Here is a 56,870-nt window from a genome sequence, read left to right as displayed (position 1 = left end):
CCAGCGTCCCTTCGAGTCCCGACCGGGCGGCACGCCATGACGCACCCCGGAGCCACTCGTGCCGCCTGGCGCACCCGGGGGCATCGCCTCGGCCGATGCGTTCGCGGGCCTCGGTCACCAGGGCACGGAACAGTCCGGCGATGAGCACGACGGTCTCGGGGCGCGGACAGGCATCACATGTGCGCAGTTCCAGCGTGGGCAGATGGGCCGACGGGCGGACGTCGTAGTAGATCATCCCCGCGTCGCTGATGATCCCGGCGCGCACGAAGTCCTCCACGGCAGCGTCGTACTCGGCCGCGTTCGGGAAGCAGCCGACCGGCCCCGCGGTGGGCCAGCGCTGCCAAAGCAGGGTGCGCCAGCTCGCGTACCCCGTGTCGGCGGCCTGCCAGAACGGCGAACTGGCGGAGAGGGCCAGCAGCACCGGCAGCCAGGGCGAGACCTCGCACATGGCCCGTACGGCGGTGTCGCGGTCGGGCACGTCCACATGAACCTGGGCGCCGCAGATGAGCTGCTCGTCGGCGACCTTGCGGTACTCCTCGGTCATGTGGCGGTAGCGTGCCCCGGCTGTGGTGTGGGCCGAGGCCGCGGGCGCCAGTGGGGCCGTGCCGGCGGCCACCACGGCCAGCCCCAACGAGGAGGCTGCCGCGTCGAGCCGCCGTCTCAGGCCCGTGAGGTCGGCGTAGAGGTCGTGCAGGGACGTGTGCACTGAGCTGTTGGACTCCACCGTGCACTGATGCAGTTCGGTGGTGTAGGTCCGTCCCGGAAGCCGTCGCAGGATCGCGTCGGCTCGCGGCACGAGCATTCCGCTCTCCACCTCCAGGACGTGAAACTCTTCCTCCACTCCGATGCGCATGCTCACGTTCACTCCTACGAATCCCGGCGCCTGCCGCAAGGGAGGGGGCGACCCGACCCCGGGCGGTGGGGCGGCTTGTGGTGTGCTCTGAGTTCCCAGTCCCCCGGGACGTAAGCCCTGCCGCCTGCGCGTTTGAGATGCAGCTCGCGCAAACGAGCGTAAGTGAGGGAACCCGTGAGCGCTCGGGCAGCCGGAAACCCCGGCCCCGGCTTCGCCGCCGAATGCCGTGCTCGCCCGCTCACGCTACGCGATCAGGTCCACCGCCATCGCGATCAGCCCGATCGCCACCAGCACCACCACCAGCATGATCAGGACAATCGGCATGGGGCCCCAGCCCCTGCGCAGCTCGGACTGCGGATAGGAGATGGCGGACGTGGTGTCATCCTCGGCGGGCGGGGTCTCACCGGGTGGTACGCCCCTCCTTCTGGGGTCGTGTCCTGGGGTTGGTGTGGGCTCGCGATCAGGGTTCGTCATGGCGCGCCCTCCTCTCGGTTGCGTGTCGGCCATGGGGCGTTGCCGGTTCACTGGTTGGGGCGCGCAGCGCTGATGTCGCCGAGGGCCGAGCCGGGATCACGTTCCATAGCCAGGTCGGCGAGGGCGACGATGCCCACCGGGCGGCTTTCTCGGTCGACGACAGGCACACGCCGGACGGAATGCTCGCGCATCACCTGCACCGCGAGAATCAGGTCGTCGTCGGGCCCGACCGTGACCAGGTCCTCGCTGCACGCCTGGGCGACGGTCGTACGGTCCGGGTCGCCGCCCTCGGCCATCGCGCGTACCACCAGGTCACGGTCGCTGACCAGCCCGCGCAGCCGCTCACCCTCGGTGACCAGTACGGCGCCGATGTCCTCGTCGCGCATCATCCGGGCCACCGCCTGCACCGAGGCCTGTGGTTCCACGGTCATCGGGTCGGTCGTCATGACGTCGCGGACATGCTGAGTCATGGGAACGTCACTCCGCGAAGTTGGGGCGATGCTGTTCACCGCCGTGCAGCCTCCGAGTACCCGTGGAGGACCCGGCTGCCACGTTCACGCCGGCGCTCATCAGCTGCCGCGGACGCAGCGCGTGCACCGACCGATCAGGTGCTGTGACCCGGATCACCGCAACGTGGTCCGGGCAGCGGACAGGGGGGAGTGTGGAGATTTCACTGCGCGCCCGTGTGCGGGCCGGGGATCCGGATGCGTTTAGACGCCATGCGCCGGGATTGCCCTGGCGGCGGCCAAGCGTCCGGCGGCAACGGTCCGCGACGACCAGTACATCTACACCAAGTCCCAGGGATCGGCCGCCGAGTTGGGCGTCCAGTTCAACGATCCCGCGGAGCTCGCCAAGCGCGAGGGAGCCGTCCGAAGCGAGCAGTGGGATTCGGTGGACGGCAAGCGGTCGGGGCTGAGGAAGGGCGTCGCGGTGGACGACCCTGACAAGAAGATGACCATGGCCATGTACGGCACCGGCTACCTGACCTTCCGGCAGCTTCAGGCGCTGCCCACCGATCCCGACGCGCTGCTGAAGAGGCTCTACAGCGACACCCGGATGGGACCGGACCGCCGCCTGGAAATCGCACTCGAGAACATCGGGGCCATCATCGACAACGCCACCCTGCTGCCCGATCTGAGCGCCGGGCTCTACCGCGCCATGGCCGAGCTCCCGGGCGCGCAGGTGGTGGACCACGTCAAGGACGCCGCGGGACGGGAGGGTATAGGCCTCACGTTCAAGGACGCCCCCGAGGGTTCCACCTGGGTCTTTGACTCCTCCAGCCTCGTCTACCTCGGAACGACCAGGATTGCGCTCCGCATCGGCGTCGCGGACAAGAAGGGCGAGGCACCGGTCAGCTCATCCTGAGTGGCCGTCGCTCCTCAGCGGTGCATGGCCCAGCGGATGGTCCGGGTCAGTGCCTGGCCGGTGGGGCGTACGGCGAGGTCCTCCACGACCGGGAGCCGGGGCAGCCACAGCATGCCGCGGGCCCAGGGCGGGAGCAGTGCGACGGCGTTCGCGGCCAGGCCACCGTAGAAGGGACGCACCGCGAGGGGCAGGGGAGGCTGGAGGAGCAGGAAGCGGGCGGCGGCGCGGGCCTCGGGACCGGCCCGCAGTTCGGGCCGGTAGGCGGACAGCCGCTCGGCGAGTTCGCGGCGGTCGCGTGGTGGGTCGATCACCCCCAGTGCCTCGGCGATGCGTGCGGTGTCGGCCACGTAGGCGTCATAGGCAGCGGCGTCCAGCGGGTGTGCTCCGTAGCGTTCGTGGGCGCGCAGGAAGCTGTCGGTCTCGGCGGCGTGCACCCAGCCGAGCAGGTGTGGATCAGCCGCGTGGTACGGCACGCCCTCGGCCGTCGTCCCGCGGATCCGTTGGTGGATGCCGCGGACGTGGTCGACGGCCCGCCGGGCGTCCGTGGCGGTGCCGTAGGTCGTCACCGCCAGGAAGGCGCTGGTGCGCTGAAGTCGGCCCCACGGGTCGCCGCGGTATCCGGAGTGCCCGGCCACGGCCGCCATGGCGAGCGGATGAAGGGACTGCAGCAGCAGCGCGCTCAGTCCGCCGATGAACATCGAGGCGTCACCGTGGACCGTGCGGATCGGGCGATCCGGGCCGAACCAGCGCGGCCCGGGAGTGTCGTGGATGCGGGCGCGCGTCGCCGGGCCGTCGGGGCCGGCGACGCGGCGGAACAGGGCCTGGCCCAGTTGGTCACGGACTGAGGTCAGCACGGTCGGCCTCCCCTCTCCTGCTGCCAGTGTCCGCGATGCCGACCCGAACCGGCCACGCCCGTCAGCCTCACCTGCCGGTGGGCACGTACCGGGGTTCACGGTCCGATGCCGGCCACACGTACGGCAGGCGTCGGGGACGCCGGAAAACAGGTCGCCGTACACCGCGCGGTCCTTGCGGACCAGTGCCGAACGGTGGCTTTCGTGGAAGGCCCCGTCGCCCAGCCAGGGCGGCAGCTCACCGGCGGCGGCCAATTCCGCCTGATCGCGTACGGCAACGCCCGGTCGGTGCACGGCCGGCCCGGCGACCAGGGAGGCAGCGCAGCTGTCCCGGTGTCCCTGCTCCCGCCAGACCCGGCAGATCTCCAAGCCGTACCGGACGAGGGCCTCCTCGTATCCGGCCCACATCCGTACGGCCGGGTGCCGGCGCCACCCGTAGCCGGGGACGGTCAGACCGCGCAGGACCTGGAGTGCCTCGACCCGCTGCTTGCCCAGTCGGCGCCGGTCGAGGAGCAGGGCCGTCTGCCGGAAGTCGGGGTGGGGCAGGAACGTCTGCATCAGTCAGCGTGCGGTTCCGGTGCGGTCACGTCGGCTCAGGAGGCGTTGGGCGCGCGCGAGGCCGGGTGGCCGGTGGCGGTGCAGGGCGGCCCTGGCGGCGTTGGCTCCCGGTGCGCCGTGCACGCCGCCGCCCGGGTGGGCCCCGGCGGAGGACAGGAAGAGCCCTGGGACGGGGGTCTCGGGTCGCCCGGTGCCGGGCACGGGCCGGAAGACGAACTGCTGGTGGATCGCGGTCGTGCCGCCGTTGATGGCTCCGCCGCTCAGGTTGCCGTCGAGGGCCTCCAGGGTCGGGGGCGCGAGAATGCGGCGGGCGCGGATCAGATGGCGGAAGCCGGGCGCGAAACGTTCGACTTGGCGTTCGACCCGGTCGGCCATGCGTTCCTGGTCGTTGGTGTCCCAGCGCCCGGTAAGGCCCTCGTCGGCGGCGTCGGCGCCGATCTCGCGGGGAACGTGAGTGTAGGCCCAGGCCGATTCGGTGCCCAGCGGGGAGCGTGAGGCGTCGGCGGTGGTCATCTGGCCGAACAGCAGGAAGGGACGGTCCGGAACCTGCCGCATCGCGATCTGCGCGGCGAAGCGGGTGAGTTCGTCCATGCCGTCGGCGAGGTGCACGGTGCCGGCGCGGGACGCCTGATCGGCCTCCCAGGGCACCGGGCCGTCGAGCGCCCAGTCCACCTTGAACGTGGCGAAGTCCCACTGGAAACGACGCAGGTCGTCCAGGAGCTGATCGGGCACATGCTCGGGTTCGAGGAGTTCGCCGTACAGGGCCGGCACCGACACGTCCGCCAGCACCGCCCGGCGTGCCGGCACCGCGTCGCCGACGGACGTCCGCACACCGACGGCCCGCCCGCCGCGGACGACGATCCGCTCGACGCGCTGCCCGCAGCGGACCCGCCCGCCGCGGGCCTTCAGGCGCAGGATCAGGGCCTGAGTCAGGGCGCCCGAGCCGCCGACGGGCACGGGAAATCCGTACGTCTGTCCGAGCATGGCCATCAGCCAGCCGAAGCCGCCGCTGCCCGCCGACTCCGGGGCGAGGTCGGCGTGCAGGGCGTTGCCGGCCAGCAGCAGCCGGCCGCCCTGGCCGCGGAACTCCTCCTCCCCCATGCGGCGCACCGGGAGTACCAGGGAGCGTGCGATACGCAGTCCGCCCGCGGCCCGCAGCCGGAACGCCAGCCGCGCCGTCGCTCGGACGGGCGGGAAGGGGGTGAACAGAGCGTCCAGGAGATCGGGTTGCATGCGCTGCCACACGCCGTGCAGCCGCTGCCAGGCGGCTCCGTCGCCCGGCGCGAAGGCCTCGAGGGACGCCGCGGTGGCGCCGACGTGCCGGTCCAGCACGGCGCAGCGGCCGTCGGTGAGGGGATGCGCCAGCACACTGGGCGCGTGGCTCCACCGCAGCCCGTAGTCCTGCAACCGCAGGGCGGACAGAACCGGCGAGGCGGCTGCGAGCGGGTAGAAGGAGCTGAAGAGGTCGTTGACGAAGTCGGGGTCGACGCCGCGGTCGTGGCGCACGGCGCCGCCCGGCTCCGGCTGTTCCTCCAGCACCTCGACGCTCCACCCGGCGTCCGCCAGCACGTTGGCGGCCACCAATCCGTTGGGGCCGGCGCCGATCACCACGGCGTCAGGCACGACCGGCTCCATCCATGCCCGACGCCGCCGAAGCGGCCGGTGCCCCCTGTGGGGCGCGGCGAACGTCCTGCGCCTCGCTCTCGCAGAGCCGGGCGAGGCGGGCGAGCATGGCCCGGTGGCGCAGTTGGATCAGCGCCTCGAAGCCCACGTTGTGCAGCCGGCCGCCCGCTCCCTGGAGGGGGTGCTCGTCCACCAGCACCAGGCACTTCTTTCCCCACGACCGCAGCTCGATCGCGATACGTGCCGTGCCCAGCACGCCGGCGTGAGCCTCCAGCTCCATGGAAACGCCGGGCTCGCAGCGGCGAACGACCGTCTCGTTGAACAGCCGGACGGGGCCGAGCCGGACCTCGTAGCGGATCGCGGCGTCGGTGTCCGGCCACCGCCCGCGAAGCGGCTCGGACCGCGCGGTCCCCACCACCCACTCCGCGTACCGGCTGCCGTCGGCGAGGACGGCCCACACGGCACTCGGACCGACTTGGATCAGACGGTGACGAACGGCCACGGAGACCTCCAGGGTGCCTCGACCGGATTGCCCGTCGGTCACGCCCGAGTGCCCGCGCATCACGGGTCGAACCGGTTCCATCGACCTCAATCGGCTCTTGCGGGAGGTGTCGGACTCCGGACCGGCACGGTCAGCCGGCTCAGGGACTGCATGGCCTCGCGCTCGATGCGGGAGAGATCGCGCAGGACGGTCCCTGCCTGGTCGAGGCACTGTGTGTCGCCTGATTCACCGGCCTTCGTGATCAGTGCGGCGACTTCCGTCCACAGCGTGGCCGCCTCGGTGTACAGCCTGTGCCCGGTGCGCAGGTGACCGCTGTCGAGCAGGTCGGTGCACTCGGCGAGGAAGTCGCGGTAGAGGTTGCGGAACAGTGCGCCGCCGGTGCCGGCCTTCTCCATCAGGAGCGCGGCCTGTGGCAGGTCCCGTTGCGGGGCGTCGGTGCGCTGGAGCCAGGTGCGTACCAGCTTGCCGGCCTTCTCGATGCCGCGGTGGCCCAGGTTGGCGATGGGCGGGTCGAGGAAGGCGTCGGCACAGGCGGTGATGGCGGCGGTGATCCGGACCTGAGGGGAGGGCAGGTCCGTCGGAACGGAGAGGGTGAAGGACCGGTGCTTGGCGGTCATCGGGCCGCGTGCGGCTCTTGCCTGCGCGAGGCCGGCCAGGCTCGTGGTCACCGCTCCGCCTTGCTGGTCGGTGTCCACCAGGTAGGCGTCGTGGTCGTCGTAGCCGTACATGGCGACGACATGCCCGCCGAAGTGCACCTTCGACCCGAAGTAGTCCAGATGGAAACTGTCGAGCTGCAGTCCGACGGGGTGGCCCGCGTCGATGGGGGCTGCCACGTTCTCCCACGCCCTGCGGGGGGAGCTGGTCTCCCGCACGACGAGCTCCAGCCCGAGTCTTGAGGCCAGGTTCCTGGTGAGGTCGAAGGGCTTCACTCGTCCCCCCAGGAAAGGGAAGGCCATCCTCTTGCTGTCCCAGTAGACGAAGGACAGACCCGAGCCTAGGCCGAAGAGCATGGGCTCGGACAGATCGAGCCCTTGGGTACGCAGCAGCACTCCCAGAGCTGTCGTCTCGCAGTGCTGCGTACCGCGGGAGTCGACGTCCGGCAATGTCATGGCGTGCTCTCCTGGATCGGGATGATCAGCCGGGTCAGCAGGTCTTCCGGCGGCGCCTCGGCCGGGCCGACGAGATAGGACTCGCGTACGGGTGCCTTCGGGTGCAGCCCGCGCTCGTGGATGGCGGCGAAGAGGGCGTTGTAGGCCAGGGGCAGCTGTGCGTACGGGCCGACGTGCACGGTCTCGGCCACGGGTCCGCCGGGCAACACCTCGAAGTCCGTAACCACTGCCGTCGCCTCCCCCGGCGGCGTCCGGACTCCCACGGCGATCTCCATGGGCTCTTGCAGGTCCAGCGGGTACAGAGCCCACAGGGGCGGCTCCCAGGCGACCCCGGCCCGGCCGAGCCCGGGCAGCAGCCGTGCCACGCACTCTGCGACCTTCTCCCCGATCTCCGCCGGGGTGCAGACCGCGCGTACGACGGCCAGGCGCCGTTCCGGTTCCTGACTCATCGTCACCTCGTAGCCGGGCAGGCCGCGTTCTGCCAGTCGCTCCAACATCTCCAGCCGTGCCTGGTCCTTGCTGATCCGTTCGGCCAGCCGGTCCCGTTCGGCGCGCAGTATCCGTGCCCTGGCCTCGGGTTCGGCGGCGAGGGCCCGGGCGATCACGGCCAGCGGAAGATCCATGTCCCGGAGCAGGGCGACGGTCAGGGCGTCGCGTGCCTGCTCGGGCGCGTAGTAGCGATAGCCGGAGCCGGCGTCCACGTGGACCGGGGCCAACAGCCCCGTCTCGTCGTAGTGGCGCAGCTGCTTGACGCTGAGCCGGCACAGTCGGGCGAAGCGCCCGATGGTGAGAAGTTCGTCCCGCACGCCATCATGGTGGACCCTCCCACGGGGGGAGGGTCCACCCCTTGCGACTACGGCCCGGGGTCGCCGCCGCCTTCCTCTGCGGGCGGGTTGTCAGCCGGAAGCCTGGTCGCTGTCCTTCATCGCGCCCCAGCCGTGCCAGCGGTCGACCTCGATCCAGGCGCTCACGCGGGACCGGACACGGTCCGGGTAGGGCTTGCCGATGTAGTGCGTGGCGATACGGTCGATGTCCTTCAGGCCCTCGTCGTCGTGCGTCTCGACGACGCGGCCGATCAGGGTGACGTGCGTGTACCAGTCGTCGCCGTCGAGGACGGTGAGCGTCACGCGCGGGTCGCGGCGCAGGTGCTTCAGGCGGACGCGGCCCTCGTCGAGGCTGATCAGGACGCGGCCGTCCTCCCACAGGTACCAAGTGGGAGTGGACACCGGTGTGCCGTCCGAACGCAGCGTCGCCATCACGCACGGGTTTGCTCGGCGCAGCAATTCCACGGCCTCCGAAGGCAGCGGCGGCTTGGACATCAAGTGCTCCTTGGATCGTTCGGGCGGGACCATCTCTTTGATCAGTCGTGTGCCCGTTTCCCGGCGCTGGTCACGCCGGACCGGGCCGATCCGCAGCGACAGCGCCGTGTCAGCGGCCTTCGGTGCCCCTGTTGAGTCGCTGCCCTTCGGTGCCCCTGTTGAGTCGCTCGTCCCGTGCCGACGGTGGACGATGGAGGCAAGGCAGCAGGAGGCTCTTCTGGTCGGAGAGGCCTGTGGTGGACACGGACGTGCTGATCGTGGGTGCGGGACCTGTCGGGTTGACCGCGGCCGCGGAGCTGCGGCGTCAGGGTGTCGCCTGCCGGCTCATCGACAGGCTTCTGGCCCGGTTGCCGTACGCCAAGGCGGTGGGCGTCCAGCCGCGGACCCTGGAGATCTGGGACCGGATGGGCATGGTGCGCGCCGCTCTGGAGGTCGCCGTGCCGCTGCGCGGACAGCTGATGTACGCCGACGGTGTCGAACAGGCCCGCATCGAGTTGAGGCTGCCGCCCCAGGTCCCGTACGTCTTCGCAGCCCTGCCCCAGTACGAGACGGAGCGGATCCTCGAGGAACATCTCGCCCGGTTCGGTACGGGGATCGAGCGGGGCACCGAGCTGGTGGGGTTCACGCAGCACGAGGACGGGGTCGTCAGCCGGATCGTCACGGCATCCGGCACCCAGCAGGAGCTGCGGTCACGCTTCCTGATCGGCTGCGACGGGGCGCACAGCACCGTCCGCAAGCAGCTCGGACTCGCCTTCGAGGGGGGTGCGTTTGCCGAGGAGTACATGCTCGCCGATGTGGAGGTGGACTGGAGCCTTCCCCAGGGCTACGGGGTGCGGGCCGTGCACCACGACGCCGGGGGCCGTGTCGACGATGTCCTGGTCTGCATCCCGCTGCCCGGCGATCGCCGCTACCGCATGTCGATGCTGGCACCCGATGAGTTGTCGGCGGCTCGCGACGGCACCCGTGGGAGGCCCTCGCCGGAGACGGTCGCCCATGGGCTGGAGGGCGGGCGCGCGCCCCGCATCGAGCACGTCCAGGCGGTCCTCGACCGGCTGGCCCCGCAGCCCACCACCGCGTCCGCCCTGCGCTGGTCGTCGGTCTTCCGCATCAGTCACCGCCTCGTCGACCGGTACAGCGTCGGCCGGGTCTTCGTCGCCGGGGACGCCGCGCACATCCACCCGCCCACCGGCGCCCAGGGCATGAACACCGGTATCCAGGACGCCCACAACCTCGCGTGGAAGCTGGCGCTGACGCTGGCGGGCGACGCCCGTCACCAGCTCCTCGGCAGCTATGACGCCGAGCGCCGGCCTGTCGGCGAGGAAGTGGTCGGCCGCACCGTCCGGCATGCCACCGAGGGCATCCGGGCCCCCTCGCAGGACATGACGACGGTGATGCTGCGCGAGGCGCAGCTGCTCGTTGCCTACCCGGACAGTCCGGTGGTCGCGGCCGGCGGCGCGGGGGCAGCGGCAGCGGCAGGTAACGGCGCCTCGGAATCGCCAAGGCCGAGTCCGGGGAAGGGGCCTGGCAAGGGGCCGGGGCCGGGTGAGCGGGCTCCCGACTGCCGCAACCTCGTCGCAGGCGTGGCCGCGACACCGCTGCGCCTGTATGACCTGCTGCGCGACCGCGGTCACGTCCTCGTGCTCTACGCCGACTCGGCCGACGCACTCACCGCGTGCCGCGAGGCCGCCGCCACCGTCCACCGGCTGGCAGGCGGCAAGGTGACCGCGTTCGTCGTCACCCGGCACGAGCACACGGCGGAAGCCGCCCGCGCACAGAGCGATGCCAACGGACCGCACCTGCCCGCCTTCAGCGACGGCGCGGCGGAGTTCGAGCAGCTCTACGGCGTCGACGGCCCGACGGCCTTTCTCATCCGCCCGGACGGATACCTGAGCGCACGGCTGTCACCGCTGGCTGCACCCGGGACCGTGCCAGCGCTGGCAGACGCACTCGGACGCGTCTTCCACCTGCCGTAGCTTCAGGGGACGCGGAGAGGAACAGTCGCCATTCTGACGCGCGACGCCCCGGCGCCCAGGTCAGTCCCAGAGCGCGATCGCCAGCATCAGCGCGGCGACCGGGATCAGCAGCCACGGCTCGGCCAGGACCGCGAGCCCGGTGAAGATCAGGGCGAAGTACGCCAGTGCCTTGGCGGCGCGCCGTTGGGTCTTGCTCTTCTTGGTGCCCTTGTTCTTCTTCGAGGCCGTGTCGGTTGCGAGGTACATGTCGGTGTTCGTCATGGCACTCACCCTCGTTCCGAGAGCGCCACTCTCGCGTCGGCGAAGCCCGCCTATGTAGGTGATGACCACCGACGCGTAGGTAGTGCCGGCACGGTGAAGGTGGGTCCATGAACACGGTCATGGACGCGGCGGAGATCGACTTGCGGGTACGGCATGCGGATGGCCGGTGGTCGGCCAGGACGGTCTGGGTGGTGGTGGTCGACGGGAACGCGTATGTCCGCTCGGCCTTCGGACGGCGCAGCGCCTGGTACCGGCGGGTCCTGCGGCAGGCGGACACGCAGGTGGAGGTGGCCGGGGTCCGGCGGACCGTCATCCTGCGGCCGGTGGACGATCCCGGGCTCGTCCGGCGCGTCTCCGATGCCTATCGGGCCAAGTACGGGCTGCGGTGGCCCGGCCCGGTGGAGTCGATGAACGGGCCCGAGGCGGCGGCCACCACACTGCGGCTAACGGATGCCCGGCAGGTCTCGCAGTTGCCTGCGTGAGGTGAGCTGAAGCTTGCGGAAGATGTTGCGCAGGTGCGCGTCGACCGTGCGCGGGCTGAGGAACAGTTTCGCCGCCACCTCCTTGGAGGTGGCGCCGTCGGCGACCAGGCGTGCGATGTGCACCTCCTGCATCGTCAACTGGTCCGATGCGTTCGACGTGCGGCTGCGGGCCTGCTCGCCCGTGGCGCGCAGCTCGCCGGCGGCGCGCTCGGCGAAGGCCTCCAACCCCAGGTCGGACAGCGGCTCGTGCGCCAGCCGCAGCGCGGACCGGGCGTCACGCCGTCGGCCCTGGCGGCGCAGCCACTCCCCGTACAGCAGATGTGCGCGGGCCCGGTAGACGACCAGTGCGCTGTCGTCGAGCAGGGCGATCGCCTCCTGGTAGGCGGACTCGTCCTCGGTGACCAGGGCGCGCGCGTAGGCCTCGACGCCGAGTCCCCATCCGTGGCGGCCTGCCTGCGTGCGCTGTTGGAGGGAGGCGAGGGCCGCGGCGGCGGCATCGGTGTCGCCGCAGCGCGTGGCGGCCTCGACCAGTTCGGGCAGGGCAAGGCCGGCCGTGCCGACGGCGCCGTACTCGATGGCCTGTTTCGCCGCTTTCAGCGCGGCGGGATAGTCGGCCAGGCCGTTGTGGAGTACGGCCGTCGCCCACTGCACGCTCAGGCTCATCCGGTGGTCCACCGATGCGAACAGTTCGGCGGCTTCCTTGTGTCGTCCGCGCAGCGCCGCGAGATGCAGGCGCGGGTAGACGAGCGGGGCCGCGCCGGTGGCATCGGCGATCGCCTCCTCCTCGGAGATCAGCTCCGTCGCCGTACCGAAGTCGCCCGTGTGGACGTTCGCGGTGGCCTGCATGGCCAGTGCGATGGGCAGCGCGTGGAAGGAACCCGATTCGCGGCCGGCCGTGACCGCACGGGTGGCGATGGCGTGCAGGGCGTCGAAGTTCCACAGTTCGGTGGCGACCATGAAGCCCAGCGACGGACGTCTGGCCCACACCTGGTCGTCGGTGTCGCCGAGGACCGGCCTGAGGATCTCCCCCGCCGCCGCATGCCCGTCGCTGACGAGGCTGATCAGGCCGGTCAGGACCGCCGCCGCGCTCGATACCGGATCGCCCGGCGGCGGGACCGCCTTTCCTGCGGTCTCCACCACCTGGTCGAGGCCGCCGAGCAGGAGGCCCATTTCGATGGCGTCCAGGTAGCACTCCCGCGACCAGCCGGGGTCGGTCGCCGCCAGCCGGGCGGCGGCGCGCAGGAGATGGGCGGTGGGGCCTTCGTCGCCGCGGCGGCGGACGAACGACAGCCTCCCGCGCAGCAGATCGGCCCTGGCGGCCTGGCCGGGTTCGTCGGTGGGGACGGTGGTGAGCAGGGCGGCCGCCGTGTCGAAGTCGCCCACCGAAAGCTTGGCCGCGGTGGCCGCGAGGACCCGCTCGGCGCGCTGGACCGGGCTGATGGTGAGCGCGGCGGAGCGCTCGAGGAAGGCCGCCGCCGCGGCGAGGCCGCCGCGTTCCTGGGCGCGGGTGGCGGAGACCTCGAGCTCGTCGGCGACCTCCTCGTCGGGGCCGGCACTGGCCTGGGCGCGATGCCAGGCCCGTCGGTCGGGATCGGCGACCGGGTCGGTCACGGCGGCCAGCGCCTCGTGCGCCCGGCGCCGCTCCTCCGGGGCTGCGGCGCGGTAGGCGGCCGAGCGGGCGAGGGGATGGCTGAAGCGGATCCGGGTGCCGAACTCGACCAGCGGGACGGACTGTTCGGCGGCAGCCGCGTCGACACCGAGGAGTGCGGCCGCACGCCACAGCAGCCCGGGATCACCGATGGGGTCGGCGGCGGCGACGGTCACCAGCAGCCGGGCATCCGGCGGCAGTAGCTCCAGTCGGGACCGGAAACTCTGCTCGATCACGCCGGGCACCGAGTCCGGCTGGGCGAAACCGCCCGCCATCCCGGCGAGACCGGCGGTCCTGGGAAGCTCCAGCAGCGCGAGCGGGTTGCCGCGCGCCTCGGCCAGGATCCGGTCGCGCACCCGCTCGTCCAACGGGGCGCGGACCGCCGCGGCCAGCAGCGCGCGGGCATCGGCTTCGCCAAGTCCCTGCAGTGAAAGGGCGGGTAGCCGGTCCAGTTCGGGCATGCGGCTGGGCTCGCGCGCCGCGAACACGAGGGCGATGCGTTCGGCGGAGATCCGGCGGGCCAGGAAGGCCAGCGCCTTGGCGGACGCCTGGTCCAGCCACTGTGCGTCGTCCACGACACACAGCAGCGGGCGATCCTGCACGGTCTCCGCCAGCAGGCCCAGCGACGCGACGCCGACCAGGAACGGATCGGGTGTGCCGGTGTCGAGACCGAAAGCGATCTGCAGCGCCTTGCCGTGCGGCGCGGGCAGCTCCGTCAGCCGGCCGGTGACAGGGGCGAGCAACTGGTGCAGCGCGGCGTACGGCAGCTCCATCTCGAACTCCGCCCCGGACGCCCGCATCACCAGGAATCCGGTCGCGGCCTCATCGAGATGCCGCAGCAGCACGCTCTTGCCGATGCCCGGCTCACCGCGCAGCACCAGGGCACCGCCCCGGCCCTGACGCGCCGCCTGAAGCAGGGCGTCGAGCCGGCGTATCTCGTCCTGACGACCGATCAGCACATCCGTGTATGTCTCGGGCATGATCGACAACCTACGCGGTCGTGCACGACGGGGGAATCAGGGAAATCCCTCAGTCGTACTCGGTCGTCGGCCGCGACGAGGAGTGTGATCCGCCCTCAAGAGTCTCCCGTAGGGCGCCGTATAGGCGATGACTACCGACGCGAACGGCAGTCGCCCGCTGCGAGTGTCGAGTCATGACCCGCACCGCACCGCACACGACCGCCACCACCGGCTGGATACCGCTGGCGGTCCTGGCCACGGCCCAGTTCCTGGTCGTGCTGAGCACGTCGATCGTGAACGTCGCGCTGCCCCAGATCCGGACAGGGCTCGATCTGTCGGCCGCCGGCCAGGCGTGGACGGTCAACGCCTACGTACTGGTCTTCGGCGCGCTGCTGCTGCCCGGCGGGCGCGCGGGTGACGTATACGGCCTTCGCCGCGTGTTCCTGCTCGGCATCGGCCTGTTCGCCCTCTCCTCGCTGGGCGCGGCGCTGGCGCCCACCGCGAGCGTGCTGATCGCCTGCAGGGCCGTGCAGGGCATCGGTGCCGCGCTGCTGGCGCCCACGGCGCTGGCCCTCGTGCTGACGCTCTACCCCGACAGCAGGCGGCGCGGCACCGCGCTCGGGGTGTGGGGCGCGGTCTCCGGTGCCGGCGGAGCGGCGGGCGTGCTGCTGAGCGGGCTGCTCACCAGCCTGTACGGCTGGCGTGCGGTGTTCGTCGTGATGGTGCCCCTCGCCCTGGCCGTCCTGGCTGCCACTTGGCGGCTGGTCGAGGCCGACCGGCCACGCGGCGGAAGCCTGGACGCGGTGGGCACGGTGACGGTGACGGCAGGGCTGGTCGCGCTCACCTACGGCCTGTCGGGCCCGTGGCCGCTCGCCGTGATCGGGCTGGCGCTGCTCGGTGTGTTCGTGGTGCTCCAGCGCCGCGGCGCCGCCCCGCTGCTGCCGGCGCGTATGAGCGTGGTGGCGGTGCCCAACGTGCTGATGGCTCTGCTGGGCGCCGTCTGGCTCGGCCTGTTCTACTTCCTCCCCCTCTACCAGCAACGCGCCCTCGGCTACTCGCCGTTGGAAGCCGGGCTGACCCAGCTGCCCCTCGCCCTCACGATCACCCTCTCGTCGTGGGCCGTCGGCAAGGTCTCCGGCCGCCATGTGCTCCCCGTAGGCCTGCTGGTCCTCGCGGCCGGACTGGCCTGGCTGTCCCGAACCCCGGCCCACGGCACCTTCCCCGTGGACCTGCTCGGCCCGACGCTCCTCATCGGTGCCGGGCTGGGAGTGGCCTTCGTCCGGCTCACCGCGATGTCCTCCACCGGCGTTGCGGCAGCCGACAACGGCCTGGCCGGCGGGCTGGTCAACGCCACCCGGCAGATCGGCGGAGCCGTCGGCCTGTCCTTCCTGACCCTGCTCCCCTCCCCCGGATCGGCCTTCGCGACCTGCGCCGCCCTGGCCCTGCTCATCTCGGCCCTCTCGGCCTACTCGGCCCGCTCGGCCGTCTCGACTCCCTCGACACGAAAGGCATGACCATGACCCTCGACAAGCCGTACGTCAGCGGCCACTTCACCCCCGTCACCGACGAGATCACCGGCCACGACCTCAAAGTGCGCGGCACCCTTCCGCCCGAGCTGAACGGCCGCTACTTCCGCAACGGCCACAACCCCAAACCGGGCATCACCCCCACCCACTGGTTCCGCGGCGAGGGCATGATCCACGGCATCCGCCTCACCGACGGCCGGGCCGAGTGGTACCGCAACCGGTGGGTGCGCACACCCTTCCTGGACGGCGTGCCGTTCACCGGAACCGAACTCGACGTCAGCGCCGCCGCCACCAACATCATCTTCCACGGGGGCCGTTACCTGGCCCTGCAGGAGGCCAACCTTCCCTACGAGGTCAGCGCCGAACTCGACACCATCGGCGTGCACGACTTCGGCGGCAAGCTCACCAGCGCGATGACCGCCCACCCCAAGGAGGACCCGGCAACCGGCGAGCTGCACTTCTTCAGCTACAGCCCCTTCGCGCCGTACCTGACCTACTACGTGGCCGACGCCTCCGGCGACATCGTCAAGTCGGAGGTCGTCGACGGCTCCGGCCCGTCGCTCATGCACGACTTCGCCATCACCCGCGAGCACGTGGTCTTCATCAACTCGCCCGTCGTCTTCGACCACGCCGAGCACTCCGGCATCCCCTACCGCTGGCACGACGACGTCCCGCTGCGCATCGGCGTGATGCCGCGCGCCGGGGGCAGGACCACCTGGTTCGAAGTGGCCGACCAGGCGGCGCTGTTGCACGTCGCCAACGCCTACACCGACGCGCAGGGCCGGATCGTCCTCGAAGCACCGCGCTTCGACCGTTCCGCCTGGGAAAACTCGTGGAAGTGGTGGGTCGGTGCCCCCGGCTACGGCACCAGCCCCGACGCCGGCTCGACCATGTACCGGTGGCTCATCGATCCGGCCACGGGCAAGGTCACCACCGAGTCCCTCAACGACCTGGCCACCGAGTTCCCGTCGATCAACGACGCCCACACCGGTTCGGCCCACCGCTACAGCTACGCCATCGCCTTCCCCGGCGCGGGCCTGTCGGGCTACCACACCGTCAAGTTCGACACGCTCACCGGCAAGGAGAAGCTGCTCGCGCACGGCGAGGGCCGGATGCCGGGCGAGGCCGTCTTCGCACCCGCCGAGGGCGCAACCGGCGAGGACGACGGTTACCTGCTCACCATCGTCAGCGACCTCACAGCCGACGCATCGGAACTGCTGGTCCTGGACGCGAGCGACCTGAGCACCGTGGCCGCCGTCGAACTCCCCCGCAGGGTGCCCGCCGGCATCCACGGCCACTGGATCCCCGACGCCGAACTGCCCGCCTGACCCACCCGACCCGGCTCGGTCACCCGGTCCGCCGCCTCACCGATACGGCCCGGACCGCCGGCCCCCTCCGGAGGCCAAGGCCTCCGGCTCCCCCACTCCGCCATACAACACCCGACCCTCCCCAGCAGCCCGGGCCGCCGCCCACTCCCCCACGGCGGCCCGGGCACCCCGACACAGAGGAACTGCCATGACCTACCCCACGGCCATCGACGAGAACGCCCCCATCGTCGCCGACCACTCCATCCGGATCGCCGCTTCCCTCGAGCGGGTCTGGCACCTGCACACCGACATCGCCTCCTGGCCCGCCTGGCAGCACGCCATCACCGAGGCCCGGCTCGACGGCCCCATCGCCCCCGGCAGCACTTTCCACTGGGCGACCGCGGGCCTGACCATCGACTCCACCATCTACGCGGTCGACGCCGAGCGGCACCGCATTCTGTGGGGCGGCCCCGCGCACGGCATCACCGGCGTGCACGAGTGGACGTTCACCGAGGACGGCGACGACATCGTGGTCCGTACCCGGGAATCCTGGGCGGGCGCTCCGATCGACGCCGATCGGGACAACCTCGCCGCGGCGCTGGACGACTCGCTCGCTTCCTGGCTCGATGCCCTGAAGAAGGCGGCGGAGACGGCAACGCAGTAGGGCCTGGAAGACGCCGGTCCCTTCGTGGCTATGCCGAGTGCTGGTACGCCGAGTACGTGAGATAGCCGTGGTCGCCGCCCTGGAAGTACGTCGCGTCGTCGGCCGGAGCGATCGGGAGGCCGGTGCGCAGACGCTCCACCAGGTCGGGGTTGGCGATGAAAGCGCGCCCGAAGCTGATGAGATCTGCTCCCAGGTTCAGCCACTGGTCGGCGTCGGCCTGGCCGGTCTGCTTCGGGCCCATCGGCAGAACCGGGTTCATGACGAGGGTGCCGGACCAGGCCCGGCGCAGGCCGAGAAGCGTCTCCTCGTCGGTGGTGGCCTCAAGGTGGACGTAGGCCAGGCCGAGCCGGGACAGCTCGGTCAGGAGCGCGGTGTAGAGCTCGGCGACGTCGGTCTCCTCGATGCCCCAGAAGGCGCCTTCGGGGGAGAGACGGATACCGGTCCGGTCCGCGCCGATGGCCTCGGCGGTCGCGGCGGCCGCCTCGACGGCGAACCTGATCCGGTTGCCCACCGAGCCGCCGTACCGGTCCGTGCGCAGGTTGGCGTTGGAGGAGAGGAACTGCGAGATCAGATAGCCGTTGGCGCCGTGGAGTTCCACACCGTCGAAACCGGCGTCGACGGCACGGCGTGCGGCGTCCGCGTACGACTGGACGTGCTCGGGCACCTCTGCCGTGTCCAGGGCGCGCGGAGTCGGCGCGGGCAGCGGTCCGTTGGGGGTGAACACCTCACCGACGGCCGCGACGGCCGAGGGGCCGACGGGCTGCATACCGGTGGTGTCGGGGTGCGAGACACGTCCGCCGTGCATGATCTGGGCGAAGATCCGGCCGCCGTTGGTGTGCACCGCGTCGGTCACCGGACGCCAGGCGGCCACCTGCTGGTCGGTGTACAGCCCCGGAGTGCCAGGGTTGGACTGCCCGACCAGGCTCGGTTGCACCCCCTCGGTGACGATCAGGCCGGCCGTGGCCCGCTGGGCGTAGTAGCGCGCCATCGACGGCGTCGCCAGTCCGCCCGCGGCAGCCCGTACACGTGTCATCGGCGCCATCACCACGCGGTTGGGCAGTGCCAGGGCGCCCAGCCGGTAACCGGAGAAAAGGGTCGTCACGTCGTGTCTCCTTCGTCATCGGTCGTGCCCCGCATCCGGGCACGTCGGCTACGCTAAAACCTGACATTGACGTCAGAGGCAAGGGTTGTGCTCCGGATCACAACGGGGAGGGGCGGCATGCGTATCGGCGAGCTCGCGGCACGGGCCGGAGTCAGCGTCAGATCCCTGCGCTACTACGAGGAACAGGGCCTGCTCTCGAGCACCCGCAGCGCCAGCGGGCAGCGGCACTACTCGGAGCACCACGTCGACCGTGTCACGTTCCTTCAGCGGATGTACGCCGCGGGCCTGTCCAGCCGGACCATCTCCGAACTGCTGCCCTGCGTCGACTCACCCAGCGAGGAGACGTCCGACGCCGCGCTGGAACGCATGGCGGAGGAGCGCGACCGGCTCTCCGAGCACATCGAGGACCTCATCCGCACCCGCGAAGCCCTCGACACGTTGATGGCCACGAACCGGGCCCACCGAAGGCGCCTGAAGTCGGCCGCGACGGGCTGACCCAGGGCTGAAGGCCGGATTGAGTATCGCGGTCGAGCGGTGCAGACGGTCCCTAAACGTCCAGGTCGGCGTACTGCAAGTGGTGGTCCGAGTACGCGCTGGGATGCACACGGTGCTCGAGCGGGACGATGTCTCGCAGGAAGATGTAGTCGAACTTGCTGTGCCAGTCCGTGGTCGTCCGGCAGGTGCCGACGGGAGAGGGATGACACTGGGGGTCCGCATCCGCGGCCAGGCCCCACATCCGGGCGAGTTCGGCAGCGTCCGGAACAGCGTTGAAGTCGCCGACCACGATGGCGCGGTCGTGCCGGGCGACCTCCGCGGCCACCACGCCGACCTGGGCCGCCCGGACTTCCTCCTGACGCCGATGGGCGAGGTGGGTGTTGAAGACGCGGGTGGGTTGGCCGCCCACCATGGTGGTGACCGCCATGTACCCACGGTCCTCGGATCCTCCGTCGGGGTACTCCACGTTGACCACGTCCGTCATCGGTGCAGCTGAGAGGACCGCCTGGCCGTAGGCGCCCGGATTCCACGGCACTCCTCCGCAGCGGCCCCAACTTCGAAGAACCGTCCCGTACTCGACGTGGTAGACCAGCCCGTGCAGGCTCTCCAGGTACTCCCGGATCCTCTCGACGTCACGCACGCACGCTTCTTGCAGGCCGATGACCTGGGGCGCGTACGCGGCGATCTCCGCGGCCCGGTCGACGTTGCCGACCTCGCAGGGGTTGCAGATGTTCCACGTCATGACCCGGTTCGGGACGACGTCCTTGACGGCTTCGACGGGCACCGACCTGGCGAAGAGGGCACCGCTCGGTGCACTGGGGCCGACGAGCACCATGCAGGCGACGATCACCGCGGCCGCGAACAACTGCGTGCCCCTTCCGAACATCATCGCCTCCTCGATCCGGATGCCCACGGCATCTGGCGTCTCCACACACGAGGTTATGGGACGGAGTGGTCAGCAACACCTGCTTCCGCTTCTTCACCAGGCTCCTTGCCCAGCCCCGTGCCGACCGGACCGACGGCCTGCCAACCACCCTGCCAACCACCCACTCATGCTTGTTCCTGCTCGGAACTGCTCTCTATCGAGCACGTATTGACATGAACCGTCGAAGCCCGCAGAGTCATGCCCCGACAGTCCCCACAGTGCCCCGGCAGTGATGCAAGCCACCTCAGCGAGGAGTGTTGCCGTCATGTCCGAAACACCCGCTGTCTCACGCCGACTGCTCCTGGGCGGAGCCGTCGCCACCGGCGCGGCCGCGGTCGGGATGACCGCCGCGGCCCCGGCCGCGGCCGCCGCGACCGGACAGGTGCCCCGCCGCCGTCCCGGACAGAAGTCGATGATCGGTGTGCCGTTCCAGGTCCACAGAACTGTCCGGGTCGGTGTCATCGGCCTGGGCAACCGCGGCGGAGGCATGGTCGAGAGCTGGGCGGCCGTGCCCGGCTGCACCGTGACCGCCGTCTGCGACATCCGCGCCGACCGCGCGCGCCGCGCCGCCGACCGGCTGGTGAGCAAGGGCGAGCCCCGCCCCGCCGAATACGGCGGATCAGCCGACTCCTACGCCCGGATGCTCCGGCGCGACGACATCGACCTGGTGTACATCGCAACGCCCTGGGAGTTCCACTACGAGCACGGCAGAGCCGCACTGCTGAGCGGCAGGCACGCCGTGGTGGAACTCCCCATCGCGACCGAACTGCGCGAGCTGTGGGACCTGGTCGACACCTCCGAGCGGACCCGCAGGCACCTGCTCCTCGCCGAGAACTGCAGCTACGGCCGCAACGAACTGGCCATGCTGAGGATGGCGCACGCCGGCCTGTTCGGAGACATCACCAACGGCCATGGCGGCTACCAGCACGACCTGCGTGAACTCCTGTTCTCCGACACGTACTACACCGACTCCTGGCGGCGGCTGTGGCACACCCGCAGCACCGCGTCGCTCTATCCCATGCACGGGCTGGCCCCGATCGCGGCGGCCATGGACATCAACCGCGGCGACCGGATGACCACCCTCGCCGCCACCGCGACCGCCCCGAAGGGACTGGCCGACTACCGCGAACGCTTCGTCCCCCGCGACCACCCGTCCTGGAAAGAGACGTACATCAACGGTGACCTGGTCACCTGCCTCATCGAGACCGACAAGGGCAGGATCATCCGGGCCGAGCACGAGGTGAGTTCGCCCCGGCCGTACAGCAGGATCAACACCCTCGCCGGCAGCCGCGGGATCGTCGAGGACTACACCGGGCCCGCCCCGACCGGCGCGCGCGTCTATCTCGAACCGGATCACGGCGGCCACACCTGGCGCGACTTCGCCGACTACCGCAAGGAGTACGACCACTGGCTGTGGCAGAAGGTCGGTGACGACGCCGCGAACAACGGCGGCCACGGCGGCATGGACTACGTCCTGCAGTGGCGCACCGTCCAGTTGATGCGCGCAGGGCTGGTACCCGACATCGACGTGTACGACTCCGCCGCCTGGTGCTCGGCGGTCCCGCTGAGCGCGGCGTCCCTGGCGAGGAACGGCCGCCCGGTCGAGATCCCGGACTTCACGCGCGGCGCCTGGTCCGCCAAACGCCCGGGACTGGATTCCAGCCCCACGGACATGCCACCGGTCGGCTGACCTCACGCCGCGCCGAGGCCTTCGATCGGCGCGGCGCAGCGTCAACGGCCATCAGACCGAGCCCTCGGACCCAGTGGTGCCGGACAGTGCCTGCTCGGCCCAGATCGTCTTCCCCAGCGTGCTGAAGCGGGTCCCCCATGCCTGAGCCAGCTGCGCGATGATGAACAGGCCTCGCCCGCCCTCGTCGGCCGTGGCGGCATGGCGCAGGTGGGGGGCGGCCGAGCCGGCGTCCCGCATCTCGCAGGTCAGGGTGCGGTCATGGATGAGTCGCAGTTCGAGCGGTGATCTGCCGTACCGGATGGCGTTGGTGACGAGTTCGCTGACGATGAGCTGGATGTTGTAGGCGGTCTCGTCATCCACGTTCCACTCGGCGAGTTGCAGGCGCGTACGGCGTCGGGCGTCGGCCACGGACGCCGGTTCGGGGTCCAGCGGCCATGCGGCGCACCGGTCGGCAGGGAACGCCCGGGTGCGCGCGACGATCACCGCGGCGTCACTGACGCCCAGATCCGCCGGTAGCGAGTAGACGAGGGCGTCGCCGAGTTCCTGGAGCGGGCGGTCGGCGTATTCGGACACCGTGGCCAACGGGCCCGGGAATTCGGCCAGATACGAAGTGAGGAGCGGGTCGCTGGCGAACACCAGGACGCTGCCGGCCGGTACGTCGATCTCGACGGCCGCGAAGGGCGCGCCCTCCGTGCTCCCCAGCGTGGGCCCCGCCGGTGCGCCGGGGAGGGACACCGTCCCGTCCGGCCGTACGACCAAGGGGGCCAGTCGGCCGGCCGCCGCCATCGTGCACGTGCCGGTCAGAGGGTCGTGGACCGCGTACACACAGTCGGCGGTGAGCGCTTCTTGGCGCAGCGGGTCGCTGAGCGGGAGGTGAGCCCGTTCGGCGGCGAGGCGCCCCGCCGTGTCGTGCAGACGGGCGAGCAGCTCGTCGGGGGTGAGGTCGAAGACCGACAGGGAGCGTACGGCGGTGCGGAGCTGTCCCATGATCGCGGCCGCGTGCACACCGCGTCCCGACACCTCGCCGACAACGATCGCTGTGCGGGCACTGGAGAGCGTGGTGGTGTCGTACCAGGCACCGGGATCGGCACCCGTGACGGAGAGATAGGCGGTCTCCAGCCAGGCGTGGGCCTCCGGCCGACGGGGCAGCAGTTGGCGCTGAACCGTCGCGGCGATCGTGTGTTCACGCGTGTAGCGCCGTGCGTTGTCGATGCACAGTGCGGTGTGCGTGGCCAACTCGACTGCGAAAGCGCGGTCGTCCTCGTCGAATGCCGGCGAGTGCTCCGTCCGGTACAGGCTCACGATCCCGAGGGCGGTGTCGCGCAGCGTCAGGGGAACCACGAGGAGGGAATGGGCTCCGGATGACCGGATCGCCTCCGCGAGTGCGGGATCGGCGGCCAGCCACGGAGTGTCCGGCTGCAACTGGACCACCCTCGGGCTCAGGTCGGCGAGGGCCTGGGTGAAGGGCGTCGGACCTGCGAGGCGGCGGACGTCGCCCACCGAACGGGCAGGCGGCGGCCGTCTGCCGGCGCCGTGGAATGCGGTGCGTATGACGTGCGTGCCGTTGGGCGGCGGGACGAGAGGGGGATCATCGCCGCGGAGCACGGCGTCCACCACGTCCACGACGGCGACGTCGGCGAACGCGGGGACCACTGCCGCGGCAATCTCCTCGCCGATCAAGGCCGGCTCCAGCGTGCGTCCCACCCGCTCCCGCACCACGTCGAGCATCCTGGTGCGGGCCAGGCCTCTCTCCCGTTCGGTGACGTCGACCGCGGTGACCGCCACCCCGAGCACCGACCGCTGGGAGCCTTCCAGGCGCAACGCGCTGACCTCGAAGTTCCGCTCGTGCGGATCCCCCTCGACATGCGCCCGGACGATGCGTTGCCGCACGGGGACCCCGGTGTCGAGTACGCCCCTGAGAAGCGCCTCCACGTCGTCGTCCACGAGGCTGTAGACCTCACGGACCGGGCGCCCCCGGAGGTCGTCCATGGACAGGTTCCGCATGCCGGGAGTGGCGGTGTTGACGCGCAGCACCCGCAGGTCCGTGTCGATGAGGTGGAGCCCCACCGGGGACTGCGTGAACAGCGCCTCCAGCATCAGGGCGGCTGCCTCGTCGACGCGCCCGCCGGGATCCCTGTGCGCCACGGGACCCACCTCCGAGGTACTGCGATCGCTCGGGGGTACGGCTGCCCCATGTCCCAGCGTGCTCCACGGTCGGCAGGACCGCACCCGCAGACGGCCCGCCGGAGACCGGTCTGCCCCCCGACCAGCTCCCCCTCTCCCCCTCTCCGGCTCTCCGGCTCTCCGCTCTCCGGTGCCGCGGCCGACGAGGTCGCGGAGTCCATGGCGGTGAAAGCGGCGCTCAAGGCGGCACCGAAGGAGTGCGTACCTACGCCCTTCCCGCCTCGGGCTTCCATCCCCACGCGGTGAGCATGCCGGCCGACAGCGCGGCGCACTCCTGCGAGCCCAGGTAGCGGATCGCCGTATCAATACCCGCGTCGTCGACCAGGCCGGTCGCGAGCATCGCCGTTCTGCTCCGCTCCCAAGTGTCCGCCCAGAAGCGGCTGATGGGGCTGCCCGGCACCAGTGGCGGCACATGGATCTCGGCAGCGACAGGCACGAGCCCGGCCCCGCGCAGCAGGTCCGGGTACGACGGCACCCAGGAGACATCGGTGCCGATGGTTGTCCCCAGCCCCTGCCACATCGCCCGCATCACCTGGGTGTACGGCGTGCCGGGCGTCCGGTCGCTCGTCAGGTCGACCGCGTCGCTGAGCACCAGCACACCGCCGGGCGCGACCAGTTCGGCCAGTGCTGCGATCAGCCGGTCGTGCTCGGCCAGGTGCATCAGCACGAAGCGCGCGTGGACGAGCCGGAACGTGCCGGGGACGAAGTCCGGGGCCGTGAGGTCGGCTTCCAGGACATCCAGTCCGGGTGCGGGCCGTTCGGTGAGGAAACGTACGTCACGGTCGACGGCCAGCACGCTGTCCACTCCGGCCTCGCCCAGGAGCCGACGGGAGACCGTGCCCGTTCCGGCGCCCACGTCGAGGCAGCGCCAGCCCGGGCCGACCCCCAGCGCCCGCAGCCGGCCCATGGTGAGGTCGTCGTAGGCGAGCGCACCGAAATCGATACGCTCGCCCTCCCCCGCCTGTTCGGGACGGAAGACCTCCTCGCCGTAACGGCCGCCGCCCTGGGCGCCCCCTCCTGCTGCGGCAGTCACGCCGCCGCCCGCGCGGCATCGAGGGTGCGACAGGGTTCGCCGGACTCAATGTCCCTGATCATGACCGACCTCTTCAGACAGCCGAGCGATACCGGGGCGGCACGTCCCACGGCCGCCGTCCCACCGATCCTCCACCCGGGGCCGCCTGCGCAGCCGAGGCGCGCCGGGCGCGCGCCGAACGGCCCAAGGACGCCGCTGCCGGCAGCGCAGGCACGCCCGGGCGCACGAGCAGCACATCCGCGCATCCCCGCGGGCTCGCAACCCCGCGAGTCGCTACACCTGGCGCCCGGGCCGAGTCGTGCGCGCGAGCAGCACCGCCGCTCCCGCCGCCGCGCCCGCGACCCCCAGTACTCCGGCGACCCGCCTGCCCTCGGAGGACAGGAAGCTGCGTGAGGAACGCCAGGACAGCGCCGACCATGTCGACTGGGCGGACAGCACCGAACCGGTGCTCAGCCACGACCCGAAGGACAGCAGCGACAGGCTGGAACCGATGGAGCCGACCGACAGAGCGCTGCCGATCGACCCGATGGAGAGAGCGGACCCGACGGAGCCGACGGACAGTACCGATCCGACCGAACCGATCGACAGCACGGAGTCCTGCGACCACAGCGACAGAACTGCATGGGTGGCGCCGGCGCGGTTGCCCGGACGGGCCGGGGCCTGGGCCTGATACGGCTTGCGCATGGACAGCATCCTGCCCGCGGACCCCGGCGCATGCCAACCGGACCGAACCAGCCTCAGCCTCGCGTCCTCCGGTACGGCCGTCGGTACGGAGAGGGCGCCCAGAGCAGCCGTACCCCGGTCGTCCGGGCGATCGCCCGCAGGTGCGGTCCCGTGTTTCCGATGAACCAGACCGAACGGTCGGCGTGCGGCCACACATAGGCCGGCACGCCGTCGTCGAGGAGGGAGGTCAGCCGGGGCTCCTCAAGTGCCTCGGCTGCGAACTCGTAGAGCGCGGGAAGGCGAGGGGCGATCAGGCCGTAGTCGAGCATGCGGGCGAGGGCGTGCTCGGCGAGGACGACTTCTTCGAGGGATCCGGCCACCGGGTACTCCCTCGGGAACGAGCGGCCGAGGTCGAGGAACATCTTGACGCTGCGGTGGCGCGGGTCGACCAGCCGGGGCCCGAGGAAGGCCAGCCGACGCCCCAGCGCGAGTCGCGGATTCGCCAGCATGGCATGGGTATAAAGAACTCGAATCAGCGCGACATTCATCATGAATCGCTCGACTTTGAGTTCCTCGGACGCCAGGCCTTCATACTTCAGATAGCCCGCGACAATGCTGGCGTTATGCGCCCGGTACCACCGGGTCGGCGACGGTTTCCCCATGAAGTCGATCCAGTATCGAACGCTGTGGCTGCTGGCATTTCCTGAATTACCTACGGTCAAGAGACCTGCCTCGACCTTGTCCGTCAACAGCCCTTCATTGACTTTGCGCCACCACGGGCTACCGGCCGGAACGGCAGACTCCGGTTCCAGTACTCCGCGAGCGGCCGACCAGCGCATGAAGCTCAACTCGGCGTACCCGTATCGGGAGAAGCCGCCCGGCACGGTGTCGTAGAACTCTCGCGCCAGCGCAAGGCGTTCAGCCGTGTCGCACTGCGCAACCGCCACCCGCTGCCGTGCGCGAGCGGCGGCGTCAGTCACGGTGTCCCATTCGGATCGGCATCATGCGGGTACCTCATGAATTCGAGGACTGGACCATGTGCGCATCACGCTCGCGGTTAACCACACTCTCGGCAATACGGTACCGCGGCAGCGGCGGATTTCTGCGTGATTGCCGGATGCTTCACGGTGAGCGACCTAAGCCCCGTCGGCCTCGTCCGCCCTGTCCAGGACGTGCGCCTCCTCGATCGGCGGCATGAACGCGCGCAGCCACCGCTCCGTCTGGGCGACGTGCGCCTGCGCCGCGCCGGCCGCGGCGACGGGGTCGCGGTCGGCGATGGCGGTGGCCAGGACACGGTGGTCGTCGTCGCTCTTCCTGCGCAGTTCAGGGCCCTCGGGCAAGGTGAAGACCTGGTACTTGCGGGAGCGGGAACGGAAGACCGCAAGGAGGGTGGCCAGGGTGGGGTTGCCGCCGACGCGGGCGATTTCGGCGTGGAAGCGGTGGTCGAGTTCGGAGGCCTTGGTGGGGTCGCTCGTGGCCTCCATGTCCTCGATGAGCGAGAAGAGGGTGCGCACCGCCTCGGGTGTGCACCGTGCCGCGGCCTGGGCGGCGACGTGGGCCTCGAGGACGCGCCGGATCTCGTAGACCTCCAACAGGCCGGAAAGCGGGAGGAGTTCGAGGGTCAGGGAGAGGCTGCCGATCACGTCCTCGGGCCGCAGCTGTGAGACGTACGTACCCGAGCCGTGCCGCGGCTCGATGACGCCGAGGGCGGCGAGCATCCGTACGGCCTCGCGCAGCGAGCCGCGTGAGACGCCCAGTTCCTCGCAGAGGTCTCCCTCGGGCGGAATGCGCTCACCCGGGCCGAGCCGCCCCGACGCGATCATGTGCCGTAGGCCGTGGAACGCCCTCTCGACTGCGGACATCCGTCCCCTCTTCCTCCCCTGACGGGACAGCGATCATGCCGCGGTCCCCTCGGAGCACTGTAGCGAGGTGTGGCGAGTCATCAGATGTGTCGGTTGCGTACCGCCTGAAAGTCATCTGATGACTTTCACTGTACGACCCTTGTTTCCGCCGGAAAAGGTGTGCAGGATGCCGAGTCATCAGATGTGTCCGGCGGAGTCCGACCTTCCGTCGGCCCGCCCCTGCCCAGATCTGGAGTCCTGTGAGCGAGACCGAGGTGACCACCGCGCCGCGCCCTCTGTTGCTGGCCGACGGCCGGCCCGCCGACCGGGCGTGGTCGCTGGATCCTGCCCTCAAGCACCTGAACCACGGATCCTTCGGGGCGGTGCCGTTCGTGGCGCAGGAGCGGCAGGAACTGCTGCGCGTGGAGATGGAGCGCTCGCCCGTGGTGTGGTTCCCGGCGCTGCCCCCACGGCTCGCTGCCGCCCGTGTCGAGCTCGCCGACTTCCTGCGCGTCAGTCCCGGGGACCTCGCCCTGGTGCCCAACGCCAGCGCCGGCGCGAGCGTCGTCTATGCCGCGCTCACCCTGCGCCGGGGCGGGGAGATCATCGTCACCGACCATGGCTACGGGGCGGTGACCATGGGTGCCGAGCGGCTGGCACGCCGGTGGGGCGGCCGAGTCCGTACCGCCCGAGTTCCGCTGGACGCGGACGCGGACCAGGCCTACGAGGCCGTGGTCGAGGAGTTCTGCGAGGCCACCGAACTCGTCGTCGTCGATCAGATCACGTCGGCGACCGCGCGTCGGCTGCCGGTGGAACGCATCGGGGCGGAGGCCCGGCGGCGCGGCATCCCCGTCCTCGTCGACGGCGCGCACGCACCAGGACTCCTCGCCGCGCCGCTCGCCGACGCGACCTACGACTTCTGGACCGGCAACCTGCACAAGTGGGGCTGCGCCCCGCGCGGCACCGCGGCGCTGGTCGCCCGCGGTCCGCTGCGCGAGCGGCTCTACCCGCTCATCGACTCGTGGGCAGCGGCCGATCCCTACCCCGACCGCTTCGACCAGCAGGGCACCATCGACGCCACCGCCTACCTGGCCGCGCCGACGTCCCTCGCCTTCATCGAGCGCACCTGGGGCTGGACCGCCGTCCGCCGCTACATGGACGACCTGGCCGACTACGGCGCCCGTGTCATCGGCTCGGCGTTCGCCGAACCGACCGGCGCGGACACCGCGGTCGACGTCGGCATGCCCGTGCCCGGGATGCGCCTGGTGCGCCTCCCGGACGGACTCGCCGCCGACCGGATCGAGGCCGACGCGCTGCGCGACCGGGTGGCCCTCGAACTGGGCGTGGAGGCGGCGTTCACCAGCTTCGACGGCGTCGGCTACATGCGCCTTTCCGCTCACGTCTACAACACCGCCGCCGACTACGAGTACTTCGCCGAGGAATGCGTCCCCGTCCTCGGCAGGTGGGCACGAGAAAACTGAAGGAAGAGGTCAGCACAATGAGAAGAAGGACGGCAGCTCTCGCGCTCGGCACCGCCGCCGCGATGGTCCTGACCGGCTGTTCCACCATGAGCCCCGAGGCGAGCGGAACAGTCACCCTCAACATGGTCGAGAGCCTGACGAACCCGACCCGCACCGATCTGCTCAAGGACCTCATAGCCGACTTCGAGCAGCAGAACGCCAAGATCAAGGTCAACCTGGTCTCCCCGCCCACCGAGCAGGCCGACCAGAAGCTCCAGCAGATGCTCCAGTCCGGCAGCGGAGTGGACGTCCTGGAGGTCCGCGACATCACCGTCGGGCCCTGGTCGAACAACGGCTGGCTCTACGACATGAAGAAGGACCTCGACGGCTGGAAGGGCTGGGAGGCGATGACGGAGAACACCGTCAACGCCTCGAAGGACGCCAAGGGCAGGACGTACTTCGTCCCGTACGGCTTCTACGGCCTGAGCCTCTTCTACCGCACGGACCTGATCAAGGAGGCGGGTTTCGGCAAGCCGCCGGCCACCTGGGCGGAACTGGTGGAGCAGGCCTCCGCCATCCACGACCCGGCCAAGCGCCGATACGGCTACGCCTTCCGTGGCGGCGCCAACTCCAACAGCAACGCCACCGCCGCCATCGAGGCCTACCTAGCCGACCAGGTCGACCCGGCCAACGGCTTCAAGCTCAAGAGCGGCCGTACGATCTTCTCCGCCCCCGAGGCGGAGGACGCGATGGAGAACTACCTCAAGCTCTTCAAGCAGGCGTCCCCCAAGTCGTCCGTCTCCTGGGGCTACCCGGAGATGGTCGAGGCCTTCTCCAACGGGTCGACGGCATTCCTGCTCCAGGACCCCGAGGTGATCGCCACGGTCTCGGAGTCCAAGTCGATCGCGAAGGGCCAGTGGGGCACCGCGCCGCTGGTGGCAGGCCCGGGCGGCAAGACCGTGCAGCCGCTGGCCACCGCCGGGTGGGGTGTCGCCAAGGGCAGCGGGCACAAGGCCGAGGCCGTGAAGCTGGTCGAGTTCCTCTCCCAGGGCGAGGCATCGACGACGTTCACCAAGAAGAACAGCCTGGTGCCCATCCTCAAGTCCGCGACCAGCGACCCCTTCTACAAGACCGGCCCCTGGTCGAGCTACGTCACCATGACCGAGCAGCCGGACAAGTACCTGGTCGTCACCCAGCCCCGCGGGGTCACCTGGTGGGCCGAGTGGCAGCAGAAGGCGGACGCCGACGTGCAGAAGCTGATCCTGGGCAAGACGACGCCCAAGAAGCTCCTCACGGGCTGGGACGCGTACTGGACCGAGAAGTGGCAGCAGGAGCAGTAGGCATGTCCGTCACATCCACAAGTACGGCGAAGACGACGGGGTCGGGCAGGGGGGAGGCCTCCCGCAAGCGAGGTCTCCCCCAAGGGGGCGGCCGGAGGCGGGAGTTCACCACCCGGCGTGGCCTGCAGATCGCCGCCTTCATGGCGCCGGCGGCGGTCTTCGTCGCGGTCTTCACCTACTACCCCATGATCGCGGGCGGTCAGATGGCCTTCCGCAACTGGAAGTTGACCGACCTCACGGACACCTCATGGGTCGGGCTGAAGAACTTCAGCGATGTCTTCGCCGACCCCGCCTGGGGCACCGTACTGAGCAACACCGGGGTCTGGGTGGTCGGCTCGATCGTCCCCCAGCTGGTGATCGGCTTCGCCCTCGCCCTGTGGCTGCGCCGCCACTTCCGCTTCCGCGGCCTCTACCAGGCGCTGATCTTCTTCCCCTGGGCGATCTCCGGATTCCTCATCGGCATCCTGTTCCGCTGGCTGTTCAACAGCGAGTTCGGGGTCGTCAACGACCTGCTGCAGAAGGCCGGACTGATCGACGAGCCGATCGCGTGGCTGGCGGATCCGAAGACGGCGATGGTGGCCGTGCTCATCGCCAACATCTGGTACGGCGTCACCTTCTTCGCGATCATGATCCTGGCCGCGCTCCAGTCGATCCCCGACGAGCTCTACGAGGCGGCGGCACTGGACGGCGCGAGCAAGTCACGCACGCTCTTCCAGGTCACCATCCCGTACATCCGCACCACGCTGGCGCTGACCGTGCTGCTGCGGGTGATCTGGATCTTCAACTTCCCCGACCTGATCTTCGGCATGACCGGCGGCGGGCCGAACAACGAGACGCACATCGTGACCACCTGGATGATCAAGATCACTCAGCAGGGCGACTACGGCAGGGCCTCCGCGCTCGGCCTCCTCGTGGTGGCCGGGCTGCTGGTGTTCGCGGTGTTCTTCCTCCTGGCCACGCGCGAGAAGAAAGGAGTGAGGCCGTGATCGGCAAGGAGTCAGCGGCCGGCCGGGCCGTCAAGTTCACCTTCCTCGGCGTGTGGCTGCTCTTCACCGTCTTCCCGCTTTACTGGATCACCGTCACCTCGCTCAAGGCGCCCGGCGACATCTTCCACTTCCCGCTCGCCTACTGGCCCGAGCGGTTCTCCCTGGAGAACTACAGCGGCCTGTTCGGCACGGCCGACTTCGGGACCTACCTCACCAACAGCCTCATCGTCTCCACCGTGGCGGGCGCGACGGCCACGGCCATCTCGATGCTCTCCGCGTATGTGCTGGCCCGCTTCGAGTTCCGCACCAAGTCCGCGCTGCTGATGGCCGCGCTGGTCACCCAGATGATCCCGTCGTTCATCGCGCTGGGACCGCTGTACCTGCTGATGACCGATCTCCAGCTGGTCGACAACCGCTTCGGCCTGATCCTCGTCTACATCGCGGTGTGCATCCCCTTCTGCACGGTGATGCTGCGCGGCTTCTTCGAGAACATCCCGGACGCGCTGGAGGAGGCCGCCATGATCGACGGCCTGTCCCGGTTCACGGCGCTGTTCCGCGTCCTGCTGCCGGTGATGCGCCCCGGCATCGTCGCCGCCTTCATCTTCAACTTCGTCAACTGCTGGAACGAGCTGTTCCTGTCCGTGACGCTCATGAACAGCGACAGCAACAAGACCGTGCCCACGGCCCTGAACGGCTTCATTTCCAGCTTCAACATCGACTGGGGCTCGATGTCCGCGGCGGCCGTGCTCACGATCCTGCCCACCATGCTCCTGTTCGCCTTCGCCAGCCGACACATCGTTCAGGGCCTCACATCGGGGGCGGTGAAGGGCTGAGAGGCAGGCGGGCCACCCGCGGGAATCACCGCAAGCCCGCCCCGGTTGCCACGATCATGACGACGAACTCGCCGCAGCAGCCCGAGGTATTGCGTTACACCGCCTTCTCCAGCACGCCCGACGGTGGAAACCCCGCCGGCGTCGTTCTGGACGCCGCCGGCCTGGGCGACAACGACATGTTGGCCATCGCCGCCGACCTCGGGTACTCGGAGTCCGCGTTCCTGACGGCGCCCCCGGAGGGCCTCGTCGGCCAGGCGGGACGGGCGTACACCATCCGCTACTTCAGCCCCAGGGCCGAGGTGCCGTTCTGCGGGCACGCCACTGTCGCGACCGCGGTCGCGCTCGCCGAACGGATCGGCTCCGGGGAGTTGGTGTTCGCCACGCGCGCGGGCACCGTGCCGGTGAAGGTCACCGAGGAGGGCGGGACGATCAGGGCCACGCTCACCAGCGTGGAGCCGTACATCGAGGAAATCGGGGACGCCGACCTCGCTGAGGCACTCGCCGCGCTCGACTGGCCGGCCGCCGATCTCGACACCGCCTTCCCGCCCCGCGTCGCCTTCGCCGGCGCCCGCCACCTCGTTCTCGCGGCGGCAACACGCGCCCGCCTCGCGGATCTCAGGTACGACTTCACTCGCCTCGAAGCCCTGATGCACCGCCTGGACCTGACCACGGTTCAACTGGTGTGGCGGGAGTCCCCCACCGTGTTCCACGTCCGTGACCCGTTCCCCGTCGGCGGCGTCGTCGAGGACCCGGCAACCGGCGCCGCGGCCGCCGCGTTCGGTGCGTACGCGCGCGAGCTGGGCCTGGTCGATCAGGACGCCGTCCTCACGCTGTACCAGGGCGCGGATCTGGGCCGCCCTGGTGAACTCACCGTGACGCTGCGCGCGGGTGACCCGCGGGTCCGAGTCAGTGGCGCGGGGACGCGCATCGTCTGAAGCGCCGGTCCCCAAGCAGCCTCAGGCCCTCCCTCGCCGGGTTCATCTCCGGCGCGGCAGGGCCTTTTCACTTCGGGCCAACCAGCCCCACAGACGGACGATTGGGTTAATTCCCGAGCAGTACAAGCATTTCAGCACCTGTGAACCTTCACCATTCGTGCACAATTTGCGCGTCTCGGCGAGTGCGTAGGTGCGCGTTGCGTTCGCACACGCCGCGACCCTGCCGTCCGAGAGAAAGACAACTAGAGTGCGACAGATCCTCAGCAGGGCACTGGCCGTGGCCGCCACCACAAGCGCCCTGTCCCTGTGCGGCACATGGGCGTTCGCGGCCCACGATCCACAAGGCACAGAGGCGGACGCGCCCACAGCGCCGTCGAGCCGTGCGTTCCAGTGGGAGGTCCCGGACGAGCCGTTCGACGTCAAGCAATTTGACGCCATGCACTCCAAGGTCGAAGACACCATGTCCCGGTTCGACAAGATGTGGGGCCAGGACTCGCACGACACGTCCGGACACCACACAGGGGAACCGTCCACGAACAGCCGTGGGGACGCGTCCGGCACACGGGAGACATCCTCCTACGGACCCGAGGAACCGTCCGGGTACGGGCCGTCGGAACCCTCCGGGTACGGGCCCGACGAACCGACCGGGTACGGCTCGGAGGAGCCGGCTGGGTACGGCCCGGACGAACCGTCCGGGTACGGGCCCGATGAACCGGCCGGATACGGCCCCGACGAACCAGCCGGGTACGGGCCCGACGAACCGACCGGATACGGCCCCGAGGAGCCGCCCAAGCCCACGCCTCCGCCGCACACCACCCCGCCGGCCTCACCCACTCCGGCGCCGGCCAGGCATGCACCCGAGAAGCCGGCCCCTCAGGGAGAGTTGCCCGACACCGGCATCGATGACGGTGTCCTGGCCGCCACGGCCGGCGGCGGAGCGTTGCTGGCCGCCGGGACCTTCCTGTACCGGCGAGGCAGGGCCGCGTCCCGCCGCTAGCGCATCACCTACCGGACGCCACCGTGGCGGCGCGGAGCACACATCGGCTCCGCGCCGCCGCGGTGTGTGCTCCGGCAGCCGTGCCGCTTCCCCGCACTGATGCACTCCCCCTCGGCCGGCCCGGAACTCATCGCGCCCGCAGGGAGCTCGCCGTCTCTCCGGTGCGTTCGCGGAGCAGGATGCGCAGGGTGTTGGCGTGTTCGTAGCCGACTTTGCGGGCGATGGCTTCGAGGGGCAGGTCCGTTGTCCGCAGCAGGTGTGAGGCGTGCTCGACGCGTAGGTCCTGGACGAAGCGGACGGGTGAGGTACCGAGCGTGCGGCGCACGATGCGCTGGAGCGTGCGTTCGCTGACGCCGAGGGTGCGTGCCGCGTCGGCGATCGAGACCGGCTGGTCCAGGTGCACCCGGGCCCAGCGCTCGAAGGCGGCCAGCGTGGGGTCGCTCTGTGCGAGAGCCGAGGTGATCGTGTACGCCGACTGCGACGGGCGCTCGTCGACGACGAGGTAGCGCGCAACCAGATCCGCGAGGGCCGGGCTGCTCATCCGTACGATCGCGAGCGCCAGGTCGACGTGCCCGAACGCCGCACCGGCCGTGGTCAACCCGTCGGACATGGTGACCATGCGGGTCTCGTCGACGGTCACCGCCGGGTAGCGCATACGGAAGTACGGTGCGAGCCACCAACTCGTCGTGGCCCGGTGCCCGTCCAGCACCCCCGACTCGGCCAGCAGAAACGTGCCCGTGCAAGCGGACGCGATGGGGGTGCGGCGTGCCCGCGTCGCGGCCACCAGGCGTCGTACCGGCTCGGTGGCCGAACCCGACACATGGGCGATCAGGGCGTCGGGCCGTCGCTCGGCCAGCGCGGGCACCAGCAGCAGGTCCGCGCCCTTCGCCGTGTCCGCGGGGAGAGTCTCGACCACATGCCCGGCTCCGGTGCGGATCCGGCGGCGAAAACCGACCGTGGAGACGTTCCAGGCGGGCGGCGGTTTGGGGAGTTCCTCGCGCATGGCGTTCGCCCCGTCGATCACGTCGAGCAGGGCGGAGAGCCCGGAGTCGAACACCCCGTCGTATGCCAGTACAGCCACATCCATGACGGAAACGATATCGGAAGCGTCGTTTCCGACGCTGGGCGAGGCGGCTGCGGCGGCCTAGTTTTGTGGTGTCCGGACGACATCCGGTGCCCGGTACCAGCACCGAAGGTTCACCGATGACCAGAGACAGCCGCACGTTCAGCCATGACCACAGACAGGAATGCAGCATGACGAAGCTGGGGCTGCTGGCCCGCATCGAGGCCAAGCCGGAATACGCCGAGAAGGTGGAGGCTCTGCTGCGGGACGCCGTCCAACTGGCGCAGCAGGAGGAGCACACCGTCACCTGGTTCGCGTTCCGGCAGGACGCGACCACCTTCGGGGTCTTCGACACCTTCGCCGACGAGCAAGGGCGTCAGGGGCACCTCCAGGGAAAGATCGCCGCCGCGCTGATGGGGGCGGCCGAAACCATGCTCAGTGAGGCTCCGGACATCCGGCCGGTCGACCTCCTGGCGGTGAAGCTCCCCTGATCCCGCCGCCGGCCGGCAGCGCCCTGACCTGCGCTGTCGGCCGGCGCATTCCACACACCCACGCATCGGCCACGGCCCTGACCCGGCCGGCCGAGGCAGGCTGAGGAAGAGAGACCATGGCACAGCCCGCTACCAAGGGCGGCAGCACCACCGGCGACGGGGTGCCCTCCGCCCCATCCCGCTCACGTACGCACACCTGGCAACCGCCGACGAGCTACGCGACCGCCGGCGCCCATTCCGGCATCGAGCTGGCCCGTATGAGCCTGGACGGCCGTCTGCCCGAGGCCCCGATCTGCACCACCCTCGGGTTTCGCCTCGTGGCGGTCGAGGACGGGCAGGCCGTCTTCGAGGGCGAGCCGGGAGAACACCTCTTCAACCCCATGGGCACGGTCCACGGAGGCTATATGGCCACCCTCCTCGACTCCGCGCTCGGCACCGCCGTATTGAGCGCCCTCCCGGCCGGCCGTGCCTACACCACCGTCCAGCTCGGTGTGAACATGGTCAGGCCGGTGCTCGACACCACGCCCACGCTGCGCTGCGAGGGCACCGCCGTCCACGTCGGCCGCACGACCGCGACCGCACAGGCACGGCTCGTCGGAGCAGCCGACGGCAAGCTGTATGCGCACGGGACCGCCACCTGCGCCTTGTTCCCCCTGCCCGGCGCGGACTGAGGGTGCGTATGAACGACGTGAACCGGACGACGGTCGTCAACATGAAAGGGCATCGCGACGACCCGGACTACGCGGACGTCGTCTACGTCGGCCGCGCGATGCGCCGCGGCGGATGGGACCTCGATGCCTCACCGCTCGCAAGTCCCTTCCGGCCCGGCCGGGACGGCACCCGGGAGGCGGTGATCGACAAGTACCGGGCCCATCTGCTGAGCCGTCCGGACCTGCTCGATCTGCTGCCCGCCCTCCGTGGCCGCAGGCTCGGCTGCTGGTGCGTTCCTCAGCCGTGCCACGCGCAGGTCATCGCCGAGCTGGCCGACGCGCTCGCGCCGTAGCCTGCGGCCCGGGAGGCGGGCCGGTCCCTGGCTCAGTCATCCGCCACGAAGCGCTCAGCGACGGCCAGAGCGGCCGCCATGATGCTCAACTGCGGATTCACCTCCGGGCAGCTCGGCAGCACGGACCCGTCGGCGACGAGCACACCGTGCACGCCGCGAAGGCGTCCCTCGGCGTCGGCCGGCGACCGCTCCGGGTCCGTCCCGGCGGCGGCCGTGCCTGTGGGGTGGAACGCGGACATGTGCAGGTGCCGAGCCGTCACCGTGTCGAGCAGCGCCTCCAGTTGCTCGGGTGTGCGAGCGCGGGGGGCGTGGGGGACGCCGGTCAGTACTTCCTCGGCGCCGGCGGCGAACAGCAGGCGGCCCATGGCGCGTTGGGCTCGGAGCAGGCGCCGGGCATCTCGCGGTGCCAGGTCGTAGCGCAGCAGGGTGCGGTCCCGGCCGAGGACACGGCCCGAGGGGCGGTCGGCGACCATGGCGCCGAGGGTCGCAAGTTGCTCCGTCTCCTCCACTTCGCGGCGCAGTTCGCGTCCGACGCCCGGCAGCACGAACGAACTCATCCCCGGGGGCGCCGCGGTGGCCTCGATCAGGATGCCGTCGGCGTGGAGTTCTTCCACTCCTACACTCTGCAGGACCCCTTTCCAGCCGGTGACCGGGCGGCTGAAGCGGCCCGCGACACTGATGGCCGGGTGCACGCTGAGGTTCCGGCCGATCCGAGGGTGCCCGCCGAGACCCGAGCGGCGCAGCAGTTGCGGGGTCTGCAGGGCGCCGGCGGCGACCACGACCAGGGAGCTGAGGATCTCCAGTTCACTGCCGTCGGGACGGCTGACCACCACTCCTGCGGCCCGGGGACCGCCGGGCCGGTCGCGGTCGGTGAGGATCCGCAGCACGCGGGCGCCCGTCACGATCGCGGTGCCGGCCGCGCAGGCGTCGGGGAGCACGGACAGCTGGACGCTCTGTTTGGCGCCGGTCGGGCAGCCGACGACACACTGGCACGAGCCCCGGCAGCCGGGGGCGTTGCGGCGCAGGGGCGCCGCGGCCCAGCCGAGTTCCTTCGCGCCGGCCAGGGCGAGCAGCCCGTTGTTGCCCAGGACGTCCACCGGCTGGCGCGCCACTCGAAGGGTGCGTTCCACCTCGTCGAGGTGTGCGTCGAAGCCCTCGGCGACTTCGAATCCGTGGTGGCTCAACCAGCGGGTGACGACGTGGTCCGGTGTGCGGTAGCAGGTTCCGGAGTTGACGACGGTGGTGCCGCCGACCGCGCGGCCGACGGGCAGGACCAGAGGTGGGTTTCCGAGGGCGAGCGTGGCGCCGCCGTCGCGGTAGAGGTCGGTGAAGCGGTCGAGGGGCGCCCTGCGTCCGAAGGACGCGGTGGTGTGGTGCTCCCCCTCCTCGACCATGACGACTCGCAGCCCCGCGCGGGCCAAGGTCCGGGCGGCCATCGCGCCGCCCGCCCCCGATCCGACGACGACGGCATCGGCGGTGGAACGTGTCGGCCACTCCCGGGAAGGGGTGCAGTCGAGCGGCGGATCGTCGGCCACGGCCACTGAGGTTGCGGGGCCTTGGTGCGCCGTCCGTTCGGTACCGGCCGCCAGCAGCACCGGTACCTTGACCGCGTCCAGCAGGGGCAGCAGTGCCCGGTGGGAGGCGAGCGACGCCATGACCTGCTCGCGTTCCGCGGGCCCGAGTGCGGGCAGCCGCCGGCCGGTGCGGGCGACGGCGTAGGCGTTGATCGCCTTGGTCGCGCCGTGTATCGCGGTGCGGGCGGGGGCGGGCATGGCAGCCAGGAGCGTCTCGAGGCGCCGTGGCACGGCCCGGGTCCACTCGGCCGTGCCGTCGTCCGCGAGCAGTGTCTCGGCAAGAGCCGTGAGTCCAGGGGAAGTTGAAGGAGTCATCGGTCGCCGACCTCCGCGTGGGCGGTGCCGGAGAGCCGCCATGTGGCCTCCGGTCGCCATGTGCCCCACCAGCGTTCCAGGCTGACCACGGCGTCGGCGGTCTCGGTGTTGCGGCAGACCGCGGGAGATCCGTCGGGATCGGTGTAGTCGAGGGCCAGCGTCCGCTGCGGCGGCTGGGTCACCGTCACCCGGATGCGACGCCTGCCGGCGCGGCCGGCCACACGCCACTCGGGCAGGCCGATGTCCGCCCGGAACCGGCCGAGTCCCGCCCAGCCCACGGCGGCGCGCTCGGCACGACGGGGCCAGGTACGCCCGTTCTGCAGCAGCCGTAGGAACACCAGGGGTGGCAGTCGGTCGAGTCCGCGGCGCATGGACACTGCGGCAACGATCTCCAGGACGTCACCGCCGCCGAGGTCCGCGTGCAGCCACGCCCAGCGCCGGGCGTTGCCGTGGCCGTAGATACGGGCGCTCGCGCCGACCGCCCGGTCCAGCCGCAGTTCGTCGGCCCCGTACCGGACTGTTCCGCTGTAGTGGCAACGGGCGGCCGGCAGCATGTGACTGGCCGGCAGCCAGGGGCGCCGCCACGACCAGCGCGGGAAGGTGTGGACCGGCGCACTCAGGGGCGTCTCGGTGAGCGACCAGGTGAACGGCCCCGCACAACCGGTGAGACGGCCGGGCCGGGCGCTGATCTCCTCGGTGGCGAAGCCCTGTTGGTCGTCGGTCCACGGCACGGGGCCGAAGCGTGCGTGTTCGGCGGGACCGTCCTTCGGGAAGACGGCGACCCAGCCGTGCGCGTAGGCGCCGGAGCCATCGGTCGGCGCCACCACTTCGTGGTGCAGCCACACTCCGCTGCCCGTCACCGGGTCGGTCAGGGTCGTGTACCAGACCTCCGTGCGCCCGGGATTCCCGTCCCACCGCGAGGCCAGATGCCGGTCGGCTGCGGGTGCGGGTGCGGACTGCGCCGAGCGCGGGAAGCGGAAGCTCGCCAGGAAGGGCAACAGGCCGGTGGCGAGGGGGAAGCGGAGTGTGCCCTCGCCCACCCGTTCGCCGTCCTCGTAGAGGGTGTACGGCAGCAAGGTCATCGAAGAGAGCGGACGCGCGGGTGAGATGGACTTCCAGCCGTCCAACACCAGGTGCCGGCCCTCCATGGCGAACGTGATCCGGTAGCGGATCCTGCGGCGGGCCAGCGGCGAGATCTCCAACTCACCGGCGGCTTCGGCATCGTCCGCCCGCCCGGCTATGCGCACCCTTCCCGTCAGGCGCGCCTGAGTCGTGCGGTGGGGCAGCATCAGGGCGTCGGACCGGACCACAAGGTCCAGGCGCATCGGGCGCTCACGATCCTCGTCGCTCAGGTGCACGCGCCCCAGCATCGCCTCCTGGAACTCCGTTCCGCGTGAGGTCACAGCGCACCGTCCCGGCGTTCGCGCGAGCGCGCCAGGCCCTCGAGCATGATGCGTTCCGTCGCCGACAGATAGGCGCCCGCCGCGACACGCGCCGCCTCGGAGTCGCGGGCGGCGACGGCCTCGACGACCGGCGCCAGACGGTCGTGGGCCGCGCCGGCCTCCGTGAAGGGCGCGACCAGCGCTGCGCGCACCGGCAGATAGGCGTTGAACAGGGTGTTGGTCAGCAGGACGTACACGCGGTTGCCCGTGGCACGGGCGAGCGCCCGGTGCACCTCGGCGTCCGCCAGCTGCACGTCGTCGGCGCCGTCCGCGTCCCCGACCGCCGAAAGCAGCGTCCGCAGCTCGGCGACCTGGGCCTCGGTGGCCCGGTCAGCGGCACGCTCCGCGATCAACGCCCCGATACTGCGCCGTACTTCGAAGATCTCACCGATCCAGTCCGGACTGTGCCGCACGAGCATCGGCAGAAGATCCGCGCCGCCGAGGCGCAGAAAATCCCGGACGCGGGTCCCCACTCCGTGCCGCGTCTCCAGGAGCCCTGACTGCGCCAGCCGGCCGAAGGCATGCTTGAGCGTGGTGCGGTTGACGCCGAACTCGTCGGCGAGTTCACGCTCGGGGGGCAGATAACTCCCCGCCGGGTGCCGCCCGGCGAGAATGTCCTCGCGCAGCCGTTTCTCAAGGACGTCGACGACGGTCTCGCGTGGCAGTGCTTCCATCCCGGCACCTCCAACCGTTCAGTGGATCAGTGACTCATCCACTGAACCACTAATATTGACCTCGGGTCAACGAGTCTTCCGCGGAACGGAGTTCGACGTGCGAGGTGGCAGGTCACCGGCCGTCAACCCGTTGGTGCCGTCCGAGCCGAAGGCCATCACCCGTCTCGCATCGCCCCCTTCGCCCCATCCGGGGTCACCCTTGGCGGCAAGGAGGGCCGCCCGGCCTGCATGGTGGTGGACAGGGCACGTGGTGCCGCATCGCCCGCGAGGGCGCGGGTGCCGGGTGAGTCCCGAGGGTAGGTGGGTGGGGTTGCCAGGAGATCCGGCGCACCCCCAAGGAGAGCCGCGCTCGGCCGAGGCGGCCGCCCTGGACTGCCCCGAGACACTCGACCAGCTCATTCCCCGACGAACTCCTGAGCAGGCGCACCGGAGTCGGTGCGGGACGCCGACTCCGTAAACCGGCCGGCGCGGTGCCCTATGCCAACTGCCGGGCGACGGCGTCCTGCGCGGCAGGCGACAGCAATGAGCCGGTCCGCTTGAGGAGGCCGTAGAGCCCGGGGCCGTGCTGCTCGGCGAGTTCCGCGTTGTGTGCCAGTACATCGAGTTCGTTGGCTGCCGTGATCTCGAGGAACGCCCGCAGGTCGTCGGGCGTTGGACTGTGCTCACGGCTGGTGAAACGGTCTCGGAAGGCGACTGTGGCGGTGCCGTCGAGACGGGGATAGACGGTGGCGCGGTCGCAGCTGGCGTACAGGTACACCAACGCCTCCGCCCGTTCGCCGATCAGCGCGACGAGCGTCGCCCGGTCGGTGAGGGGAAGCAGGGTCGGTGCGAAACCGTCGGTTCCGTACGTCGCATGGCACAGACCCGCTGCCTGGACGTCGGGGTCGGCTCCCCATTCGGCCAACAACCGCTGAACGCGCTGCAGGTGCTCCAGCAAGGTGCCGCCGGGATGAGGCATCCCGGCGGCTCCGCGGTCCAGCAGAAATGCCTCGACAGCCGCCTGGCCCTGTCCGGTCAGCGGTCGTTGCCTGGCTGATGCCATGGTTCGGATGTCCTCTCACCGGTGTGGCGGTCTCGGTCGTCGGTGCGGGCCTCTCGGCGCGCCCCTCATCGGTGGTTCACCGCCGGCTCCCCGCCGGCGGCGATCGATGAGGGTCGGTGCGTACGTGTGCACGGACCCCTTGCAGGCCGAACAGGATGAGAAGCTCGACCGCGCCGCCGTCGGCGCTGCCCAGCCAGTGGGGCAAGGACGTGTCGAACTCGGCTGCTTCACCGGGCGGCAGCGTCAGATCGCGCTCGCCGATCACGAGCCGCAGGCGTCCGTTGAGCACGTAGAGCCATTCGAAGCCTTCGTGGGTCTGCGGGGTCGGTTCGAGCGGTTCCGGCGGGGCGGGGATGATCATCTTGAACGCGTGCACCCCGCCGGGTCGCCGGGACAGGGGCACGAACGTCATCCCAAACCTGCTGATCGGCTTGAGGTGGATCCGGGGGTCGCCCGTGCGCGGGGCGCCGACGAGCTCGTCCAACGGGACGTCATAGGTGCGGGCCAGCGGCAGCAGCAGTTCCAGGCTCGGCCGGCGCTGCCCGCTCTCCAGCCGGGACAGAGTGCTCTCCGAGACGCCGGTCGTCGCCGCGAGGTCGGCGAGGGTGATGCCCCGGGCACGACGCAGCGCACGAAGGCGCGGCCCCACACCGTCAAGCACGTCGTCGTCCGTCTTGCGGTCCATCACGCCATCTTGCCGTAACCGCAAGATTGCGTGCCAGGTCGTGGGGTGCGTGGCAAGACTGGGTGCGTTCCGACAGCACACGACACATCACGGCTCGGCCGCGCGATGGACATGGTCCTGGTCGCGGTCACGGTCGTGGTCGTGGTCACGGTCGTGGTCGTGGTCGTGGTCGTGGTCGTGGAACCAGGATCCCGACATCCGCCACCCGAGCCCGCGGGAAATCGCCGCGGGTATCGACTGCCCAGGAAGGGAGACAACGGTGCCCAGCACCAAGCGCCGCAACCGCCGCCGCGACACCCCGCCGCCCCGGACCGGAAGCAACGAGTCCGAGGTCCTGCGCGGATTCCTCAACTACCTCCGCACCTCGATCGCCACGAAGGTCGACGGCGCTCCAGAGCCGCAAGTACGGACAGCCGCGGTGCCGTCGGGCACGAACCTGCTCGGCCTGCTCAACCACCTGACCTTCGTGGAGCGCTCGATGTTCCTCGGAGAGGACGTCACCGACTGGCACGCGACGTTCCAGGCCGCACCGGCGGACGGCGTGGCCGATGTCGTCGCCCGTTACCGAGACGCGGTCAAGCGCGCGAACGACGTTCTCGACGGGTGCACCGATCTCGGCGCACCGGTCCCCCGGCCGCAGCCGCACCGCCCCGCTCCCAGCATCCGCTGGGCACTCACCCACATGATCGAGGAAACCGGCCGACACGCGGGCCACGCGGACATCCTCCGCGAACTCATCGACGGCACGACCGGCCGCTGATCCACCTTCTCCAGGACGGGAACCCATGATCACAGCGCCAGGGCCGTGGCCGCGCCGCTCCCTCCGATCCGCGCAACCTGGCCGCTGTGGTCCCAGGTGGACCGTCTGGACACGACACGGTCGGTCGGCCTCGACCCCGGCGGCGACGTCGGGCACGGATATCCACTGGTACGGCACGTACGAGACGAGCATGACCGACAAGGGAGAGATCGTGAACCGACCACTGCTGTTCCTGGATGTGGACGGGCCACTCAACCCCTATGCGGCCAAACCGGAGAAGCGCCCCGACGGCTACATCACACTCAGGGTGCCCCAGGAAAGCGGGACCCCGAGGGAACCTGGAGGACACTCGGTCCGGCGGCGGCCCCTGCGGGTCTGGCTCAACCCTGAGCACGGGCAAGCCTTGCTTCGGCTCGACTACGAGCTGTGCTGGGCCACCACATGGATGGACGACGCCAATCGGTGGATCGCCCCGGTGCTCGGCCTTCCCGAGCTCCCCTTCGTCGAGTTCGGCGACGCCCTGCTCCAAGAACGCCCCGACGGAGTCCACTGGAAGACCGGTCCCCTTGTGGACTACGCCAACGGTCGTTCCTTCGCCTGGGTGGACGACGAGCAGAGTGATCTCGACGAGGGGTACGTAACCGCCCACCACCGGAGTCCTGGGCTTCTGCACCACGTCAACCCCCGAATCGGTCTCCGTGACGACGACTTCCGCACGCTCGCCGATTTTGCGGATTCACACGTCGCCCGCTCGGAGGCGATAGAGGCGACCGGCCCGCAAGGAAATGAAAGCGGTACTGGCCACTGACAAATATGCCGACTCCGTGACGACTACCGAAAAGCTGGTGTGGCGGGAAACCCTCCATGCCAATGGAGGCCTGTCATCGCCGGGGTAACCTGACGGCGACTCACGCCAGAGGGAGACTCGTTGTGTCCACTTTCGTTGTGTTCGACCTTGAGTTCACGTCATGGCCGGGGGCACTGGAGCAGGACTGGGGAGCGACCGGTCAGCTTCGCGAGATCGTCCAGATCGGTGCGCTGCGCCTGCGCGAGGACTGTTCCGTCGTCGAGGAGTTCGAGGCGTTGGTGCAGCCCATGACCAACCCCCGGCTTTCCGCGTACTTCACTGATCTCACCGGCATCGACCAGGAGACGCTGGATCGAGAGGCGATTTCCCCGTCGGAGGCACTGGGCGAGTTCCTGGGGTTCTGCCGGGGCGAGTCGGTGCTCTCCTACGGCAACGACATGGTGGTCCTCGGGGAGAACGTGGGCTGGGCGCGAGCGCGCGGCGAAGAGGTCAAGAATGGTTACCTCGCTGCCCATTTCCTGAATATCCGACCTTGGTTGAACACTCTCGCGCCGGAGACGGCGACGGTCAACGTGGGACGCCTGTGGCAGGTGCTCGGTCTCCCGAAGCCCGCAACCGGTGAAGAGCACTCCGCGCTTTTCGACTGCTATTCCTTCGCTGCCGCCCTTGAATACCTGCGCGGCACCGGCGCCGCCCTGCCCGAAGGGTGTGTGCGGCGTCCTTACAGCGGCTAGCCGCGATCGTTCGTGGGTCCTGGTGGAGGCGGCCGACCGGTGTGCCTGCTCCATTGGAAGGCCAAACGGAAAAGGCAAGGAGACATGTCTCCTTGCCACTCTCAACTTATAGCGCGCCGGGGGGCTTGCCGCAAGACCCGGGTCAGGGCGCAGAATCGTCGGCCGATGCCACAACCTGCGGAAACGGGGGCGCGACGTGCGTGTGTTGTTGTCGACGGCAAAGTTGGTAGCGAAGTGATTGAGCAGTACGTGTTGGATCTGCACGAGGTCGACGAGACGCAGGTCGCGGTCGTTGGCGGCAAGGGCGCGCAGCTGGGCGGGCTGTCGCGGATCGAGGGCATCCGCGTGCCGGGGGGCTTCTGCGTGACGACGGACGCCTTCCGGCGGATCATGGCGGAAGCACCGTCGATCGACGGTCTGCTGGAGCAGTTGTCGCACGTGAACCCGGACGACCGGGAGGCGATCCGCACGCTCAGTGCGCAGATTCGTCGGACCATCGAGGGGACCGCCGTCCCGGGCGATCTCGCGGCGGCGATCACCCGGGCGCTCGGCCGGCTCGGGGAGCAGGCCGCCTACGCCGTCCGGTCCAGCGCGACGGCGGAGGACCTGCCGACGGCCTCCTTCGCCGGCCAGCAGGACACGTACCTGAACGTCGTGGGGCCGGCGGCGATCCTCCAGCACGTCAGCCGGTGCTGGGCCTCGCTGTTCACCGAGCGGGCCGTGACCTACCGCCGGCGGAACGGCATCGACCACCGTACGGTCCACATGGCCGTGGTCGTGCAGCGGATGGTCTTCCCGCATGCGGCCGGCATCCTGTTCACGGCCGACCCCGTCACGGGCAACCGGAAGGTCGCCACCGTGGAAGCCGGCTTCGGCCTCGGCGAGGCTCTGGTGTCCGGCCTGGTCAACCCGGACGTCTTCAAGGTGCGGCACGGCGAAGTCGTCGCCAAGGCGATCGCCGCCAAACAGCGTGCCGTTCACGCCCTTCCGGCCGGCGGTACGCAGGAAGTGGCGATCGACGCACAGCGGCAGGAGCAGCCGGCGCTGACGGATGCGCAGGTCGTGCGGATCGTGGAGCTCGGGCGGCGGATCGAGGCGCACTTCGGCCGCCCGCAGGACATCGAATGGTGCCTGGTCAGCGATGACTTCCAGATCGTTCAGAGCCGGCCGATCACGACGCTGTTCCCCATCCCGACGGCCGACGACCAGGAGAATCACGTCTATGTCTCCGTCGGTCATGGGCAGATGATGACCGACCCCATGAAGCCCCTGGGGCTCTCCATGTGGCAGTTGACGGCCATGGTGCCGATGCACGAGGCCGGCGGGAGGCTGTTCGTCGACGTCACCCGGCGCCTGGCCTCGCCCGCGAGCCGCGCCGCCCTCCTGGACGCGATGAGCAAGGGCGATCCGCTGATCAGGGACGCTCTGGAGACGGTCCTAGACCGCGACGGCTTCGTCCCGTCGGTCCCGGACGCGGATCCCGGCAGGCCGCCGGCCGGCGGTGCACCCGCTCCGTACGGGACCGACCCGGACCCGGCCATCGTCACCGAACTGATCGAGCGCAGCCAGGAGTCCATCGCCGCTCTGGAGCGCGACATCCGGACGAAGACCGGACCGGCGCTGTTCGACTTCCTGCTGGAGGCGTTCGAGGAGCACAAGCGCGTTCTCGGTGATCCGCTGAACATCCGGGCGATCATGGCGGGGATGGAGGCCACGTGGTGGCTCAACGACAAGCTGCAGGAGTGGCTGGGCGAGAAGAACACGGCTGACACGCTCACGCTGTCCGCACCCGACAACGTCACCTCGGAGATGGGCCTGGCCCTGCTCGACGTCGCGGACGTGATTCGCCCGCATGCGGAGGTGGTGGCGTTCCTGAAAGGCGTCGAGGACGACGGTTTCCTGGACGAGTTGGCGAAGCCGGAGGGCGGGACCGAAGCGCGCGACGCCATCGAGGCCTATCTCGACCGGTACGGCATGCGCTGCGTCGGCGAGATCGACATCACGAGGCCACGGTGGCGCGAGCGGCCCACCACGCTCGTGCCCGTGATCCTCGACCATGTCAGGAACTTCGAGCCGGGCGCCGCCGGGCGGCGCTTCGAGCAGGGGCGGCAGAAGGCGAAGAAGAAGGAACAGGACGTGCTGTCACGCCTGCGGGCCCTGCCGGACGGGGACCGGAAGGCCGACGAGGCCAAGCGGATGATCGACCGGGTCCGGGCCTTCATCGGATACCGGGAGTACCCCAAGTACGACATCATCAGCCGCTACTTCGTCTACAAGCAGGCTCTGTCGGAGGAGGCCGAGCGCCTCGTGGAGGCAGGCGTGCTTCCTCGGAAGGAGGACGTCTTCTACCTCACGTTCCAGGAACTCCACGACGTCGTGCGCTCGCACCAGGTGGACGGCCCGCTCATCCAGCAGCGCAAGGACGCGTTCCGGTCGTACCACGCGCTCACACCGCCCCGGGTGCTCACTTCGGATGGTGAGGCCGTCACCGGGGCGTACCGGCGCGACGACGTGCCGGCCGGCGCCCTGGTCGGCCTGCCGGTGTCCGCCGGGACCGTCGAGGGGAGGGCCCGCGTCGTCCTTGACATGGCGGACGCCGATCTCGAAGCGGGCGACATCCTGGTCACGCCGTTCACGGACCCCAGCTGGTCGCCGCTGTTCGTCGGCATCGCGGGCCTGGTGACGGAGGTGGGCGGTCTGATGACCCATGGCGCGGTCATCGCCCGCGAGTACGGCTTGCCGGCCGTCGTGGGCGTGGAGCAGGCCACCCGGCTGATCCGGGACGGGCAGCGGATCCGCGTGCACGGAACCGACGGGTATGTCGAGATCCTTTCTCCGTCACCGACCGGACCGCGCCCTTCGTGAACGCCCGAGGCTAGAGCACCGCTTCGAGGATCCCCACGATCTCCCCCTCCGTCGGCTGCCGCGGTGCGTTGCGGGTCACCGCGTCGGCCAGGGCGCCGGAGGCGATCGGGCGCAGCATGTCCGGGCGGACGCCGAGGTCGCGCAGGGGCTGCTTGATGTCGAGCGCGCCGGAGATCTCGCGTACGGCGTCGATCGCGGCGCGGGTCCAGTCGCCGTCGGCGGGCGGGAGAAGGCGTAGCGCGCGGGCGGTCTGCTCGTAGGCGTCCTGGGCGGCCGGGGCGCTGAACTCCAGGACCTCCTCCAGGACGGCGGCGAGGGCGATGCCGTGCGGGGTGCCGGTGTGGGCGGTGAGGGCGTGGCCGATGCCGTGGACCAGGCCCAGGCCTGAGATGGTCAGCGCCTGGCCCGCCAGGTGGGCGCCGAGCATCAGCTGGGCGCGGGCCTCCAGGTCCGAGCCGTCGCGGTGGGCGGCCGGCAGCCAGCGCCCGACCATGGCCACCGCCTGGGTGGCGTACGCCGCCGAGACCGGGTTGGTGCCGCGCGAGGCCAGCGACTCGATGCCGTGGACGAGGGCGTCGATACCGGTCGCGGCCGTGATCCGGGCGGGCAGTCCGAGGGTCAGCTCCGGGTCGAGTAGTGCGATCCGGGGCTTGACCGACGGGTGGCCGATGTACACCTTGCGGCAGGCGGCGGCGTCCTCGATGACGCCGAAGCCGTTGGTCTCCGCGCCCGTGCCCGAGGTGGTGGGGATCGCGATCAGCGGCAGGCCGTCGAGCGCATCCCACAGCGCGTCCGCGTCGGCGGCCGCCGCGTCGGTGTTGCCGACCAGGAGCGAGATGCCCTTGGCCGCGTCGAGGACGGAGCCCCCGCCGAGGGCGACGACGACCGACGGGCCGAAGGCGCGCGCCCGGGCGGCGCCCTCATCGACGTTGCCGGTGGACGGATTGGCGCCGACGCCGTCGTACACGCCGTGCTCCACGCCCGCCGTGTCCAGGACCTTGAGCACCTGGTCGACGATGCCGGCGGCCCGCAGACCCCGGTCGGTGACGACGAACGCGCGGCTCAGGCCGAGGGAGGAGACCAGCTCCGGGAGGTGTGCGATGCGGCCGGGGCCGAACTCGATGCGGCAGGTCGGGTCGATGGTCAGCTGGTCGGTGCGGGACTCGCCCATGGCGTTCGGCTCCTGAAGACGCGGCGGGACGTGCGGTGCTCGGAAGGGAGAGGGACGGTGCTCAGAGGGGTGAGGGAGTGGGGACTGTGCCCCGCCGAGCCGGCGTGACCGGCCCGGCGGGACGCGAACGGATCCAGCGGATCACACGGAGCTCAGCGCCGCGTCGTCGTGGGCGGCGGCCGGGTTCGGGAGGCGGAAGTCCGCTCCGGCCAGGGCCTCGTAGAGGCGGACCGGGCTCATCTCGCCGGCCAGGTCTCCGTGGTGCGCCTTGGCCCGGCGGAAGATCTGCTCCACGAGCGCGGACAGTTCCGTGGAGACGCCGACATCGCGGCCGAGGTCGATGGCGAGTCCGAGGTCCTTGCAGGCGAGGGCCATGGCGAAGGAGTCGTCGTAGTCGCCGTCGGCCAGGACGCACAGGATGTCGTTCTCGAGGAAGTTCGAGGCGGCCGGGCTGGCGAGCAGCGAGCTGCGCAGCACGCCGAGGTCCACGCCCGCCTTCACGCCCATGGCCAGCACTTCGGACGTGGCGACGAGGTGGCTGAACCACAGCAGGTTGATCATCAGCTTGACCGTGTAGCCGGCGCCGAGCGGGCCGACGTGAAGCACCTTGTCGGGATCGCCCATGGCTTCGAGCACCGGCAGGCACATGCGGAAGTCGTCCGCGGTCCCGCCGACGAATATCTGCAGCCGCCCGGCCTCGGCGCCGCGTGCCATGCCGCTGACGGGGGCGTCCAGACGGCGTACGCCGCGCCGGTCGAGCGCCTCGGCGGCGACCCGTTCCGCGGCGGCCGGCGTGGAGGTAGACATGTCGATCCACAGGGCGCCTTCGCGCAGCGCCTCGGCGGCGCCGCCGCGCAGCAGCACGTCCTCGACGATGCGCGGATTCGGCAGCATCGTGACGAGCAGTTCGGCATCGGCGGCGCATGCCGCCGGGGTGTCGGCCCAGCGCGCACCGAGCGCCATGTGCTCGGCGGCGGCCTCGGGCCGGGTGTCGTGCACGGTGACCAGGTGGCCCGCGTGGATCAGGTGGCGGGCCATGTGGCTTCCCATGTTGCCCAGTCCGATGAAACCGATCCTCATCGTTGTCCTCGCTACAGCTCTGTAGGGGTGTGCAGGTGAAGGTGTGCAGGTGACGGGGTGGAGTGAGGTGGCGGGCCGGTCAGGCCAGGTTGATCCAGGTCGTCTTGAGTGCCGTGTACGCGTCCAGCGCGTGCAGGGACTTGTCGCGTCCCGCGCCGGTGGCCTTGAAGCCGCCGAAGGGGGTGATGACGTCGCTGGCGTCGAAGGTGTTGATCCAGACCGTGCCGGCCCGCAGTCGCTTGGCGGTGCGGTGGGCGACCGTGACGTCCCGGGTCCAGACGGAGGCGACGAGCCCGAAGTCGCTCTGGTTCGCCAGCCGTACGCCCTCGTCGGTGTCGCCGTCGTACGACACGACGGCGAGGACCGGGCCGAAGATCTCCTCCTGGCCGACGGCGGACGTGTTCGCCACGCCGTCGAGCACGGTCGGCTCGACGAAGGTGCCGCCGGTCTCGGTGAGGGTGCGTCCGCCGCCGAGGAGCACCTGCGCCCCGTCCGTCCTGCCGCGCTCGATGTAGCCGAGGATCTTGGCCAGTTGGGCCTCGTCGACGATGGGCCCCATGACGGTGGCCGGGTCGAGGGGGTCGCCGACGCGGAAGGTGTCGGCGGTGATCCGCTGCACGGCGTCCAGGAGTTGGTCCTTCACCGACGCGTGGACCACGACACGGGAGCCCGCGTTGCAGGTCTGCCCCGCGTTGTAGAAGATCCCCCATGCCACGGCGGACGCGGCGGCCTCGATGTCGGCGTCGGCCAGCACGAGCTGCGGCGACTTGCCGCCTGCCTCCACGGCGACCTGCTTGCCGTTGGACTCACCCGCGTACACCTGGAAGAGCCGGGCGACCTCGGCCGAGCCGGTGAAGGCGATCTTGTCGACCTCGGGGTGCCGGCCGAGGGCCTGCCCCGCGACCTCGCCCCGCCCGGGGATCACGTTGAACACGCCGTCGGGCAGCCCGGCCTCGGTGGCCAGTGCCGCCAGCCGCAGGGCCGCGAGGGAGGTCTGCTCGGCGGGCTTGAGGACGAGGCTGTTGCCGGTGGCGAGCGCCGGGGCCAGCTTCCAACTGGCGATCAGCAGCGCGTAGTTCCACGGCACGACCGCGCCGACGACACCCAGCGGTTCCCGGGTGATCAGCGCCAGCGCGTCGCCCGGAGTCGGGGCCACCTCGTCGTACGTCTTGTCGATGGCCTCGGCGTACCAGGCGATGGTCTCGGCGGCCTTGTCGACGTCGATGCGCACCGACTCGGTGATGGGCTTGCCCATCTCCAGGGTGTCCAGCAGCGCCAGTTCCTCGGCGTTCGCCCGGATCAGGTCGGCCCAGCGCAGCAGGACCCTCTTGCGTTCCCGCGGCGCCAGGTCGCGCCAGCGGCCGTCCTCGAAGGCGGCGCGTGCGGACCGTACCGCCCGGTCGACGTCGTCGGCGCCCGCGGCCTGTACCTCCGCGAGCACCGAACCGTCGCGCGGTGAGACGCTGGTGAAGCTGTCGCCGGAAGTGGCGTCGGTGAAGGTGCCGTCGATGAACGGGCGCGTCTCAAAGGTGAGCTTGCTCGCGGCGGCCAGCCACTCGCCGTGGCTGCGCATCAGCAACTCGTCGATCGTGTACGTCACTTGATCCTCCAGCGGTCGATCGCGTCCTCGTCCAGCTCGACGCCGAGGCCGGGCCTGTCCGGGATTTCGAGGTCGCCCTCGGCGTTCACGCGGACGGGCTCGGCGAGCATGAAGTCGCGGCGCTCGGGGGTCCAGCCGGGCGGGTCGTAGGGGAACTCGAAGAAGGGGCCGCCGCCGACGCCCGCAGCGACGTGCAGGTTGGCGAGCACGCCGATGCCGTTGGTCCAGCTGTGCGGGGTGAACTGACGGTGCTTCAGCTGCGCCAGCTCGGCCAGGGTGCGGGCGCGGTGCATGCCGATCGCGAGCACCACGTCCATCTGGTAGATGTCGAGGGCGTCCTCTTCGAGGTAGCGCAGCAGCTCGGTGGGTGAGTGGTGCATCTCGCCGGCGGCGATGCGGACGCCCGGGTTCTCGGCGCGCAGCCGCTTGAAGCCGTTCAGGTCCGCGTACGGCAGCGGCTCCTCGACCCAGAACACGTCGAGCTCGGCGAGCCGGGCGATGGTCTTGCGGGTCCCCGCGAGGTCGGAGGCGTTCGCCGTGTCGCCGGCCATCCGCCAGGACTGGTTGAGGTCGACCATGATCTCGAAGTCGGCCCCGAGTTCCTCGCGCACGGCACGCACCGCCGCGACGCCCTCGTCGATCCGGTTGCGGTCGATACGGATCTTCATGGCGCGGAAGCCGGCCTCGCGCACCTTCAGGGCCGTGGCGACACGCTCCTCGGGTGACTTGAGCTCGCCCGAGGAGGCGTATGCGGGCAGTCGCTTCGCCGCGTTGCCGAAGAGCTCCGACACCGGGCGGCCGTGCACCTTGCCGATGATGTCCCACAGGGCCGCTTCCAGGGGCCAGTAGTGGGCGCCGTGGAAGTTGGCGGTCTCGATCGCCTTGACGTGCCGGGTGATGTCGAGCGGGTCCTCGCCGACGAACAGGTGCTTGTACGTCTCGAAGCCGTCCATCAGGTCGCCGGAGCCGATGCCGGTGATGCCCTCGTCGGTGTGGACGCGGACGATCGTGGCGTCGAAGTGCCGGCGCGGCTCGGGGTCCCAGGCGGCGCGGAACGGCGGGTCCAGTTCGAGGCGCAGCCGGTCCAGGGTGATGTCTGTGATCTTCATCGGGCGAGCACCTCGGCGGTCGGCGTGTAGAACGGGTTCGTCGGCCCCTGCTTGGCGGCAGCCTGTACGTCGGAGACGGTGGGGGTTCCGGTCACGGCGGCCCGTATCGCGTCGTGGGCGGCGGCACGCTGGTTGCGGAAGGACTCGTCCAGGTCGTCGACCGCGGGGTTGATCCACATCGCGGCGATGATCAGCAGGTCGTCGGCCTCCTCCGCGGGGATCAGCCCTGCGTCGACCGCGTCCGAGATCCCCTGCGCCAGCCCGGCCTGGGCGGAACCCCAGGTGGCACGCTGGTGCAGCTCGCCCTCCGCGGCGGCCTTGGCCACGAACAGGGTCAGCGGCTTCACGGGGACGGACGGCCGTACGACCGTCATGAACGGGACGTGCCCTGCGCTCGGTGTGGCCAGCGCCGTCGCCCAGGCGGTCTCGACGGGGCCGCCCTTGCGTCCGATCACGACGTTCGTGTGGGCGGCATTGGCGCCCTCACCGACGAAGGACTCGCCGATGAGCGCGGTCGGGGCAAAGGGCGAAGGCATGGGATCTCCTGGATCTCCGGGAGCGGGGAGCTGTGGCGGGCCGGTGGACCCGGCGAGTGAGCGCAAAGCTCGCATACCTCGCAGTTCATCCGGCTCGATGCGGCGAATCTAGGTCGGCCGCCATCCCCTCGCAAGGCGGTCGCGGGAATCGAAATGCCGGTTGCTCTCCTGACAACTTCACGCCTGACCTGGGGGTTCCTCGACCGGTGTGCCCGCATACGATGACCTGCGTGACCGACTCTTCCTCGGCTTCCCGCGGACATGGCCTGCGCCGCGACATCGACCTGCTGGAGGCGCTCGCGTCCGACGAGGCGCAGAACGCCGGCGGGCTCGGCGTCGTACGCCTCGCACAGCTGGTGGGCCGCGAGAAGACGCAGGTCTCCCGGGCCCTGAAGGCGCTCGCCGCCGAGGGCATCGTCGAGCGTGACCCGGACACCCTGGAGTACCGGCTGGGCTGGCGGCTCTTCTCCCTGGTGGCCCGCACTTCCGAGAGCCGCCTGGTGCGAGTGGCCGAGCCGGTCATGCACACCCTGTCGGCGGACCTGGAGGAGACCAGCCACCTGTGTGTGCTCAGCGAGCGTGAGGTCCTCACCCTGCTGTCGGTCTCCGGGCACTCCTTCCGCGTCCACGGCTGGGAGGGGCGCGGGGTGCCCGCCTGGCGGCTGTCCGCGGGCCGCGTCCTGCTCGCCGACGCGACACCGGATGAGCTGTACGTCCGCTTCGGCACGACCGGCGAGATGCCGGTGCAGGAGCTGTGGGCCCGCATCCAGGACGCCAAACGGCTGGGTTACGCGCGGGTGAGCGAGGAGTTCGAGGAGGGCCTGGTCGGGGTGTCGGCACCGGTGCGCGACTTCCGCGGCCGGGTGGTCGCGGCCATCAACATCTCCGCCCCCAAGTCCCGGCTCGGCGACCGCCTCGACGTGGCGGGGCGTACGGCGGCACGGGCGGCGGGACGGGTGTCGTCGCTGCTGGGCTGGGAACCTCGGCGCACGCCGCAGGTGCGCGCCCGCCTGACCTGACGGCTCCACTGCTGCCCGTGCTCCCGCGCCGAACGACCGGTGGGCGAGTTGCCCTCACAGCAACCACGGTTGCGATCCGCCGAGGTTGTCTTGTCGGCCCCATGACGCCCTCGTAAATTCACCGCGCATCGGACGAGCCCCCGTCCGGAACGGAGAAAAGAGCAGCTCATGAACCTCGCCGGCATCGACCTCCTGGCCAAGGCCCCGCTCGCCGAAGGTGATGTGTTCCTCGGCGGCAGCTGGCTCCCGGCCGCCGACGGACGGACCTGCCCCGTCCACGACCCGGCCACCGGCGACCTGATCCGCGAGGTCTCCGCGGCGGGACCCGAGGATGCCCGCGCGGCGATCGAGGCGGCCCGGTCGGCGGCGGCCGGCTGGCGTACGACACCGCCCCGGCGCCGTTCGGAGATCCTGCACACCGCCTTCGAGCTGATGCGCGAGCACACGGACACCCTCGCCCGGCTCATCGTGCTGGAGAACGGCAAGGCCTACCGTGACGCGGCGGCCGAAGTCGCCTACGCCGCCGAGTTCTTCCGCTGGTTCGCCGAGGAAGCGGTCCGGATCGGCTCCTCCTTCGCGGACGCACCGGCAGGCGGCTTCCGGCATGCCGTTCGCAAGCACCCCGTCGGTGTCACCGCCTTCGCGACGCCCTGGAACTTCCCGGCCGCCATGGCCACCCGGAAGATCGCCCCGGCGCTCGCGGCGGGCTGCCCCGTCCTGCTCAAGCCAGCGCCGGAGACCCCGCTCACCGCCCTCGCCATCGCCGCCCTCCTCGCTGAAGCCGGCCTGCCCGACGGGCTGTTGAACGTCCTGCCGACCGACCGCGCCCCCGAGGTGGTCTCGGCCTGGCTCGGCGACGAGGGGGTCCGCAAGTTCTCGTTCACGGGCTCCACCGCCACCGGCAGGCTGCTCCTGGAGCAGGCTGCGGCGAACGTCGTCAACGTGACCATGGAGCTCGGTGGCAACGCCCCCTTCGTCGTGTGCGAGGACGCCGACATCGACGCGGCGGTGAGCGGCGCGATGGACGCCAAGATGCGCGGCGGCGGCGAAGTCTGCATCGCCGCCAACCGGTTCTACGTCCACGAGTCGGTCGCCGCCGAGTTCACCGAGAAGTTCGGCGCCGCCATGGCCGCTGTGCGGACGGGCCCCGGCATGGAGGACGGCGTCACGCTCGGCCCCATGATCAACCGGGCGGCGGTCGACAAGATCCGCGCGCTCGTCGACGACGCCCTAGGGCGCGGCGCGAAGATCGCGGCGCAGGGCACCACGCCGGACGGGCCCGGCCACTTCCACCCGGCGACCGTCCTCGTCGACGTGCCCGACGACGCCCGCATCCTGCACGAGGAGGTCTTCGGACCGGTGGCGCCCCTCACCACGTTCACCGACGAGGACGAGATGCTGGCGCGCGCCAACGCGACGGTGCACGGTCTCGCCTCGTACGTCTACTCCCGCGACGTCGGCCGCGCCCTGCGGATCGCCGAACGCCTGGAGGCGGGCATGGTCGGCGTCAACCGCGGTCTGCTGTCCGACCCCGCTGCCCCGTTCGGCGGTGTCAAGCAGTCCGGTCTCGGCCGGGAAGGCGGTCGCGAGGGCATCGAAGCCTTCCTGGAGACGCAGTACATCGCCCTCGACTGGCCGCTCTGATCACCGCACTCCCCCGCTCTCCCCCGCTCGCCCTCCTGCCCTCCCCCTCGGCTCACGCCGCTCAGGACAAGGACCGCCCATGGCAATGACGCCTGCGACCCAGAACCAGCCCAGTACTCCCGAAGTTCCCGACTTCACCCGTGAACGCCGCCGTCTGCACACCAAGTTGAAGCTCGCCACCCAGATCGGGCAGGGCATCGACGGCTACATCATCGGCGGCATCGGCATGGCGATGGCCGCGCTCACCGCCGACCTCCATCTCTCGCCCCTCATGCAGGGACTGGTCGGGGCTTCCCCGCTGATCGGCATCTTCGTCGGCGGCCCCCTCTTCGGACGGCTCGCGGACCGGTTCGGCCGGCGCCCCGTGTTCCTCGTCGACATGCTGATCTTCCTGATCGGCTCGGTCCTGCAGTTCTTCGTCGCCGACGGACTCCAACTCTTCCTGATCCGCCTGCTGATGGGCGTCGCGATCGGCGGCGAGTACGCGATCGGCGCGCCGCTGCTGTCCGAGTACGCGCCTCGCAAGGGCCGCGGCCGGCTGCTGGCCAGCCTGGAGATCAGCTGGTACGTCGGCTACGCGCTGGCGACCGTCGTCGGCGCCCTCTTCGCCGAGGTCGACGGCGGCTGGCGCTGGTCGCTGGCCAGCAGCGCGGTCATCGCCGTGGTGTGCGTGGCGCTGCGCGGCGGCATACCGGAGTCGGCGCGCTGGCTGCTGAGCAAGGGGCGCCGCGAGGAAGCGGAGGCGTTGATCGAGAAGTACGGCATCGAGGTCGACGTCGACGCGGAACTCGAGGAGCGTGACGCGCCCGCGAAGGAGGGGTTCGGTGCGCTGTTCCATCGCCGGCACCTGCGCAGCACGGTGTTCGCGAGCGTCTTCTGGGCGGCTCTGGTGCTGCCGTACTTCGCCATCGGCACGTTCTGGACCCAGGTCTTCGAGGCCCTCAACATGGGCGACAACGCGGTCGCGGCGCTGCTCGTCTACTCCTTCACCGCTGTCGCCGGCGTGACGGCGGGCTGCCTCGTCGTCGACCGGATCGGCCGGCGCAGGCTGCTCATCCCGCCGTTCTGGATCACCGCCGGCTGTCTGGCCCTGGTCGCGTTGTGGCCGACATCGACGCCGGTCATCGTCGGCGGGTTCCTGTTCTTCATCTTCCTCAACGCCGCTTCGAGCGCACTGACCGCCGTCTATCCGCTGGAGGTCTTCCCGACCGCCCTGCGCACCACGGGCGTCGGCTTCGCCACGGCGATGAGCCGGGTCGGCGCGGCCATCGGCACCTTCCTGCTGCCGATGGGACTG

The 56,870-nt window shown here is 70.6% G+C and carries 53 protein-coding genes and 1 pseudogene (2 of these 54 running past the window's edge); 24 read left to right on the top strand and 30 right to left on the bottom strand.

Annotated features, from left to right (window positions below; translation table 11 throughout):
- The 3 genes from OG331_RS46535 to OG331_RS46525 form a co-directional block, all read right to left on the bottom strand.
- Window positions 1-853, bottom strand: partial view of a glutamate--cysteine ligase gene (locus OG331_RS46535; RefSeq protein WP_406210790.1) — the 5' portion only. Its footprint begins 329 nt before the window's first position; only the first 853 of its 1,182 coding nucleotides appear in the window; the start codon lies at window positions 851-853; its stop codon lies beyond the left edge, outside the window.
- Window positions 854-1,096: 243 nt separating this feature from the next.
- Window positions 1,097-1,327 carry a DUF6480 family protein gene (locus OG331_RS46530; protein ID WP_406209064.1) on the bottom strand — a complete coding sequence of 77 codons (231 nt, stop codon included), beginning with the start codon at window positions 1,325-1,327 and terminating at the stop codon, window positions 1,097-1,099.
- A 47-nt stretch (window positions 1,328-1,374) separates the two neighbouring features.
- Window positions 1,375-1,797: a CBS domain-containing protein gene (locus tag OG331_RS46525; RefSeq protein WP_406209061.1), complete on the bottom strand. Its 423-nt coding sequence runs from the start codon at window positions 1,795-1,797 to the stop codon at window positions 1,375-1,377.
- A gap of 259 nt (window positions 1,798-2,056) precedes the next feature.
- On the opposite strand from OG331_RS46525, the gene OG331_RS46520 reads away from it, so the two are divergent.
- Entirely contained in the window at window positions 2,057-2,692 is a 636-nt protein-coding gene (locus OG331_RS46520) for a CU044_5270 family protein (RefSeq protein WP_406210787.1), read from the top strand.
- Between the two features lie 14 nt (window positions 2,693-2,706).
- Here OG331_RS46520 and OG331_RS46515 read toward each other — a convergent pair whose 3' ends face one another.
- From OG331_RS46515 to OG331_RS46485, 7 genes and pseudogenes are all read right to left on the bottom strand, one after another.
- Complete coding sequence (locus tag OG331_RS46515; RefSeq protein WP_406209058.1) at window positions 2,707-3,546, bottom strand: oxygenase MpaB family protein; 840 nt, start codon at window positions 3,544-3,546, stop codon at window positions 2,707-2,709.
- 67 nt (window positions 3,547-3,613) lie between these two features.
- Window positions 3,614-4,101: pseudogene (locus OG331_RS46510) on the bottom strand (MSMEG_6728 family protein).
- A gap of 3 nt (window positions 4,102-4,104) precedes the next feature.
- A complete protein-coding gene (locus OG331_RS46505) occupies window positions 4,105-5,724 on the bottom strand; it encodes a phytoene desaturase family protein (RefSeq protein WP_406209056.1) in 1,620 nt (539 codons plus the stop codon).
- On the bottom strand, window positions 5,717-6,226 hold the full coding sequence (locus OG331_RS46500; protein WP_406209053.1) for an SRPBCC family protein: 510 nt from the start codon (window positions 6,224-6,226) through the stop codon (window positions 5,717-5,719). The genes OG331_RS46505 and OG331_RS46500 overlap by 8 nt, the downstream gene beginning before the upstream one ends.
- Window positions 6,227-6,312: 86 nt before the next feature.
- Window positions 6,313-7,335 carry a BtrH N-terminal domain-containing protein gene (locus OG331_RS46495; protein ID WP_406209050.1) on the bottom strand — a complete coding sequence of 341 codons (1,023 nt, stop codon included), beginning with the start codon at window positions 7,333-7,335 and terminating at the stop codon, window positions 6,313-6,315.
- Window positions 7,332-8,141, bottom strand: a complete 810-nt coding sequence (locus OG331_RS46490; protein ID WP_406209048.1) for a MerR family transcriptional regulator — start codon at window positions 8,139-8,141, stop codon at window positions 7,332-7,334. The genes OG331_RS46495 and OG331_RS46490 overlap by 4 nt, the downstream gene beginning before the upstream one ends.
- Window positions 8,142-8,231: 90 nt before the next feature.
- Window positions 8,232-8,654, bottom strand: a complete 423-nt coding sequence (locus OG331_RS46485) for a PPOX class F420-dependent oxidoreductase (RefSeq protein ID WP_406209046.1) — start codon at window positions 8,652-8,654, stop codon at window positions 8,232-8,234.
- A gap of 233 nt (window positions 8,655-8,887) precedes the next feature.
- Here OG331_RS46485 and OG331_RS46480 point away from each other — a divergent pair, with 233 nt between their 5' ends.
- Complete coding sequence (locus tag OG331_RS46480) at window positions 8,888-10,627, top strand: FAD-dependent monooxygenase (protein WP_406209043.1); 1,740 nt, start codon at window positions 8,888-8,890, stop codon at window positions 10,625-10,627.
- Between the two features lie 60 nt (window positions 10,628-10,687).
- Here the strand turns inward: OG331_RS46480 and OG331_RS46475 are convergent, their stop codons facing one another.
- Window positions 10,688-10,888, bottom strand: coding sequence for a hypothetical protein (locus tag OG331_RS46475; protein ID WP_406209040.1), 201 nt, complete (start codon window positions 10,886-10,888; stop codon window positions 10,688-10,690).
- A 107-nt stretch (window positions 10,889-10,995) separates the two neighbouring features.
- Here OG331_RS46475 and OG331_RS46470 point away from each other — a divergent pair, with 107 nt between their 5' ends.
- Window positions 10,996-11,370 (top strand): DUF2255 family protein, encoded by a 375-nt coding sequence (locus OG331_RS46470; RefSeq protein WP_406209037.1) that lies wholly within the window; start codon window positions 10,996-10,998, stop codon window positions 11,368-11,370.
- Here the strand turns inward: OG331_RS46470 and OG331_RS46465 are convergent.
- On the bottom strand, window positions 11,332-13,998 hold the full coding sequence (locus OG331_RS46465) for an AAA family ATPase (protein WP_406209034.1): 2,667 nt from the start codon (window positions 13,996-13,998) through the stop codon (window positions 11,332-11,334). The two genes, OG331_RS46470 and OG331_RS46465, sit on opposite strands and share 39 nt — an antisense overlap.
- Window positions 13,999-14,171: 173 nt before the next feature.
- Here OG331_RS46465 and OG331_RS46460 point away from each other — a divergent pair, with 173 nt between their 5' ends.
- The 3 genes from OG331_RS46460 to OG331_RS46450 all read left to right on the top strand — a co-directional run bounded on the left by OG331_RS46460 (window position 14,172) and on the right by OG331_RS46450 (window position 17,474).
- On the top strand, window positions 14,172-15,491 hold the full coding sequence (locus tag OG331_RS46460) for an MFS transporter (protein ID WP_406209031.1): 1,320 nt from the start codon (window positions 14,172-14,174) through the stop codon (window positions 15,489-15,491).
- Window positions 15,488-16,831: a carotenoid oxygenase family protein gene (locus OG331_RS46455; protein ID WP_406209027.1), complete on the top strand. Its 1,344-nt coding sequence runs from the start codon at window positions 15,488-15,490 to the stop codon at window positions 16,829-16,831. Before OG331_RS46460 ends, OG331_RS46455 begins: the two co-directional genes overlap by 4 nt.
- 187 nt (window positions 16,832-17,018) lie before the next feature.
- On the top strand, window positions 17,019-17,474 hold the full coding sequence (locus tag OG331_RS46450) for an SRPBCC family protein (protein WP_406209024.1): 456 nt from the start codon (window positions 17,019-17,021) through the stop codon (window positions 17,472-17,474).
- A gap of 28 nt (window positions 17,475-17,502) precedes the next feature.
- On the opposite strand, the gene OG331_RS46445 is transcribed toward OG331_RS46450, so the two are convergent.
- Window positions 17,503-18,576 (bottom strand): alkene reductase, encoded by a 1,074-nt coding sequence (locus OG331_RS46445; protein ID WP_406209021.1) that lies wholly within the window; start codon window positions 18,574-18,576, stop codon window positions 17,503-17,505.
- A 117-nt stretch (window positions 18,577-18,693) separates the two neighbouring features.
- Between OG331_RS46445 and OG331_RS46440 the strand changes: the two genes are divergently transcribed.
- Window positions 18,694-19,071 (top strand): MerR family transcriptional regulator, encoded by a 378-nt coding sequence (locus OG331_RS46440; protein ID WP_328884025.1) that lies wholly within the window; start codon window positions 18,694-18,696, stop codon window positions 19,069-19,071.
- Between the two features lie 52 nt (window positions 19,072-19,123).
- Here OG331_RS46440 and OG331_RS46435 read toward each other — a convergent pair whose 3' ends face one another.
- Window positions 19,124-19,960: an endonuclease/exonuclease/phosphatase family protein gene (locus tag OG331_RS46435; protein ID WP_406210784.1), complete on the bottom strand. Its 837-nt coding sequence runs from the start codon at window positions 19,958-19,960 to the stop codon at window positions 19,124-19,126.
- Window positions 19,961-20,261: 301 nt separating this feature from the next.
- On the opposite strand from OG331_RS46435, the gene OG331_RS46430 reads away from it, so the two are divergent.
- Window positions 20,262-21,686 (top strand): Gfo/Idh/MocA family oxidoreductase, encoded by a 1,425-nt coding sequence (locus OG331_RS46430; protein ID WP_328884024.1) that lies wholly within the window; start codon window positions 20,262-20,264, stop codon window positions 21,684-21,686.
- A gap of 51 nt (window positions 21,687-21,737) precedes the next feature.
- On the opposite strand, the gene OG331_RS46425 is transcribed toward OG331_RS46430, so the two are convergent.
- The 5 genes from OG331_RS46425 to OG331_RS46405 all read right to left on the bottom strand — a co-directional run bounded on the left by OG331_RS46425 (window position 21,738) and on the right by OG331_RS46405 (window position 27,428).
- Window positions 21,738-23,831 (bottom strand): SpoIIE family protein phosphatase, encoded by a 2,094-nt coding sequence (locus tag OG331_RS46425; protein ID WP_406209018.1) that lies wholly within the window; start codon window positions 23,829-23,831, stop codon window positions 21,738-21,740.
- A gap of 244 nt (window positions 23,832-24,075) precedes the next feature.
- Window positions 24,076-24,903: a class I SAM-dependent methyltransferase gene (locus OG331_RS46420; RefSeq protein WP_406209015.1), complete on the bottom strand. Its 828-nt coding sequence runs from the start codon at window positions 24,901-24,903 to the stop codon at window positions 24,076-24,078.
- A gap of 273 nt (window positions 24,904-25,176) precedes the next feature.
- A complete protein-coding gene (locus tag OG331_RS46415; protein WP_406209013.1) occupies window positions 25,177-25,587 on the bottom strand; it encodes a hypothetical protein in 411 nt (136 codons plus the stop codon).
- 53 nt (window positions 25,588-25,640) lie between these two features.
- A complete protein-coding gene (locus OG331_RS46410) occupies window positions 25,641-26,546 on the bottom strand; it encodes a hypothetical protein (protein ID WP_406209010.1) in 906 nt (301 codons plus the stop codon).
- Window positions 26,547-26,702: 156 nt separating this feature from the next.
- Window positions 26,703-27,428 (bottom strand): FadR/GntR family transcriptional regulator, encoded by a 726-nt coding sequence (locus tag OG331_RS46405; RefSeq protein WP_406209007.1) that lies wholly within the window; start codon window positions 27,426-27,428, stop codon window positions 26,703-26,705.
- Between the two features lie 239 nt (window positions 27,429-27,667).
- On the opposite strand from OG331_RS46405, the gene OG331_RS46400 reads away from it, so the two are divergent.
- The 6 genes from OG331_RS46400 (at window position 27,668) to OG331_RS46375 (ending at window position 33,958) form a co-directional block, all read left to right on the top strand.
- Window positions 27,668-28,888 carry an aminotransferase class V-fold PLP-dependent enzyme gene (locus OG331_RS46400; RefSeq protein WP_406209004.1) on the top strand — a complete coding sequence of 407 codons (1,221 nt, stop codon included), beginning with the start codon at window positions 27,668-27,670 and terminating at the stop codon, window positions 28,886-28,888.
- A 17-nt stretch (window positions 28,889-28,905) separates the two neighbouring features.
- Window positions 28,906-30,207, top strand: a complete 1,302-nt coding sequence (locus OG331_RS46395) for an ABC transporter substrate-binding protein (protein WP_406209001.1) — start codon at window positions 28,906-28,908, stop codon at window positions 30,205-30,207.
- A 2-nt stretch (window positions 30,208-30,209) separates the two neighbouring features.
- On the top strand, window positions 30,210-31,193 hold the full coding sequence (locus OG331_RS46390; RefSeq protein WP_406208998.1) for a carbohydrate ABC transporter permease: 984 nt from the start codon (window positions 30,210-30,212) through the stop codon (window positions 31,191-31,193).
- Window positions 31,190-32,026 carry a carbohydrate ABC transporter permease gene (locus OG331_RS46385; protein WP_406208995.1) on the top strand — a complete coding sequence of 279 codons (837 nt, stop codon included), beginning with the start codon at window positions 31,190-31,192 and terminating at the stop codon, window positions 32,024-32,026. Before OG331_RS46390 ends, OG331_RS46385 begins: the two co-directional genes overlap by 4 nt.
- 56 nt (window positions 32,027-32,082) lie before the next feature.
- The gene (locus OG331_RS46380; protein WP_406208992.1) at window positions 32,083-32,961 is read left to right on the top strand and encodes a PhzF family phenazine biosynthesis protein; all 879 of its coding nucleotides are present in this window, start codon (window positions 32,083-32,085) and stop codon (window positions 32,959-32,961) included.
- A gap of 247 nt (window positions 32,962-33,208) precedes the next feature.
- Window positions 33,209-33,958: an LPXTG cell wall anchor domain-containing protein gene (locus tag OG331_RS46375; protein WP_406208990.1), complete on the top strand. Its 750-nt coding sequence runs from the start codon at window positions 33,209-33,211 to the stop codon at window positions 33,956-33,958.
- Window positions 33,959-34,085: 127 nt separating this feature from the next.
- Here the strand turns inward: OG331_RS46375 and OG331_RS46370 are convergent, their stop codons facing one another.
- Window positions 34,086-35,045, bottom strand: a complete 960-nt coding sequence (locus tag OG331_RS46370; protein ID WP_406208987.1) for a GlxA family transcriptional regulator — start codon at window positions 35,043-35,045, stop codon at window positions 34,086-34,088.
- 167 nt (window positions 35,046-35,212) lie between these two features.
- Between OG331_RS46370 and OG331_RS46365 the strand changes: the two genes are divergently transcribed.
- The 3 genes from OG331_RS46365 to OG331_RS46355 all read left to right on the top strand — a co-directional run bounded on the left by OG331_RS46365 (window position 35,213) and on the right by OG331_RS46355 (window position 36,515).
- Window positions 35,213-35,512, top strand: a complete 300-nt coding sequence (locus OG331_RS46365) for a putative quinol monooxygenase (RefSeq protein WP_383243748.1) — start codon at window positions 35,213-35,215, stop codon at window positions 35,510-35,512.
- A 116-nt stretch (window positions 35,513-35,628) separates the two neighbouring features.
- Window positions 35,629-36,183, top strand: coding sequence for a PaaI family thioesterase (locus tag OG331_RS46360; RefSeq protein ID WP_406208983.1), 555 nt, complete (start codon window positions 35,629-35,631; stop codon window positions 36,181-36,183).
- 17 nt (window positions 36,184-36,200) lie between these two features.
- A complete protein-coding gene (locus OG331_RS46355) occupies window positions 36,201-36,515 on the top strand; it encodes a DUF4326 domain-containing protein (protein WP_406210782.1) in 315 nt (104 codons plus the stop codon).
- A gap of 32 nt (window positions 36,516-36,547) precedes the next feature.
- Here OG331_RS46355 and OG331_RS46350 read toward each other — a convergent pair whose 3' ends face one another.
- The 5 genes from OG331_RS46350 to OG331_RS46330 form a co-directional block, all read right to left on the bottom strand.
- Window positions 36,548-38,404: a GMC family oxidoreductase N-terminal domain-containing protein gene (locus tag OG331_RS46350; RefSeq protein WP_406208980.1), complete on the bottom strand. Its 1,857-nt coding sequence runs from the start codon at window positions 38,402-38,404 to the stop codon at window positions 36,548-36,550.
- Window positions 38,401-39,807 (bottom strand): hypothetical protein, encoded by a 1,407-nt coding sequence (locus OG331_RS46345; RefSeq protein WP_406208978.1) that lies wholly within the window; start codon window positions 39,805-39,807, stop codon window positions 38,401-38,403. Before OG331_RS46345 ends, OG331_RS46350 begins: the two co-directional genes overlap by 4 nt.
- Entirely contained in the window at window positions 39,804-40,520 is a 717-nt protein-coding gene (locus OG331_RS46340) for a FadR/GntR family transcriptional regulator (RefSeq protein ID WP_406208975.1), read from the bottom strand. The genes OG331_RS46345 and OG331_RS46340 overlap by 4 nt, the downstream gene beginning before the upstream one ends.
- A 475-nt stretch (window positions 40,521-40,995) precedes the next feature.
- Entirely contained in the window at window positions 40,996-41,562 is a 567-nt protein-coding gene (locus OG331_RS46335) for a DUF6817 domain-containing protein (protein ID WP_406208972.1), read from the bottom strand.
- 76 nt (window positions 41,563-41,638) lie between these two features.
- Complete coding sequence (locus OG331_RS46330; protein ID WP_406208969.1) at window positions 41,639-42,247, bottom strand: XRE family transcriptional regulator; 609 nt, start codon at window positions 42,245-42,247, stop codon at window positions 41,639-41,641.
- Between the two features lie 259 nt (window positions 42,248-42,506).
- Here OG331_RS46330 and OG331_RS46325 point away from each other — a divergent pair, with 259 nt between their 5' ends.
- The 4 genes from OG331_RS46325 (at window position 42,507) to rph (ending at window position 47,414) form a co-directional block, all read left to right on the top strand.
- Complete coding sequence (locus OG331_RS46325; RefSeq protein ID WP_406208966.1) at window positions 42,507-43,007, top strand: DinB family protein; 501 nt, start codon at window positions 42,507-42,509, stop codon at window positions 43,005-43,007.
- Between the two features lie 211 nt (window positions 43,008-43,218).
- Complete coding sequence (locus tag OG331_RS46320; protein ID WP_406210779.1) at window positions 43,219-43,815, top strand: hypothetical protein; 597 nt, start codon at window positions 43,219-43,221, stop codon at window positions 43,813-43,815.
- 122 nt (window positions 43,816-43,937) lie between these two features.
- Window positions 43,938-44,549 carry a 3'-5' exonuclease gene (locus OG331_RS46315; RefSeq protein ID WP_406208963.1) on the top strand — a complete coding sequence of 204 codons (612 nt, stop codon included), beginning with the start codon at window positions 43,938-43,940 and terminating at the stop codon, window positions 44,547-44,549.
- 234 nt (window positions 44,550-44,783) lie between these two features.
- Window positions 44,784-47,414 carry a rifamycin-inactivating phosphotransferase gene (gene rph, locus OG331_RS46310; RefSeq protein WP_406208960.1) on the top strand — a complete coding sequence of 877 codons (2,631 nt, stop codon included), beginning with the start codon at window positions 44,784-44,786 and terminating at the stop codon, window positions 47,412-47,414.
- Between the two features lie 10 nt (window positions 47,415-47,424).
- Here the strand turns inward: rph and OG331_RS46305 are convergent, their stop codons facing one another.
- The 5 genes from OG331_RS46305 to fae form a co-directional block, all read right to left on the bottom strand.
- The gene (locus OG331_RS46305) at window positions 47,425-48,585 is read right to left on the bottom strand and encodes an iron-containing alcohol dehydrogenase family protein (RefSeq protein ID WP_406208957.1); all 1,161 of its coding nucleotides are present in this window, start codon (window positions 48,583-48,585) and stop codon (window positions 47,425-47,427) included.
- Between the two features lie 141 nt (window positions 48,586-48,726).
- A complete protein-coding gene (locus OG331_RS46300) occupies window positions 48,727-49,665 on the bottom strand; it encodes an NAD(P)-dependent oxidoreductase (protein WP_406208954.1) in 939 nt (312 codons plus the stop codon).
- 79 nt (window positions 49,666-49,744) lie between these two features.
- A complete protein-coding gene (locus tag OG331_RS46295) occupies window positions 49,745-51,265 on the bottom strand; it encodes an aldehyde dehydrogenase (protein WP_406208951.1) in 1,521 nt (506 codons plus the stop codon).
- A complete protein-coding gene (locus OG331_RS46290) occupies window positions 51,262-52,374 on the bottom strand; it encodes a mandelate racemase/muconate lactonizing enzyme family protein (protein WP_363041492.1) in 1,113 nt (370 codons plus the stop codon). The genes OG331_RS46295 and OG331_RS46290 overlap by 4 nt, the downstream gene beginning before the upstream one ends.
- Window positions 52,371-52,910: a formaldehyde-activating enzyme gene (gene fae / locus OG331_RS46285; RefSeq protein ID WP_328883998.1), complete on the bottom strand. Its 540-nt coding sequence runs from the start codon at window positions 52,908-52,910 to the stop codon at window positions 52,371-52,373. The genes OG331_RS46290 and fae overlap by 4 nt, the downstream gene beginning before the upstream one ends.
- A 221-nt stretch (window positions 52,911-53,131) precedes the next feature.
- Here fae and OG331_RS46280 point away from each other — a divergent pair, with 221 nt between their 5' ends.
- The 3 genes from OG331_RS46280 to OG331_RS46270 form a co-directional block, all read left to right on the top strand.
- Complete coding sequence (locus tag OG331_RS46280) at window positions 53,132-53,929, top strand: IclR family transcriptional regulator (protein ID WP_406208947.1); 798 nt, start codon at window positions 53,132-53,134, stop codon at window positions 53,927-53,929.
- 168 nt (window positions 53,930-54,097) lie between these two features.
- Window positions 54,098-55,573, top strand: coding sequence for an NAD-dependent succinate-semialdehyde dehydrogenase (locus tag OG331_RS46275; protein WP_406208944.1), 1,476 nt, complete (start codon window positions 54,098-54,100; stop codon window positions 55,571-55,573).
- Window positions 55,574-55,652: 79 nt separating this feature from the next.
- Window positions 55,653-56,870: the 5' portion of an MFS transporter gene (locus tag OG331_RS46270; protein ID WP_406208942.1), read on the top strand. The gene runs 138 nt beyond the window's last position; only the first 1,218 of its 1,356 coding nucleotides appear in the window; the start codon lies at window positions 55,653-55,655; the stop codon falls past the right edge of the window.

The organism is Streptomyces sp. NBC_01017, from assembly GCF_045162795.1.
In the GTDB taxonomy this organism is placed as follows: Bacteria; Actinomycetota; Actinomycetes; order Streptomycetales; family Streptomycetaceae; genus Streptomyces; species Streptomyces machairae.
Note: the sequence above shows the minus strand (reverse complement) of the source record. Positions and strands in the feature narration are given on the sequence as shown.

What these genes read in the sequence shown, in the direction of transcription:
- OG331_RS46465 (WP_406209034.1), bottom strand. Translation starts at nt 13,998, where the DNA reads ATGCCCGAGACATACACGGATGTGCTGATCGGTCGTCAGGACGAGATA.
- OG331_RS46370 (WP_406208987.1), bottom strand. Translation starts at nt 35,045, where the DNA reads ATGGATGTGGCTGTACTGGCATACGACGGGGTGTTCGACTCCGGGCTC.
- OG331_RS46440 (WP_328884025.1), top strand. Translation starts at nt 18,694, where the DNA reads ATGCGTATCGGCGAGCTCGCGGCACGGGCCGGAGTCAGCGTCAGATCC.
- OG331_RS46395 (WP_406209001.1), top strand. Translation starts at nt 28,906, where the DNA reads ATGAGAAGAAGGACGGCAGCTCTCGCGCTCGGCACCGCCGCCGCGATG.
- OG331_RS46485 (WP_406209046.1), bottom strand. Translation starts at nt 8,654, where the DNA reads ATGTCCAAGCCGCCGCTGCCTTCGGAGGCCGTGGAATTGCTGCGCCGA.
- OG331_RS46275 (WP_406208944.1), top strand. Translation starts at nt 54,098, where the DNA reads ATGAACCTCGCCGGCATCGACCTCCTGGCCAAGGCCCCGCTCGCCGAA.
- OG331_RS46300 (WP_406208954.1), bottom strand. Translation starts at nt 49,665, where the DNA reads ATGAGGATCGGTTTCATCGGACTGGGCAACATGGGAAGCCACATGGCC.
- OG331_RS46530 (WP_406209064.1), bottom strand. Translation starts at nt 1,327, where the DNA reads ATGACGAACCCTGATCGCGAGCCCACACCAACCCCAGGACACGACCCC.
- OG331_RS46525 (WP_406209061.1), bottom strand. Translation starts at nt 1,797, where the DNA reads ATGACTCAGCATGTCCGCGACGTCATGACGACCGACCCGATGACCGTG.
- OG331_RS46280 (WP_406208947.1), top strand. Translation starts at nt 53,132, where the DNA reads ATGACCTGCGTGACCGACTCTTCCTCGGCTTCCCGCGGACATGGCCTG.
- OG331_RS46335 (WP_406208972.1), bottom strand. Translation starts at nt 41,562, where the DNA reads ATGGCATCAGCCAGGCAACGACCGCTGACCGGACAGGGCCAGGCGGCT.
- OG331_RS46405 (WP_406209007.1), bottom strand. Translation starts at nt 27,428, where the DNA reads ATGTCCGCAGTCGAGAGGGCGTTCCACGGCCTACGGCACATGATCGCG.
- OG331_RS46435 (WP_406210784.1), bottom strand. Translation starts at nt 19,960, where the DNA reads ATGATGTTCGGAAGGGGCACGCAGTTGTTCGCGGCCGCGGTGATCGTC.
- OG331_RS46380 (WP_406208992.1), top strand. Translation starts at nt 32,083, where the DNA reads ATGACGACGAACTCGCCGCAGCAGCCCGAGGTATTGCGTTACACCGCC.
- OG331_RS46360 (WP_406208983.1), top strand. Translation starts at nt 35,629, where the DNA reads ATGGCACAGCCCGCTACCAAGGGCGGCAGCACCACCGGCGACGGGGTG.
- OG331_RS46470 (WP_406209037.1), top strand. Translation starts at nt 10,996, where the DNA reads ATGAACACGGTCATGGACGCGGCGGAGATCGACTTGCGGGTACGGCAT.
- OG331_RS46460 (WP_406209031.1), top strand. Translation starts at nt 14,172, where the DNA reads ATGACCCGCACCGCACCGCACACGACCGCCACCACCGGCTGGATACCG.
- fae (WP_328883998.1), bottom strand. Translation starts at nt 52,910, where the DNA reads ATGCCTTCGCCCTTTGCCCCGACCGCGCTCATCGGCGAGTCCTTCGTC.
- OG331_RS46305 (WP_406208957.1), bottom strand. Translation starts at nt 48,585, where the DNA reads ATGGGCGAGTCCCGCACCGACCAGCTGACCATCGACCCGACCTGCCGC.
- OG331_RS46495 (WP_406209050.1), bottom strand. Translation starts at nt 7,335, where the DNA reads ATGACATTGCCGGACGTCGACTCCCGCGGTACGCAGCACTGCGAGACG.
- OG331_RS46450 (WP_406209024.1), top strand. Translation starts at nt 17,019, where the DNA reads ATGACCTACCCCACGGCCATCGACGAGAACGCCCCCATCGTCGCCGAC.
- OG331_RS46475 (WP_406209040.1), bottom strand. Translation starts at nt 10,888, where the DNA reads ATGACGAACACCGACATGTACCTCGCAACCGACACGGCCTCGAAGAAG.
- OG331_RS46330 (WP_406208969.1), bottom strand. Translation starts at nt 42,247, where the DNA reads ATGGACCGCAAGACGGACGACGACGTGCTTGACGGTGTGGGGCCGCGC.
- OG331_RS46340 (WP_406208975.1), bottom strand. Translation starts at nt 40,520, where the DNA reads ATGGAAGCACTGCCACGCGAGACCGTCGTCGACGTCCTTGAGAAACGG.
- OG331_RS46455 (WP_406209027.1), top strand. Translation starts at nt 15,488, where the DNA reads ATGACCATGACCCTCGACAAGCCGTACGTCAGCGGCCACTTCACCCCC.
- OG331_RS46365 (WP_383243748.1), top strand. Translation starts at nt 35,213, where the DNA reads ATGACGAAGCTGGGGCTGCTGGCCCGCATCGAGGCCAAGCCGGAATAC.
- OG331_RS46350 (WP_406208980.1), bottom strand. Translation starts at nt 38,404, where the DNA reads ATGACTCCTTCAACTTCCCCTGGACTCACGGCTCTTGCCGAGACACTG.
- OG331_RS46415 (WP_406209013.1), bottom strand. Translation starts at nt 25,587, where the DNA reads ATGCGCAAGCCGTATCAGGCCCAGGCCCCGGCCCGTCCGGGCAACCGC.
- OG331_RS46290 (WP_363041492.1), bottom strand. Translation starts at nt 52,374, where the DNA reads ATGAAGATCACAGACATCACCCTGGACCGGCTGCGCCTCGAACTGGAC.
- OG331_RS46390 (WP_406208998.1), top strand. Translation starts at nt 30,210, where the DNA reads ATGTCCGTCACATCCACAAGTACGGCGAAGACGACGGGGTCGGGCAGG.
- OG331_RS46430 (WP_328884024.1), top strand. Translation starts at nt 20,262, where the DNA reads ATGTCCGAAACACCCGCTGTCTCACGCCGACTGCTCCTGGGCGGAGCC.